This is a genomic window from Nonomuraea sp. NPDC052265 (assembly GCF_044547985.1).
GTDB lineage: Bacteria > Actinomycetota > Actinomycetes > Streptosporangiales > Streptosporangiaceae > Nonomuraea.
The window spans coordinates 56,772-111,322 of the sequence record NZ_JBIUBJ010000020.1 but is presented as its reverse complement, the minus strand read 5'-3'; the positions used below and the strand labels follow the sequence as shown (position 1 = coordinate 111,322).

At 72.3% G+C, this 54,551-nt stretch carries 57 protein-coding genes and 1 pseudogene (2 of these 58 cut by a window edge); 15 read left to right on the top strand and 43 right to left on the bottom strand.

Annotation, left to right across the window (positions count from 1 at the left end; translation table 11 throughout):
- The 3 genes in view from ACIHAD_RS39190 to ACIHAD_RS39180 are tightly spaced (at most 52 nt apart) and all read right to left on the bottom strand, a layout consistent with a single transcriptional unit that may run on beyond the window.
- Positions 1 to 359, bottom strand: partial view of a cysteine hydrolase family protein gene (locus ACIHAD_RS39190; RefSeq protein ID WP_397359829.1) — the 5' portion only. 376 nt of this gene lie to the left of the window's left edge; the window shows 359 of its 735 coding nt (coding positions 1-359); it begins with the start codon at positions 357 to 359; its stop codon lies beyond the left edge, outside the window.
- Complete coding sequence (locus ACIHAD_RS39185; protein WP_397359828.1) at positions 356 to 1,426, bottom strand: isocitrate/isopropylmalate family dehydrogenase; 1,071 nt, start codon at positions 1,424 to 1,426, stop codon at positions 356 to 358. Before ACIHAD_RS39185 ends, ACIHAD_RS39190 begins: the two co-directional genes overlap by 4 nt.
- Positions 1,427 to 1,478: 52 nt before the next feature.
- Positions 1,479 to 2,009, bottom strand: coding sequence for an EF-hand domain-containing protein (locus ACIHAD_RS39180; protein ID WP_397359827.1), 531 nt, complete (start codon positions 2,007 to 2,009; stop codon positions 1,479 to 1,481).
- Between the two features lie 806 nt (positions 2,010 to 2,815).
- Here ACIHAD_RS39180 and rph point away from each other — a divergent pair.
- Positions 2,816 to 5,410 (top strand): rifamycin-inactivating phosphotransferase, encoded by a 2,595-nt coding sequence (gene rph, locus ACIHAD_RS39175; RefSeq protein ID WP_397359862.1) that lies wholly within the window; start codon positions 2,816 to 2,818, stop codon positions 5,408 to 5,410.
- A gap of 32 nt (positions 5,411 to 5,442) precedes the next feature.
- On the opposite strand, the gene ACIHAD_RS39170 is transcribed toward rph, so the two are convergent.
- The 14 genes from ACIHAD_RS39170 to ACIHAD_RS39105 form a co-directional block, all read right to left on the bottom strand.
- Positions 5,443 to 5,661, bottom strand: a complete 219-nt coding sequence (locus ACIHAD_RS39170; protein WP_397359826.1) for a hypothetical protein — start codon at positions 5,659 to 5,661, stop codon at positions 5,443 to 5,445.
- Positions 5,662 to 5,893: 232 nt separating this feature from the next.
- Positions 5,894 to 6,775, bottom strand: a complete 882-nt coding sequence (locus tag ACIHAD_RS39165) for a SagB/ThcOx family dehydrogenase (protein WP_397359825.1) — start codon at positions 6,773 to 6,775, stop codon at positions 5,894 to 5,896.
- A 7-nt stretch (positions 6,776 to 6,782) separates the two neighbouring features.
- Positions 6,783 to 8,099, bottom strand: coding sequence for a YcaO-like family protein (locus ACIHAD_RS39160; RefSeq protein WP_397359824.1), 1,317 nt, complete (start codon positions 8,097 to 8,099; stop codon positions 6,783 to 6,785).
- Positions 8,096 to 9,334, bottom strand: a complete 1,239-nt coding sequence (locus ACIHAD_RS39155; protein WP_397359823.1) for a TOMM precursor leader peptide-binding protein — start codon at positions 9,332 to 9,334, stop codon at positions 8,096 to 8,098. Before ACIHAD_RS39155 ends, ACIHAD_RS39160 begins: the two co-directional genes overlap by 4 nt.
- Positions 9,283 to 9,960 carry a hypothetical protein gene (locus ACIHAD_RS39150; protein WP_397359822.1) on the bottom strand — a complete coding sequence of 226 codons (678 nt, stop codon included), beginning with the start codon at positions 9,958 to 9,960 and terminating at the stop codon, positions 9,283 to 9,285. The genes ACIHAD_RS39155 and ACIHAD_RS39150 overlap by 52 nt, the downstream gene beginning before the upstream one ends.
- Before the next feature lie 120 nt (positions 9,961 to 10,080).
- The gene (locus tag ACIHAD_RS39145; RefSeq protein ID WP_397359821.1) at positions 10,081 to 11,124 is read right to left on the bottom strand and encodes a zinc-binding dehydrogenase; all 1,044 of its coding nucleotides are present in this window, start codon (positions 11,122 to 11,124) and stop codon (positions 10,081 to 10,083) included.
- A gap of 569 nt (positions 11,125 to 11,693) precedes the next feature.
- Entirely contained in the window at positions 11,694 to 12,218 is a 525-nt protein-coding gene (locus ACIHAD_RS39140; RefSeq protein WP_397359820.1) for a serine hydrolase, read from the bottom strand.
- A 302-nt stretch (positions 12,219 to 12,520) separates the two neighbouring features.
- Complete coding sequence (locus ACIHAD_RS39135; RefSeq protein WP_397359819.1) at positions 12,521 to 12,733, bottom strand: hypothetical protein; 213 nt, start codon at positions 12,731 to 12,733, stop codon at positions 12,521 to 12,523.
- Between the two features lie 32 nt (positions 12,734 to 12,765).
- Positions 12,766 to 13,041: a hypothetical protein gene (locus tag ACIHAD_RS39130; protein ID WP_397359818.1), complete on the bottom strand. Its 276-nt coding sequence runs from the start codon at positions 13,039 to 13,041 to the stop codon at positions 12,766 to 12,768.
- 64 nt (positions 13,042 to 13,105) lie between these two features.
- Positions 13,106 to 13,579 (bottom strand): GbsR/MarR family transcriptional regulator, encoded by a 474-nt coding sequence (locus tag ACIHAD_RS39125; RefSeq protein WP_397359817.1) that lies wholly within the window; start codon positions 13,577 to 13,579, stop codon positions 13,106 to 13,108.
- Positions 13,576 to 14,394: an alpha/beta fold hydrolase gene (locus ACIHAD_RS39120; protein WP_397359816.1), complete on the bottom strand. Its 819-nt coding sequence runs from the start codon at positions 14,392 to 14,394 to the stop codon at positions 13,576 to 13,578. The genes ACIHAD_RS39125 and ACIHAD_RS39120 overlap by 4 nt, the downstream gene beginning before the upstream one ends.
- Before the next feature lie 25 nt (positions 14,395 to 14,419).
- Positions 14,420 to 15,196, bottom strand: a complete 777-nt coding sequence (locus ACIHAD_RS39115; protein ID WP_397359815.1) for a class I SAM-dependent methyltransferase — start codon at positions 15,194 to 15,196, stop codon at positions 14,420 to 14,422.
- 177 nt (positions 15,197 to 15,373) lie between these two features.
- Positions 15,374 to 16,555 carry a cytochrome P450 gene (locus ACIHAD_RS39110; protein WP_397359814.1) on the bottom strand — a complete coding sequence of 394 codons (1,182 nt, stop codon included), beginning with the start codon at positions 16,553 to 16,555 and terminating at the stop codon, positions 15,374 to 15,376.
- 269 nt (positions 16,556 to 16,824) lie between these two features.
- The gene (locus tag ACIHAD_RS39105; protein ID WP_397359813.1) at positions 16,825 to 16,959 is read right to left on the bottom strand and encodes a hypothetical protein; all 135 of its coding nucleotides are present in this window, start codon (positions 16,957 to 16,959) and stop codon (positions 16,825 to 16,827) included.
- Between the two features lie 77 nt (positions 16,960 to 17,036).
- On the opposite strand from ACIHAD_RS39105, the gene ACIHAD_RS39100 reads away from it, so the two are divergent.
- Both ACIHAD_RS39100 and ACIHAD_RS39095 read left to right on the top strand, forming a co-directional pair.
- A complete protein-coding gene (locus ACIHAD_RS39100; protein WP_397359812.1) occupies positions 17,037 to 17,336 on the top strand; it encodes a hypothetical protein in 300 nt (99 codons plus the stop codon).
- Between the two features lie 77 nt (positions 17,337 to 17,413).
- Positions 17,414 to 18,628 carry an acyltransferase family protein gene (locus tag ACIHAD_RS39095; RefSeq protein WP_397359811.1) on the top strand — a complete coding sequence of 405 codons (1,215 nt, stop codon included), beginning with the start codon at positions 17,414 to 17,416 and terminating at the stop codon, positions 18,626 to 18,628.
- Positions 18,629 to 18,692: 64 nt separating this feature from the next.
- On the opposite strand, the gene ACIHAD_RS39090 is transcribed toward ACIHAD_RS39095, so the two are convergent.
- The 3 genes from ACIHAD_RS39090 to ACIHAD_RS39080 all read right to left on the bottom strand — a co-directional run bounded on the left by ACIHAD_RS39090 (position 18,693) and on the right by ACIHAD_RS39080 (position 20,659).
- A complete protein-coding gene (locus ACIHAD_RS39090) occupies positions 18,693 to 19,874 on the bottom strand; it encodes a hypothetical protein (RefSeq protein WP_397359810.1) in 1,182 nt (393 codons plus the stop codon).
- Positions 19,871 to 20,380 carry a SigE family RNA polymerase sigma factor gene (locus tag ACIHAD_RS39085; RefSeq protein WP_397359809.1) on the bottom strand — a complete coding sequence of 170 codons (510 nt, stop codon included), beginning with the start codon at positions 20,378 to 20,380 and terminating at the stop codon, positions 19,871 to 19,873. Before ACIHAD_RS39085 ends, ACIHAD_RS39090 begins: the two co-directional genes overlap by 4 nt.
- 114 nt (positions 20,381 to 20,494) lie before the next feature.
- Positions 20,495 to 20,659 carry a hypothetical protein gene (locus ACIHAD_RS39080; RefSeq protein ID WP_397359808.1) on the bottom strand — a complete coding sequence of 55 codons (165 nt, stop codon included), beginning with the start codon at positions 20,657 to 20,659 and terminating at the stop codon, positions 20,495 to 20,497.
- A 47-nt stretch (positions 20,660 to 20,706) separates the two neighbouring features.
- On the opposite strand from ACIHAD_RS39080, the gene ACIHAD_RS39075 reads away from it, so the two are divergent.
- The gene (locus tag ACIHAD_RS39075; protein WP_397359807.1) at positions 20,707 to 20,844 is read left to right on the top strand and encodes a hypothetical protein; all 138 of its coding nucleotides are present in this window, start codon (positions 20,707 to 20,709) and stop codon (positions 20,842 to 20,844) included.
- Between the two features lie 249 nt (positions 20,845 to 21,093).
- On the opposite strand, the gene ACIHAD_RS39070 is transcribed toward ACIHAD_RS39075, so the two are convergent.
- The 3 genes from ACIHAD_RS39070 to ACIHAD_RS39060 form a co-directional block, all read right to left on the bottom strand.
- On the bottom strand, positions 21,094 to 21,927 hold the full coding sequence (locus tag ACIHAD_RS39070) for a patatin-like phospholipase family protein (protein ID WP_397359806.1): 834 nt from the start codon (positions 21,925 to 21,927) through the stop codon (positions 21,094 to 21,096).
- 120 nt (positions 21,928 to 22,047) lie between these two features.
- Positions 22,048 to 22,593 (bottom strand): GNAT family N-acetyltransferase, encoded by a 546-nt coding sequence (locus ACIHAD_RS39065; protein ID WP_397359805.1) that lies wholly within the window; start codon positions 22,591 to 22,593, stop codon positions 22,048 to 22,050.
- A gap of 54 nt (positions 22,594 to 22,647) precedes the next feature.
- Positions 22,648 to 23,637, bottom strand: a complete 990-nt coding sequence (locus tag ACIHAD_RS39060; RefSeq protein WP_397359803.1) for a helix-turn-helix domain-containing protein — start codon at positions 23,635 to 23,637, stop codon at positions 22,648 to 22,650.
- Between the two features lie 119 nt (positions 23,638 to 23,756).
- Between ACIHAD_RS39060 and ACIHAD_RS39055 the strand changes: the two genes are divergently transcribed.
- Positions 23,757 to 24,881, top strand: coding sequence for a WD40/YVTN/BNR-like repeat-containing protein (locus tag ACIHAD_RS39055; protein ID WP_397359802.1), 1,125 nt, complete (start codon positions 23,757 to 23,759; stop codon positions 24,879 to 24,881).
- Between the two features lie 257 nt (positions 24,882 to 25,138).
- On the opposite strand, the gene ACIHAD_RS39050 is transcribed toward ACIHAD_RS39055, so the two are convergent.
- From ACIHAD_RS39050 to ACIHAD_RS39040, 3 genes are all read right to left on the bottom strand, one after another.
- Positions 25,139 to 25,489, bottom strand: coding sequence for a beta/gamma crystallin domain-containing protein (locus ACIHAD_RS39050; protein ID WP_397359801.1), 351 nt, complete (start codon positions 25,487 to 25,489; stop codon positions 25,139 to 25,141).
- Between the two features lie 108 nt (positions 25,490 to 25,597).
- Positions 25,598 to 26,062, bottom strand: coding sequence for a tetratricopeptide repeat protein (locus tag ACIHAD_RS39045; protein ID WP_397359800.1), 465 nt, complete (start codon positions 26,060 to 26,062; stop codon positions 25,598 to 25,600).
- 126 nt (positions 26,063 to 26,188) lie between these two features.
- Complete coding sequence (locus tag ACIHAD_RS39040; RefSeq protein ID WP_397359799.1) at positions 26,189 to 26,596, bottom strand: VOC family protein; 408 nt, start codon at positions 26,594 to 26,596, stop codon at positions 26,189 to 26,191.
- Positions 26,597 to 26,680: 84 nt separating this feature from the next.
- On the opposite strand from ACIHAD_RS39040, the gene ACIHAD_RS39035 reads away from it, so the two are divergent.
- The 6 genes from ACIHAD_RS39035 to ACIHAD_RS39010 all read left to right on the top strand — a co-directional run bounded on the left by ACIHAD_RS39035 (position 26,681) and on the right by ACIHAD_RS39010 (position 34,113).
- Positions 26,681 to 27,256 carry a TetR/AcrR family transcriptional regulator gene (locus ACIHAD_RS39035; protein WP_397359798.1) on the top strand — a complete coding sequence of 192 codons (576 nt, stop codon included), beginning with the start codon at positions 26,681 to 26,683 and terminating at the stop codon, positions 27,254 to 27,256.
- Between the two features lie 515 nt (positions 27,257 to 27,771).
- Positions 27,772 to 28,164 carry a VOC family protein gene (locus ACIHAD_RS39030; protein ID WP_397359797.1) on the top strand — a complete coding sequence of 131 codons (393 nt, stop codon included), beginning with the start codon at positions 27,772 to 27,774 and terminating at the stop codon, positions 28,162 to 28,164.
- Complete coding sequence (locus tag ACIHAD_RS39025) at positions 28,161 to 29,036, top strand: sigma-70 family RNA polymerase sigma factor (RefSeq protein ID WP_397359796.1); 876 nt, start codon at positions 28,161 to 28,163, stop codon at positions 29,034 to 29,036. The genes ACIHAD_RS39030 and ACIHAD_RS39025 overlap by 4 nt, the downstream gene beginning before the upstream one ends.
- Positions 29,037 to 29,146: 110 nt before the next feature.
- Entirely contained in the window at positions 29,147 to 32,434 is a 3,288-nt protein-coding gene (locus ACIHAD_RS39020; protein WP_397359795.1) for a BTAD domain-containing putative transcriptional regulator, read from the top strand.
- Between the two features lie 45 nt (positions 32,435 to 32,479).
- Positions 32,480 to 33,124: a hemerythrin domain-containing protein gene (locus ACIHAD_RS39015; RefSeq protein ID WP_397359794.1), complete on the top strand. Its 645-nt coding sequence runs from the start codon at positions 32,480 to 32,482 to the stop codon at positions 33,122 to 33,124.
- Positions 33,124 to 34,113 (top strand): hypothetical protein, encoded by a 990-nt coding sequence (locus ACIHAD_RS39010; RefSeq protein ID WP_397359793.1) that lies wholly within the window; start codon positions 33,124 to 33,126, stop codon positions 34,111 to 34,113. The genes ACIHAD_RS39015 and ACIHAD_RS39010 overlap by 1 nt, the downstream gene beginning before the upstream one ends.
- Here ACIHAD_RS39010 and ACIHAD_RS39005 read toward each other — a convergent pair.
- From ACIHAD_RS39005 to ACIHAD_RS38975, 7 genes and pseudogenes are all read right to left on the bottom strand, one after another.
- Complete coding sequence (locus ACIHAD_RS39005; protein ID WP_397359792.1) at positions 34,040 to 34,642, bottom strand: S26 family signal peptidase; 603 nt, start codon at positions 34,640 to 34,642, stop codon at positions 34,040 to 34,042. The genes ACIHAD_RS39010 and ACIHAD_RS39005 overlap by 74 nt on opposite strands.
- A gap of 16 nt (positions 34,643 to 34,658) precedes the next feature.
- Positions 34,659 to 36,500: an ABC transporter ATP-binding protein gene (locus ACIHAD_RS39000; RefSeq protein ID WP_397359791.1), complete on the bottom strand. Its 1,842-nt coding sequence runs from the start codon at positions 36,498 to 36,500 to the stop codon at positions 34,659 to 34,661.
- A complete protein-coding gene (locus tag ACIHAD_RS38995; protein WP_397359790.1) occupies positions 36,497 to 37,036 on the bottom strand; it encodes a TlpA disulfide reductase family protein in 540 nt (179 codons plus the stop codon). The genes ACIHAD_RS39000 and ACIHAD_RS38995 overlap by 4 nt, the downstream gene beginning before the upstream one ends.
- Positions 37,037 to 37,259: 223 nt before the next feature.
- Positions 37,260 to 37,568, bottom strand: a pseudogene (locus tag ACIHAD_RS38990) (MauE/DoxX family redox-associated membrane protein); the annotation flags it as partial.
- A 119-nt stretch (positions 37,569 to 37,687) separates the two neighbouring features.
- On the bottom strand, positions 37,688 to 37,891 hold the full coding sequence (locus ACIHAD_RS38985) for a hypothetical protein (protein ID WP_352366027.1): 204 nt from the start codon (positions 37,889 to 37,891) through the stop codon (positions 37,688 to 37,690).
- Positions 37,892 to 38,103: 212 nt separating this feature from the next.
- A complete protein-coding gene (locus ACIHAD_RS38980) occupies positions 38,104 to 41,133 on the bottom strand; it encodes a BTAD domain-containing putative transcriptional regulator (protein ID WP_397359789.1) in 3,030 nt (1,009 codons plus the stop codon).
- Between the two features lie 245 nt (positions 41,134 to 41,378).
- Entirely contained in the window at positions 41,379 to 41,702 is a 324-nt protein-coding gene (locus ACIHAD_RS38975; protein ID WP_397359788.1) for a cupin domain-containing protein, read from the bottom strand.
- A 71-nt stretch (positions 41,703 to 41,773) separates the two neighbouring features.
- On the opposite strand from ACIHAD_RS38975, the gene ACIHAD_RS38970 reads away from it, so the two are divergent.
- A complete protein-coding gene (locus tag ACIHAD_RS38970) occupies positions 41,774 to 42,742 on the top strand; it encodes a GlxA family transcriptional regulator (RefSeq protein WP_397359787.1) in 969 nt (322 codons plus the stop codon).
- Positions 42,743 to 42,761: 19 nt separating this feature from the next.
- Here the strand turns inward: ACIHAD_RS38970 and ACIHAD_RS38965 are convergent, their stop codons facing one another.
- From ACIHAD_RS38965 to ACIHAD_RS38950, 4 genes are all read right to left on the bottom strand, one after another.
- Positions 42,762 to 43,316: a dihydrofolate reductase family protein gene (locus ACIHAD_RS38965; protein WP_397359786.1), complete on the bottom strand. Its 555-nt coding sequence runs from the start codon at positions 43,314 to 43,316 to the stop codon at positions 42,762 to 42,764.
- An 83-nt stretch (positions 43,317 to 43,399) separates the two neighbouring features.
- Positions 43,400 to 44,611 (bottom strand): cation:proton antiporter, encoded by a 1,212-nt coding sequence (locus ACIHAD_RS38960; protein ID WP_397359785.1) that lies wholly within the window; start codon positions 44,609 to 44,611, stop codon positions 43,400 to 43,402.
- A 182-nt stretch (positions 44,612 to 44,793) separates the two neighbouring features.
- On the bottom strand, positions 44,794 to 44,970 hold the full coding sequence (locus tag ACIHAD_RS38955; protein ID WP_397359784.1) for a hypothetical protein: 177 nt from the start codon (positions 44,968 to 44,970) through the stop codon (positions 44,794 to 44,796).
- Between the two features lie 49 nt (positions 44,971 to 45,019).
- Positions 45,020 to 45,934: an alpha/beta fold hydrolase gene (locus tag ACIHAD_RS38950; protein WP_397359783.1), complete on the bottom strand. Its 915-nt coding sequence runs from the start codon at positions 45,932 to 45,934 to the stop codon at positions 45,020 to 45,022.
- Between the two features lie 315 nt (positions 45,935 to 46,249).
- Here ACIHAD_RS38950 and ACIHAD_RS38945 point away from each other — a divergent pair, with 315 nt between their 5' ends.
- From ACIHAD_RS38945 to ACIHAD_RS38935, 3 genes are read left to right on the top strand one after another with little or no spacing between them, the layout of a single operon-like run.
- Positions 46,250 to 47,071 (top strand): lysostaphin resistance A-like protein, encoded by an 822-nt coding sequence (locus ACIHAD_RS38945; RefSeq protein ID WP_397359782.1) that lies wholly within the window; start codon positions 46,250 to 46,252, stop codon positions 47,069 to 47,071.
- Positions 47,068 to 48,222 carry a sensor histidine kinase gene (locus tag ACIHAD_RS38940; RefSeq protein WP_397359780.1) on the top strand — a complete coding sequence of 385 codons (1,155 nt, stop codon included), beginning with the start codon at positions 47,068 to 47,070 and terminating at the stop codon, positions 48,220 to 48,222. The genes ACIHAD_RS38945 and ACIHAD_RS38940 overlap by 4 nt, the downstream gene beginning before the upstream one ends.
- Entirely contained in the window at positions 48,219 to 48,878 is a 660-nt protein-coding gene (locus ACIHAD_RS38935) for a response regulator (protein WP_397359779.1), read from the top strand. The genes ACIHAD_RS38940 and ACIHAD_RS38935 overlap by 4 nt, the downstream gene beginning before the upstream one ends.
- A gap of 93 nt (positions 48,879 to 48,971) precedes the next feature.
- Here ACIHAD_RS38935 and ACIHAD_RS38930 read toward each other — a convergent pair whose 3' ends face one another.
- The 6 genes from ACIHAD_RS38930 to ACIHAD_RS38905 form a co-directional block, all read right to left on the bottom strand.
- On the bottom strand, positions 48,972 to 49,778 hold the full coding sequence (locus ACIHAD_RS38930) for a carbohydrate ABC transporter permease (protein WP_397359778.1): 807 nt from the start codon (positions 49,776 to 49,778) through the stop codon (positions 48,972 to 48,974).
- Positions 49,775 to 50,632 carry a carbohydrate ABC transporter permease gene (locus tag ACIHAD_RS38925; RefSeq protein WP_397359777.1) on the bottom strand — a complete coding sequence of 286 codons (858 nt, stop codon included), beginning with the start codon at positions 50,630 to 50,632 and terminating at the stop codon, positions 49,775 to 49,777. Before ACIHAD_RS38925 ends, ACIHAD_RS38930 begins: the two co-directional genes overlap by 4 nt.
- Positions 50,629 to 51,867 (bottom strand): ABC transporter substrate-binding protein, encoded by a 1,239-nt coding sequence (locus tag ACIHAD_RS38920; RefSeq protein WP_397359776.1) that lies wholly within the window; start codon positions 51,865 to 51,867, stop codon positions 50,629 to 50,631. The genes ACIHAD_RS38925 and ACIHAD_RS38920 overlap by 4 nt, the downstream gene beginning before the upstream one ends.
- Positions 51,861 to 52,886, bottom strand: a complete 1,026-nt coding sequence (locus ACIHAD_RS38915) for a beta-N-acetylglucosaminidase domain-containing protein (protein ID WP_397359775.1) — start codon at positions 52,884 to 52,886, stop codon at positions 51,861 to 51,863. The genes ACIHAD_RS38920 and ACIHAD_RS38915 overlap by 7 nt, the downstream gene beginning before the upstream one ends.
- Before the next feature lie 222 nt (positions 52,887 to 53,108).
- The gene (locus ACIHAD_RS38910) at positions 53,109 to 54,101 is read right to left on the bottom strand and encodes an N-acetylglucosamine kinase (RefSeq protein ID WP_397359774.1); all 993 of its coding nucleotides are present in this window, start codon (positions 54,099 to 54,101) and stop codon (positions 53,109 to 53,111) included.
- Positions 54,098 to 54,551: the final stretch of a 6-phospho-beta-glucosidase gene (locus tag ACIHAD_RS38905; RefSeq protein WP_397359773.1), read on the bottom strand. It continues 770 nt past the right edge of the window; only the last 454 of its 1,224 coding nucleotides appear in the window; the start codon falls outside the window, past its right edge; the stop codon is at positions 54,098 to 54,100. The genes ACIHAD_RS38910 and ACIHAD_RS38905 overlap by 4 nt, the downstream gene beginning before the upstream one ends.

Genomic DNA, 54,551 nt, shown 5'->3' with positions numbered 1-54,551 from the left:
ACCGGCTCCCCGGGCGCGGGCTCGACCTTGTGGAACTGCGCGCCCCAGGTGCCCTCCAGGCATTTGAGCGCCTTGCCCTGTTCGAGGTCGCGCCGCCGCCAGCTCGGCCCCTGGTGCTCGGCGTCACCGACGAACCGGACGAAGACCACGTCCATGCCGCGGGCGCGCGCCGATTCGAGGGCCTTGGCGGTGTTGGACACGGCGGTTTCCAGGGTCGCCAGGTCGCCGGCGTACCGGGCGCGGGCGGTCGGGCCGGTGCAGAAGTCGTTCTGCAGGTCCACGACGACCAGGGCAGCGCGTTCGGACGTGGCGCGGTGCTCGTCGGCCGCCGGGGCGGGCCGGTGTTGCTCGACGGTCATGAGTCCGCCATCTGGACCGGCCGAGCCGCCGGCTCCAGGGCGTCGAGCAGGGCCTCGACCACGCCGGTGGTGGAGTGCCGGCCGCCGGCGTCAGGGGTGGCGATGCGGTGATGGTCGAGCGTCGTCAGGGCGCGTTCGACCGTCCGGACCGCTTCGGCGCACCCCGCGTGCCGCTCGGCGATGGCCGCCGCGGCCCGGATGGTGGCCGTCGGGTTGACCCTGCCGGTGCCCGCCAGGTCGTCGGCGGAGCCGTGCACGGTCTGGTACTCGACCAGACCGCGCGCGTCGGGATGCAGGTAGACGTTCTCGGTGCAGCGGTTCTCCTGCCGCTCGGAGCCGAAGCGGTCGAGCAGCACCACGTGCATGATGTCGGCCCACTCGTTGCCCGCGATGATCACCGTGCGGGGGCGGGGGCCGCGTTCGATGAGGTTGCGGTTCACCGTGTCCGGCTGGAACAGACCGATCTGCACGCCGTGCCGCGCGGCGCTCTCGGCCACCCACTCGTCGAGCGCACCGTCGAGCAGGTGGAACTTGTAGGCCATGACGATCTCGTCGATGTGCCCGTCGGGCCACTCCTGCCGTGCCCGCCGCACGGCCAGCGCGATCACCTTCTCGGTGATCTCCCTGCTGAAGGCCATCGTACGGACGAGCGCGCCGGGAAGGTGCACGTTCTCGCCCGTGTAGAAGCCCTGGGCCTGGTCCCTGACCAGCAGCAGCGACGCCCCGGAGGTGGTGATGGCGTCGATCTTCACCGCCTCCAGGCGCTGGCGGACCAGGTAGAGCGACTGGGCGTTGATCGCCGTACGGAAGACGGCGGGCACGCCGGAGGCCGCCAGCGAGCGGCAGAACTGCGTGTAGTGGTCGGCGTCCTCCCGCGTGCTCTCGCGGATCTTCTCGGCCTCGGCGCCGGCCTTCAAGGACACGTAGGAGTGATAGATCCGCTCCGAGCGCGTGAGGGCGACCTTGGCCCCGCAGACGTCGGCGATGCCGGCCAGCACCCGCTCGAAGACGGCCGCGAGCTCGGGGCCCGTTCCCCGGCCGATGGCAAGTCCGATGACTGGTTCCACTACTGCTCCCTTTTCGTGGTCGAAGGCCGGACGCGTCGGCTCGTGTCGGCCGTCAGCTCGACTCGCCGAGCAGGAGGTCGCCCGCGATGTCCGCCTTCTCGGGGCTGTAGTAGTCCTTGATGCCCTCGGCCCAGACCGGGACCTTGACCTGGTCGTCCTGCGAGGGGCCGAACGCGTCGAAGAGGGTGTCGACATTGCGCCGTTTGAAGCCGATGGCGGTCATGAGCGCCATGAAGTCGGTGCGGTGGATAAGGCCGTCGCCGTCGGGGTCGCCCAGCTCGGCCAGCGCGTCGGCGAAGTCGGTCAGCGCGTCGTCGAAACGCTCGGGGGACAGCACGCACGCGCTGTACTCCTCGAAGCTGATGCGGCCGTCCTTGTCCAGATCAAGCTCTTCGACAAGGGTCGTCCAGTAACGGCGGAAAGCGTCACTGATTGCGCTCTTGGCGGCTTCGGTGGAACGTGGGGAAGCCGCCAATACGCGGTTTGCCATACGATCGAAGTCTTCGGCCTCAAGGTAACCGGTGCCGTCGGCGTCGAACAGGGTGAAGATGAGTTTTACTCGGTCGATGGCCGCGTCTTGCATGCCTGTCACCTTTCTTCGGCTGGGTCCGGGAGCAGACTCTATAACGGAACCTGGCTCGCGAGTGACCAGGTCTTGGGTGACGAGGGAAACGTAAAAACCCGCATCTGGAATAAGTCGCCGGAAAGCCTCGTTGGCCGCCAAAGGTGGAGAACTCAGGCGATTTCTGCGCCCGTTGCCCTCATGGGGTGCCGGGAAGTTGGGGATATTTCCGCTTATGTGGGGATTTGCGACTCCTGGTTCGAGGGCGCTGTTCTTTCGTATCCCAGCGGTTACTTTTTCATGTCCTGGAGCGATGGCGGGGGAGGAGCGTCCCGATTGGGGGTAGCCTTTGCGTCTTTGTGATCGTCGCGAGCCGGGACGTCATGCCCTTCGCGGTGGCCCGCACGTGGTCCACGACGAGGTCCGCGCTGAACATGCCGGTCGGCGCCGCGACGTCACAGGGCGTCGGACTCGGCCGGCTCCGAGCAGCTTGACCACCTCGCGCCCGTGCCGCTGGTTGGCGGCGACGTACGGACGGACCTGCCGCTCGTGGGCGGCGAAGGCGGCGGTGTGGTCGCCGCCGGACCCGGCCGGCCGCCGGGTCGAGTGGGCCCTGGTCTGGCGTACGGCCGCCGAAACCCCGCTGATCCGCGCCCTCGCCCAGGCCATCCGAAACGTTCGAGTCGGAGGAACGCCTTCATCGGAAGCCCCCTCCACTTTCACTTTATAACTGATCCGCGCGCCTCATGAGACATCGAAAAGTCCTTCATACTGCCCGATGCGAACCAACCCCGACGAAGGATGGAGCGACGGAATTGGGCTACGTAATGGGTTTCGGGCAGATCGGCTCGACGCACGTCGCGGACGTCGGCGGCAAGGGGGCGGCCCTGGGCGAGCTCTCGCGGATCGACGGCGTCCGCGTCCCGGACGGCTTCTGCGTCACGACGGACGCCTTCCGGCGGGTCGTGTCCGAGGCGCCCTCGTTCGACGCCCACCTGGACCTGCTGTCACGGGTGGATCCGGACGACCACGCGGCGGTCCGTGCCCTGAGCGCGGACGTGCGCGCCGTCATCGAGGGCGCGGCGGTGCCCGACGAGCTGGTGGCGGCGATCGGGGAGGCGCTCGCCGGGCTCGGGGAGCAGGCCGCCTGCGCGGTGCGGTCCAGTGCGACGGCCGAGGATCTGCCGACCGCGTCCTTCGCCGGTCAGCAGGACTCCTACCTGAACGTCGTGGGCCTGGCGGACGTGGTGGCGCAGGTGCGGCGGTGCTGGGCCTCGCTGTTCACGGAGCGGGCGGTGGTCTATCGGCGTCGCAACGGGTTCGATCACCGCAGGGTGCGGATGGCCGTGGTCGTGCAGCGGATGGTCTTCCCGGACGCCGCGGGGATCCTGTTCACCGCGGACCCGGTGACGTCGAACCGGAAGGTCGCCGCTGTGGAGGCGGGCTGGGGGCTGGGCGAGGCGCTGGTCTCGGGCGTGGTGGCGGGGGACGTCTACACCGTGCGTGACGATCAGGTCGTCACCGTGTCGGTGGGGTCCAAGGCGCGCCGGGTCCGGGCGTCCCCCGGTGGCGGCACCGAGGAGGTGCCGGTCGAGGCCGAGCGGCAGGCGCGGCGGGCTCTGACGGATGCCCAGGTGGTGCGGCTGGTGCGGCTGGGCCGCCGGATCGAGGGGCATTTCGGCCGGCCGCAGGACATCGAATGGTGTCTGGCGGGCGAGGACTTCCACATCGTCCAGAGCCGGCCCATCACCACGCTGTTCCCGGTGCCGGTCGCTGACGACCAGGAGAACCACGTCTATGTCTCCGTCGGCCATCAGCAGATGATGACCGACGCGATGAAGCCGCTGGGGCTGTCCATGTGGCAGCTGACGACGCCGCGGCCGATGGCGGAGGCGGGCGGGCGGTTGTTCGTGGACGTGGCCCCGGTGCTGGCGACGCCGGCCGGCCGGGCGAATCTCATCGGGACGCTGGGCAAGTCCGACCCGCTCATCCGGGACGCGTTGCAGACGCTGGTGGACCGCGGCGACTTCCTGCGCCTGCTTCCGGACGAGGAGACCGGTGTCGCGCCCGCCGCCGCCCCGCCCGTGCCGATCGAGAGCGACCCGGCGGTGGTCGCCGAGCTCGTCCGGGACAGTCAGGCGTCCGTGGCCACCCTGCGGCGCGAGATCGAGGAGCTGTCCGGGCCCGCGCTGTTCGAGTTCATCCTGGCCGACCTCACGGAGCTCAGGCGGCTTCTGTTCGGTCCGCGGAGCTTCCAGGCGATCATGGCCGGCATGGAGGCGGCCTGGTGGCTGAACGATCATCTGGAGAGGTGGCTGGGGGAGAAGAACGCGGCCGACGTGCTGACGCAGTCCGTCCCGCACAATGTCACCTCGGAGATGGGGCTGGCGCTCCTGGACGTGGCGGACGCCGTCCGTCCCCACGCGGAGGTGGTGGCGTTCCTGCGCCGGGTGGCGGAGGAGGGCAGGGAGGGCGACGGCTTCCTGGAGGAGCTGGCCGAGCTGCCCGGCGGGCGGCAGGCGTACGAGGCCGTCCGGGGCTATCTCGACCGGTACGGCATGCGTTGCGCGGGCGAGATCGACATCACCAGGACGCGCTGGAGCGAGCGGCCCGCCATGCTCGTTCCGGCGATTCTCGGCAACGTCAGGAACTTCCAGCCGGGCGCCGGTGAGCGGCGTTTCGAGCAGGGACGTCAGGAGTCGCTGCGGAAGGAGCGGGAGTTGCTGACGCGCCTGCGCGCCCTGCCGGACGGGAAGGAAAAGGCCGAGGAGACCCGGCGGATGATCGAGCGGGTGCGGACGTTCGCGGGATACCGGGAGTATCCCAAGTACGGCATGGTCTGCCGCTATTTCGCGTACAAGCAGGCGTTGCTGCGGGAGGCCGACCGGCTCGTCCGGTCGGGCGCGCTGCGGGAGAGGGAGGACGTCTTCTTCCTGCGGTTCGAGGAGCTGCGGGAGATCGCGCGCACGGGCCAGGCGGACGGCGAGCTCGTTTCACGCAGGCGGGAGGCGTTCCGGTCGCATGAGGCGCTCACGCCGCCGCGGGTGCTGACGTCGGACGGCGAGGTGCTCGCGGGTCAGTACCGGAGCGCCGACGCGCCGCCGGGGGCGCTGGCCGGGCTGGCGGTCTCGGCGGGCACGGTCGAGGGTCGTGCCCGGGTGGTGACGGACATGGCGCGGGCCGACCTGGAGACGGGAGACGTCCTGGTCACGGCCTTCACGGACCCGAGCTGGACCCCCTTGTTCGTGGGCATCGCCGGGCTGGTGACAGAGGTGGGCGGCCTGATGACCCATGGGGCCGTGATCGCGCGCGAGTACGGCCTGCCGGCGGTCGTGGGGGTGGAGGGGGCCACCCGCCTGATCGGGGACGGTCAGCGGATCCGCGTGCACGGCACCGACGGGTACGTGGAGATCCTTGACTGAACGTCCGGCCGTTCGGCCCCGGTGCGCCGGGTTCAGAGCGCCGGTGCCGGTACGATCTCCGGCTGCCGTGCGCCACCGTTCTGGTCCGCGTGAACCTGGAAGCGGGGCAGCGGTTCGGGGGCCGGGCAGCGGCCCTGGCAGTAGCCGTTGACGACGACGAGGCGGCCGCGGGCGGCCGTGTAGTCGCTGCGCTGCCGGCCGGGGAGGACACCCTTGCAGGTGGGGCAGCAGATGGGCTGGTCGGCTGTCATCGGGGCCTTCCGACGTCGTGGATGTCGTGGCGCTGGTGCTCCGGGCCGATGGCGGTGCCGGAGTACCAGGTCGGCGGAGGTGCCGGATGGAACTGTGCACTTCACCGTGCGCCTTCTGCAGTATGGCGAGCATGTGCGGCGAGCGCTGTGCTGGACGGCGGGGCGGGCTGAGGATCGTTCCTCGCGGGGTTGTTTCCTTCCTCCCGCTTGGAAGTTCGCCCGTGGCGGAGGCTCACGTGGTCGGCTGCGGGCCCGCGGGGCCGTTCGACCACAGGTGTTCCATGACGGCGGCGACCGCGTCCTGGCCCTTCTGCCATTCCGGCGTCTCCCAGCGGGATGTGGGCCGTCCCACGGGCAGCAGGTAGAAGGCCGCCTCGTCCACGCCGTCGAGGTCCAGGAGCGTGTGGACCTCGTCGTCGACGAATCCGCCGATCGGGACCGCGCCGCAGCCGAGGGCCACCGCGACGAGGAGCGCGTTCTGGGCCACGTGGCCGATCTCCAGGACCACGAACCGGTAGGCGCGTTCCCCGTACTTGAGTGTGGTGCGGCCGAAGACCGCGGTGAACACCAGTGTGGCGGCGGCGGTGTCGAGGATCTCGGGGTAGGAGGAGGCCCTCGCCAGCCGTTCGGGGGCCGTGGGGTCCTCGTGCAGCAGTTCCAGCAGGTGGTCGTCGGCGCGGTAGTGGTAGACGCCGGGGGCCAGCCCGTCCACGGCGCGTGCGACGAGGTAGGTCTCGGTGGCGTGCAGGCCGCCCGCCGAGGGTGCGGCGCGCAGTGTCGTGCGGTTCGGGCCGCCGGGGCCCGCGGGCATCCCGGCCGACAACAGGAGCATGGACGCGACCTGCGGCAGGGTGAGGGGTTCGGCGGAGAACCGGCGGACCGATCGGCGCTCGGTGATGGCTCGGTCGAGCCGCGTGTCGAGCGGGTCGGGGCGGGGGAGACGGATGACGGGGGATCCGTCGTACCGTTTGCCGGGGTTCCTGGTCAGCCGGCGGAAGGCCGGGCTGTTGGCGACCGCCGCCACCCGCCAGCCGAAGCTCCGGTCGTGCCGGCGCTGTTTGCTGTTCTCGTGATAGAGCTCCGCCAGGCTCGAAGTGCTCGTCAGCGGGTCCATGACCACCTCACGGGTACGGGTGTGGAGTGCGGTTGAGATCCTCGGGTCCCCGCGGGCGGGGGCAGGGCGCGCCGGGGTGCTCGGCGTAGAGGCGCCTCCCGCCGAGCATCGGCCGGTTCTCGTCGGCGTACAGCGGTTGCAGGCCGGGGACGACGACCTTCACCACGTGGTATCCGCAGGCGGCGACGTCGGGGGTGGTGAGGTCCACGGTCAGGGCCTCCAGACCGGCCGCCGCCAGCCGGCCGACCACGGACGTGATGGCGGCATCGTCGTCGGCGGGCGGCGGCCCGGCGTCCCGGAGCGGGATCGCGGGCCGGTCGAGGAACGGTTCGAGCGTCGGCCGCGACCACTGCGAGGCGTAGTGGAGGACGTGGTCCTCGAACGTCTTGAGGCGGTCGGGGACAGGTGTGCCGGTTCTGCGGAGGTATTTCGCCCATTCTCGCGTCTGCGCCGCCTCGATGAGCGACTTCAGCACGGCCCTGGCCGGGTCGTGGTGCGCGGCCCCGCCGGCGCAGAGGAGGGCCGGGTCCCGGCGGTCGTCGAGCAGCAGGCACATGAAGGCCGGCACGCCGAGATCGCTGGTCATGTCCAGCACGTGGTAGTCCAGCCCCGGCCGGCGCAGCCGGGTCGTGTACACCTCGGCGATCGACGGGTGCGACTGGAGGTCCACGCGGCCGAGCGGCAGCTCGCGCAGCCAGCTGATCATGAAGGCGTCCCGTTCGATCGCCTCGTACAGGCCGCTGAGCACCGCCTCCGAGCGCGAGGCGGCGCAGGCCAGGCCGGTCGAGATCGCGGGCGCGACGACGTGTTCCGCCACGTCCGGGTGCTGCGGGCGGTAGGGCAGGTGGACCAGGCAGGCCGGGACGTGCGTCCAGGCGGCTCTGGTCAGCGAGTACGCGCGCAGCCACGCCACCGGAGTGTCGTCGTCGAAGCGGTGGGCGTGTTCGCCCTGGTCTGGATGGAAGAGCGCGAAGTCCGCGGGTGCGGGCGGCGGGTGCTCGCCGGCCGAGAGCGCACGCCAGGTCGCCACGGTGACGTGCTCGGGCTGGGGGAAGGCCGCGCAGTAGCGTTCCAGCCCCTCCCCGACGGCGGCGGCCCGCGCCGCGGCCTGGGTGAGACCCGCTCCGCCGTTCTGGTCGTAGCAGGGGCCGGTGCCCAGGGCGGCGGTGTCGGCCATGCGCACCGAGCTGTTGAAGATCTGCGGCTCCCCGGCTGCGATCGGGAGGTCGAGGACGTGGGCGATGATGCCGGTGCGCGCGTCCACCGGGCTGGGCGGGGCCGTCGTCGGCGTCGTCGTCCGGGCCGTCGCAGGTGGTGGGTTCACCTGACGCCTTCCACGTCCCACACCTGAAGGGCCGGGCGGTCCTGGGCCGGACGCCCGCACGACCGGCATCGGGGCACGCGCAGGACCGGATGCAGGGTCGTGGTGCTCGACAGCACATCGACGGCGAGCAGCCCGTCGACCGTCGTCGCGGGGGCGAACCCGGTGAGGAGCTTGACCACTTCGAGGGTCACCAGCGACAGGCCGGGAACCACGGCGAGGAACGGCGGCGGCCTGTCGGCCTCGCCCCAGATGTGCTCGACCAGCGTGGCTTCCTCGTGGCGGGTGAGGTGGCTGCGGCGCCGGTCGTCGAAGCACGTCCAGCACGCGCTGCGTCCCGGCAGCACGGTCGGGCCGATCAGCACTTCCAGGCCGACCGTGCGGCAGCTCGTCCACGGCGTCCGCGACGACAGCGCCGCCGTGTTGAGGGCTTCGTGGTCGGCCGGCCGGAAGACGTCGGGGGCCAGGACGACGGCGTCACAGCGGTCCAGCAGTTCCTCCCACGATCCCGAGCCGACGGGGACGGCCCGGCAGTGGGGGCTGGTCCGCCCGATCAGTTCGCAGACGACCTCGGCCGCGGGCCGTCCCCGGTGACCCGGGTCGTACCAGGCGTCGGCGCGGGCAGCCTCCTCGGTGACCGTTCCGTCATCGACGCACAGCAGCTCGCCGACGCCGGACGTGGCCAGGTCCCGGGCGACCTGCGAGCCGAGACGGCCGCATCCCAGGACCGCCACGACGGCCTCCCGCAGCCGCGCCTGGTAGTGCCGGCCCGAGGGCAGGACGTCGGGACGGGCCGGAAGGGTGGAGTCGGAGGCCGCGGAGAAGTGGCCGAAGAAGTCGGCCTGCTGACGCCACCACTCCTGTTCCTCGGCGGTCAGGGCGGTGGGCGCGGGAGGTCCGTCCTGGAGCAGGCCGTTGGCGTGCAGGGCGCGCAGGAGGTCGTCCACCGTGGCGGGGTCGGCGTCGTGGGCGGCGAGCCGTGTGCGGATGTCCTCGACCGGGCGGGTGCCGTCCAGCAGCGGCAGCAGGCGCTGGAGCAGCGCGGGCGGCACGTGGTCGAGCGCGAACGATCGCGTCAGCGAGTCCAGCCGGACGGTGCCCGGCGGCATGGTGGACATCCGGTACCAGGCGGGCAGCCAGGGGCGCGCCGGCAGTCTGTCGTTGTCGGGCAAGGGTTCGCTCTCCGTCAGATCGCGCTGGTGCTGGTGCTGGAGCAGCCGTAGCAGGACGTGCTGCAACTGCAGCTTCCTCCGCCGCCGTGCGAGGCGCTGGCCTGCAGCCGGGCGAAGCTCGCGATCTCGCCGGCCAGCCCGCCGTGACCGCGCAACGCCGCCATCTCCTCGGAGTCGTAGATGTTCATGGACGACTCGTCGTGCAGGAACGAGGCATGGGCGAAGTCCGAGATGGAGAGCACCTGGCGTACGGACACCTCGGCGAGAGGGGTCCGCGTGCCGACGTCGGGCGCCTGGCGGGCGAGCGCCTCGGCACCCCGTTCCAGCAGCTCCGCCGTCTCGTACTCGGCGTAGACCACCTCGTCGTCGACGACGAACATCGTGCAGAAGCCGCGGATGGCCGTACGGTCCTCCATGATGACGCGTACGGCCACGGCGAATCCGCCCTGGGAGATGCTGAGGCCGCCGTGCTGCGACAGGTCGTCGGAGACGAACGGGAGGATCCCGACGGCGAAGCCCGCCTGGTCGTCCTCGCTGTAGATGTTCACCGCGCGCGACCGTGCCGGCATCGCCCGCATGCCCAGGCGTTCGAGTTCGTCGCGCAGGAGGGCGGCGGTTCCGGAGGTCTCCAGGGCGCGTTCGATGAAGGGCATGCCGAATTCGACGTCGAGTTCGGTAATCGTGCCGGCCATCGTGCCTCCGATCCCCGGTCGCGTGTCGTGCGTCAGGGGGTTCTTTTCCCGTCCGCGGCCGGGCGTATCTCCGCTCTCGGCAAGGAAACCGTCGGTAAACGATCGTTGACCGGGGAGGCGTCAGAGTTCGATGAGGACCTTCAGGCTCCTGCGGTCGGCCATGTCCCGGTAGCCGGCCGGGACGCCGTCGAGGCCGGTGGTGGCGTCGAAGACCCTGCCCGGTTCGATGGCGCCGTTCAGGATGTCGGGCATCAGTGCCTCGATGTAGGCCCGGACCGGAGCCGGTCCGCCGGCCAGGCGGAGGTTGTGGCGGAACAGGCTGCCCATCCCGATCGGCGCCTCCTCGTACTGCGGGACGCCGACGCGGCTGATGACGCCACCCGGCCGGACGACGCCGAGGGCCTGCCGGTAGGCGGGCATGTTGCCGACGGCCTCCAGGACGACGTGGGTGCCGTGGCCGCCGGTGAGGTCGCGTACCCGCGCGATGCCCTCCTCGCCGCGGGCGGCCACGACGTCGGTGGCGCCGAACTCGCGGCCGAGGTCGGTGCGGGCCAGGTGGCGTCCCATGAGGACGACCTGCTCGGCGCCCAGGCGCCTGGCCGACAGCACCGCCAGCAGGCCGACGGCGCCGTCACCGATCACGGTGACGCGGGTGCGCTCGTCCACGCCGCCGGCGACGGCGGCGTGGTGGCCGGTGCCCAGCACGTCGGCGAGCGTCAGCAGGGACGGCATGAGGGCCGAGTCCGCCTCGACGGGCAGCTTGACCAGGGTGCCGTCGGCGAGCGGGACGCGGATCGCCTCGGCCTGGCCGCCCTCGTCCGGCATGCCGTCCCAGAAGTCGGCCTGCGGGTGGACGCAGGAGGTGTGCAGGCCCTCGCGGCAGAACTGGCAGGTGTTGTCGGAGATGGCGAACGGCGCCACGACCAGGTCGCCCCGCCTGAGGGTGGTGACCTCCGGGCCGGTGTCCTCGACGATGCCGATGAACTCGTGCCCCATCCGGGTGGGGCCGTCCTCCGGCTTCATCGAGCCGTAGGGCCACAGGTCGCTGCCGCAGACGCAGGACGCGGTGATGCGGACCAGCGCGTCGGTGGGCAGCTTGATGACCGGGTCCGGCACCTGCTCGACGCGGACGTCGCCGGCGCCGTACATCAGGGTTGCGCGCATGGGGAGTTCTCCGATCCAGATGATGGTGTGTCTCAGGTGGCGGCCGTCGCGAGCGGGCCCGAACGTTCCGACTTACCGGCCTCTCCCCGTCTGACCTGGTGGTACACCCGGTTGCGGCGGACCGGGGCCCGGTCGCGGGCCGGTAGTTGTCCGCCGGGGGCGACGTCCGATTCCTGCAAGACCGCCGCCACACGCGTGGATACGTTGCCCGGCATGGACGCATCCCCAAGCCAGGCCTTCCGGCCCGGTGAGCACAGGGATGACGACGAGCGGATGGCCGCGCGACGTGTGCCTTGGTGAGATTCTGGCCAGGCCATTGGCCTTCGCCGAGGGAGTTCCCGGTAGCGAAACCGGCAAGGTCCTCATCTGCCTCTGCTCGTGCGAACCTCTATGGGGGACGCGATGGTGAGAAGGCAATTCACGATCTTCCGGAACGCGGTCAGCGCGTCGCTGCTGTTCTTCGCCGGTACGTCCCCGGCTTTCGCCACCACGCATCGCGACGGCCCGGCGACCTATGTCACCTACAGGTTGTCCGGCCTGGCCGCCGACATCTCCATACCCGCGAGCCGCTATATCCCCGAGAATCCCGTGGTCCCGCAGGGCAGCTTCTGTTCGAAGATGCCCAGGCCGTAGCGAGTGCCGGGGATCCAGCCCGCCCCCTCGGTGGGGACGGTCGTGAGCATCTCGCGCAACTGCGCGCCCGGCAGGACGTGCCCGCCGAACAGGGCGGCGAAGAACCGGTTGAGGTCGGTGGTGGTGGAGACGACGCCGCCGGCGGCCCAGGCGAAGGACTGGTTCATCCGGGTGGCGTCGTGAATGGTGGGCTGGGGGTCGCGGGAGAACAGCGTGGAGTAGCGGACCGGGTGCGGGCCGCGGATCTCGGAGTCGGCGCCGGGCAGGGAGGTGCCGTAGCGGTGCTTGAACCACTCGGCGCCGACGCCCGTGGCGAAGAACTTCTCGTCGTCGGAGTAGGCGTAGATGCCGCTGGTCTGGATGGCCAGCGCGCGCCACAACACGATGCTGGCCGAGTTCGCCCGCCATGGAGCGGCGACGCTCGGAGCCACCTCGCCCTCCGGGATGCGGCTACGGGACATCGGCGACTTCTTCGACCATGTCGGCCACGCGATGTTGCAGGCGGCCGAGCAGTGGCGCCAGGCATACGCCGCCAGGCAGGCATCCGACCGTCTCTGACCATTCCGGGCGGTGCTGAGCGGGGAGGGCGCGCGCCGGTCCCTCCGGAGGCAGGCAGGGCGGCCGTCCGCTCGCCTTCTCGCCGCGCAGCGGGGCTCCCGCTGAAGTGGTCAGGCTGCGCCGGTGTCGCGGTGGATGCGGTCGAGCGTGTGGCGGCGTCGGCCGTGGCGGGCGAAGAAGGCGTCGATCGCCGTTGCCGTGCCGGTCAGGACGCCGGATCCTTCCGCTCGCTCCGAGCCTGGTTCGCCCGCGCGTTGGACTGCCGCATCAGCAGGTCGGTCGCCAGCTCCACCTCCACCTCGACCTGCCGCAACGCGCGCAGCGCGGCGCCCAGGTCGGTGAAGTCCGCTCCCAGGGCCGCGGCGGCGTCCCGGACGGGTCGGAGAACGTCGGGGATGCTCTGGTGGTGCTCGTCCATGATGTGACGGTATGACACCGGCGGCCGAGCCGTCACCAGTGCCGCTGGTCCAGCTCGGCGCCTCCGGGGCGAAGCCTGGCTCGGCTCATCGCTTTCAGGGCGCGTTCGATCCTCTCGCCCGGGTACGGCGTCGTCCTGCTGGTGCCGTACAGGTCCCGGTAGAAGTCGTTCACGGCCGCCGCGACGGGCGCGTACCGGCGGATCATCGGGGCCACGGCCTCCAGGGCCTGGCCGAGCCGCCGGTCACTGGGCAACGCCAGCGCGCTCGCGACGTCGCCGTACCTGCCGAGTCGCTCGTTCCGGGACATGTCCAACCGCGTGTCCGGCAGTTCCGCCACCGGGCTCCCTTGATCGGCTTCGTGGGTTCAGACGCTACCCGGCGGAGGAGGGGTTCGCGGCGTCAGGTCCGGGGCGTTGCTCGCGGTATCCGGCCAGCAGCCGGCCTCCGACGTCGACGTAGCCGGCGAACAACCCGATCACCTCCTGGAGCCGCTCCTGCGCGGGTCCCGGGTTCACCAGGGCCTCGCCCTCGCGCAGGGCGGCGATCAGGGTCCTGGCCCGCGCCTGGCTGGCCTCCAGCAGTGACTCGATCCCGCCCTTGGCCTCGACCAGGAGCCGCCGGCTGCCGGGCTGCGGGATCACCTTGGCCAGTCCCCAGGAATCCAGCTGCCGGACCGCGGTGCTCACCGCCCCCTTGCTCAATTCGAGCTCGGCGGCGATGGTGTCGAGCGAGATCGGCTCCTCGGTGAGGAGCAGCAGGCCGTAGACGCGCCCGGTCGCGTGCGGGAGGTTCCAGGAAGCCAGCAGGTCGCCCACCGAGGTGATGAACGCGTACCGCGCGCTCATCGCCGTGCCTGCCTCGGCGCCGGGATCGTCCGCAGGAACGCGTCGATCGCCTCGTTGACCGCCTGCGGATCGTCCTGGTTGGCGATGTGTCCCGCGCCGGGGACGACGATCTCCTCGACGCCTTCGGCCCGCGCCCAGCCGGGCATGGCCGAGGCGATGTTGCCGGTGGTGTCCCGCTCGCCGCGGATCAGGCACAGAGGCACCGGCGTACGGTAGCCGGGGTCGGGGGAGAGGAACCCGACGGTCGCCCGCCACACCTGCACGAACTCCTTCTTCGGCAACCGGCCGAAGGCCCGCCGGGCGTCGTCCCGGGCGAACCGGGTGGTCGCCGAGGCGTCGGCCATCAGCCGCGGAAGCCTCCTGGCCGGGATCATCAGCAGCATCGGCGCGGCCGCCCTCACCAGCAGGCGTTCCCGCCACGACAGCGGCGCCGTGTTCGGCGTGGCGCCGATGACGATCAGGGCGCGGGCCAGATCGGGATGCCGCCGGACGACGGCCTGGCTGAGGTTGCCGCCGAGGGACTGCCCCACGAGCACCGGCCGTTCCAACGCCAGGTGCTCGATCAGCGCGCACAGGTCGGCGATCGCCTGCTCGGCGGTGAAACGCGCGCCGGCCGGACGCGAGAGGCCGTGGCCCCGCATGTCCCAGGTGACGACGCGATACCCCTGGGCCCGCAGGTACCGGGACTGGGCGTCGAACATCACATGGTCGGCCCCTGCGCCGTGCGAGAACACCACCGGCACGCCGCTGCCCCCGCTGTCGGCGTAACGCAGGTCGCAACCGTGCAGGGACAGGACAGAAGGTAGATTTACCATATTCTGAATATAGCGAACGTCGGCGTCATGCCGTACGGGCGACGTACAGGATCCGGTCGTGGGCCTCCTCGTCGGCCGGGTCGCGCACCGAGGTCCCCACCAGCCCGTGGGCGGCCACCACGCGCAACCCGGCCTGCTCGGCGGCACGGCGCACCGTACGGTCGGAGTGGTGGCGCTGCACGTGCCGCATCGACAGCCGCTCCCAGCCCGCGCCCGCCCGTTCGAACAGGTCGAACTGCGTGACCACGACCTCGTCGGCCTCGATCCGCGGCGGGTGGGCGAACCAGGCCACGTACCGGTCGCCGCGGTCGGCGACGACCGGGACGCCGAACGTGCGCCGGTAGTGGCCGATGGTGTTCAGATCGAAGACCAGTACCCCGCCGACGACGAGCTGGGCGCGCGCGGCCGTCAGCGCCTGCCGCAGCTCGTCCGCGCTCGTCAGGTACGTCAGCGGCACGTCCACGCAGGCGACCACGTCGAAGCCGGCCAGCCCGGACGGGGGCCTCAGGAGCGAGCCCACCAGGAACGGGATGCCTTCGGCGGCCCGCCGACGCCGCGCGATGGTCACCATCGCCGGGGACAGGTCGTAGCCGGTCACCTCGTAGCCGCGCGCCTTGAAGGCCGCGCTGCTGCCACCCGTGCCGCAACCGGCGTCCAGCAGCCGCCGCCCCCCGTTCCCGTGCCGCTCCGCCGCCTCGGCGAACCGGCCCACCAGCGCCGCGGAGTCCGTCTGCGCGTTCAGCTCGTCGTAACGGGCGGCGATCCCCTCGTAGGCCGCCAGCGTCTCCTGGACGTGCGACATGCGATGCCTCCTGAGCGGTCGGCAGGCCGGGTGACCGCGCCGGACACGGGGGCCCGGCGCGGCCGGTCGAGCGGGGTTACCAGATGAACCAGGCCTGCCGGTTGACCCGGCGGCCGGTGACGCGGCGCAGCAGCTTCCTCATGGAGATCACCTCCTTCCTCGACGGACCGCTGGTGGTCAGGTCTGGGATGCCGTACGGCGCAGCAGGAAGGGCGGAGGCGTGATGATGCCCTCGACGTGGGGCCGCCCGGGGCCGGGACGCACCTCCAGACGGGCGGCGTCGGTGAGGGCGGCGAGCAGGTCGGTGGCCAGCGTCTGGGCGACGGCCGCTCCCGCGCAGGTGAACGGGCCGCCGCCGAAGGGCAGGTAGGGGCCGCGCGGCTCGGAGCCGTCCCAGCGGCCGGGCCGGAACCTGGCGGCCTGCGGCCAGTGCCGTTCGTCGCGATGCAGCAGGTAGGGGCAGACGGACACGCTCTCGCCCGGCTCCAGCGGCACGCCGGCGACCTGGTGGGCCCTGCGTACCGGGCGGCCGAGCAGCCAGGCCACCGGCCACAGCCGCAGCGACTCGCGTACGGCCGACCCGGCGGGCACTTCTGCCAGGTCGACGCCGTCGGCCGCCGCCGACAGCAGCGCCCAGGCCACCACGTGTCCCACCGGCGCCACCGAGGTGCGGAACAGCAGCAGGTACACCTGCGCGACGTGCTCGGCGGGCGTCTCGGGCGGGGTGGCGGTGATGACGGCGTCCAGCAGGTCGCCGGGTCGCGGCTCGGGTCGGCGGTGGCGTACCTCGGTGGCGATCGTCCGTACCACGCGGGCCCACAGGGCGCGCCGCGACATCCGCGCGAGCCGGCCGCTCGGGCGGATCAGCACCTCGCGCCGTACGACGTGCGCCATCAGCTCCCGCAGGGCGGGCGAGCTGTCCGGCCGCAGCAGGGCGCCGGCCAGGAACCGGTGCACGGCGGCGCGCCCGGCCGACGGCCACCGGCTGACCTCGCCCAGCTCCGCCACGACGGCGGGCAGCCGCTCGCGATGGGCGGCCACATGGGCGCGCAGCGTCGCACGGGCCGCCCGGCCGATCGCCACCTGCGTCGCCCGCGGCCCGAGCAGGCCGCCGCCGACATGGAAGAAGCCGGACACGTCGTCGTGGTCGCCCGCCTCGTCGTGCAGGACCCGCTGGGCCTCGGCAGGGTCGGCCACGCACAACGACCCGTCATCGGGCAGGCGGAACACCGGTCCGCGCGCGCGAGCCGACTCTTCCACGAACCCCAGCGGGTCACGCCGGTAGTGCCGCGCCGCGCCGCGCGGCCACGGCCGCCCGACGTCGGGCACGACCCGATCCGGTTCCCCAACCGTCGTCATCCCCACCTGCCCCATGCCATCCGTGAATCGGGTGTACACGCAGGCGGCGCAGGTGCGCCCCGCCAGGAGAACGGTGTCGCACGGCCTTGCGGCTCGGCGCCACGAAACCAGGAACAGCGGCAGTGTACAGCGCGTGACTCCGCACGCCGGGGCCCAAGTGATCAGTGGGATCAGCGTGATCATTTACCACCAATGTCACCGCGGTGCCGTACCCGCCGCCGGGACGTGGACCGTGCCCGCGCGGCTGATGCGAGGTGGGGCCTCGGGGGTCAGATCCAGCCGAGTTCGGCGGCGCTGGCGTCGTCCTTGGCGCCCGTGGCCAGCAGGCGCAGCACCGCGCGCTGCTGCTCGACCACGGCCGGCTCCCGGTCGAGCATGATCAGTCGTACCGGGACGAACGGCATGGTCCGCACCTCGACCCCGCCCTCCAGCATGCCCTGGACGTGCTCGCGCAGCGCCGGTTGGGCGAGTGGCTCTGGGCGTGCGTGATGCGAACCCGCACCCCGCGCGCCACCGCGGCCGAGTCCTCAAGGACCCCGGCTGCGAGTCCGACCGGGTGCCGCGCCGGCGTTCCTGGATCGGCCCGCCTCTCGACTCCGCCCGGACGCGGCGGACAGGGCCCGGCCCGGTGCTGTTCGGTTGGCGGGACGCCCGGTCAGGGGGCGGCGACGACGGACTGGGGCTGGCGGCCCAGGCCGTCGATGCCGAGCTCCACCCGGTCGCCCGGCCGCAGGTAGACCGGTGGGTCGAAACCTCGCCCGCGGGGCTCATAGGCGCCTGATGCCAGAACACGGGGCCGGCATCGCGGGAACCGCTGTCTGGAAGGCTGTAAACGGTATTTCTCACTAGGATGTCCGGATGCTTCCTGCTTCCGTCGCGGTCGCGGGCCCGGCCTCGCCGCGTACCGGGCGGCTCGCGTGGCTGGACGCGTTACGCGGACTGGCCGCGATGGTGGTGGTCTTCGAGCACGCGCTCGAACCGTTGTGGCCCGAGGCGCGGCCCCTGATCAAGGCCGTCTTCGACCCCGGCTGGTACGGCGTGCTGGTGTTCTTCCTGGTCAGCGGCTACATCGTGCCAGGGTCGCTGGAGCGTAGGGGCAGCGTACGGGCCTTCTGGATCTCGCGGTTCTTCCGGCTGTGGCCGCTGTTCACCGTGTGCGTGGCCGGGATGCTGCTGCTGGCGGCGCTCGGCTGGGACAGCCTGCACATCTGGTGGGACACCCGGCCGGCGGCCATGATCCTGGCGCACGCGAGCATGCTGCAGAACCTGCTGTACGTGCCGAACGTGGCCAACGTGTTGTGGACCCTGTCGTACGAGATGGCCTTCTACCTGCTGCTGACGGCCATGTTCACCCTCGGGGTGCACCGGCGCGGCACCGCGACCGCGCTCGGGTTCGCGGCGGCCGCCGTGCTCGGCGCCGGGCTGCTGCCGGTGACGCTCCTGTCGGCCGGCGGGGCGGCCCGCATGCTCACGGTCGTGGTCGCGGTGACCGCCGTGGTGGCCGCCGGGCTGGCCGCGATGCTGTACGGCGGCAGGCGCGTACGGCAGGCGGGCGCCGTGGCCGTCGCGGGCACCGTCCTGCTGCTGCTGGCGGTCAACCAGGGTTACCCCGGGCCGTGGCAGGGACTGTTCATCCTGGCGACCATGTTCGCCGGCACCACGCTTCACCGGGTCGAGGCCGGTCTGCTCGGTCGCCGTCACCTCGTGTGGGTGGCGCTGATACCGCCGGCGGGGTTGTGGGCGGCGCGCGACGAACCCGGGATGCAGGTGGCGATCGTGGCGGCCTGGCTGACCTTCGCCGCCGGAACGGCCCTGCGCCACCGCGCGATGCCGTCCTGGCTCACCTGGCTGGGCCTGGTGTCCTACTCGATCTACCTGCTGCACCCGCTGCTGCTGGAGAGCGTCGAGTTCTTCCTGCCGCGGCCGTCGGACGTGCCGTTGGCGGTGCGCCTGGCGCTCCTGGTCGCGGTGTGCGCGGCGCTGCTCGGCCTGTGCGCGCTGACCTGGCGATGGGTGGAGAGGCCTGCGCAACGGCTGGGCAGGCGCCTGATCCGCCGGACCGGGCGTTCCTGACCTCGAAGCGCCCGGCCCCCGTACGGGCCTCGGAGCCCCGCGGGCTTCCGAGGCCCGGGGGAGGCTAGTTCCGTCGCGTGAGGACCCACTGCCAGGTCTCGTCGCCGCCGCGGTCGCGGCTGCCCGTGAGCTGGGTCATCCGCTCGCCGTCGGCACTGGCCAGCACGAGGCCGTTGCGGAACTCGCTCTCGCACGCGTCCGCGCAGCCCAGCACCACCACGTTGTCGTCGTCGGCCCAGGCCAGGTACTGCAGCACCAGCTGTGCGCCCGGTTTCGACGGCGGCAGGTCGCGGTCCAGCGTATACCTGCCGTCGGGCGAGACCTTCGACCAGCCCGAGTAGTCGATGTACCGGTCGCCGGCAGGGCCGTCCCGGCGGGTGCCGTCGAGGCCGAGCCACAACCTGTCGGGCATGGTGTCGGTGGGCTCCCAGAGCATGGACCCGTCCAGGCTCCAGCCGAGGTCCTGGCGGCCGTTCATGTTGCCGGGCTTGCCGTCGCGGCTCAGGGGCGGCAGCGGATGGTAGACGGCCTGGCCGGTGGCCACGTCGATGACGTAGAAGCCGATCCGCGGGGTGACGAAGTCGTCGATGGTGAAGGAGTCCTTGCTCACCCGCTTGCGGCTCTGTTCGGGGTACTGGGAGTAGGCGGTGGCCAGCACCCTGGTGCCGTCCGGCGACCAGACGAGCGAGCCGACGTCGTGCTCCAGGTCGATCCAGGCCAGGGCCTGCCGGGTGTTCATGTCGACGATCCCGACCCGCCTGCCGATCCGCTCGCCCTGGAGCACCGCCGCGAGCTGGAGCCCCGGCGCCACGTCCAGCCAGGCCCACGACGTCTTCTCGTAGCCGTCGGAGCGGGGGTCGTACAGGTACCAGGTGCGGCGCAGGCGCTGGACCTCGTCGGGCAGCTTCTCCTGCCAGGTGGTGAAATAGGCGGAGACGGCCACGTTCCCCGCCGCCACGAACTTCCTGGGCGGCGCGTTCTCCACGTCGGCCCGCACGTCCGTGGACGTCACCTCGGGACGAACGGGCACGGTGACCCCGTTCGCGGGCCGTACGGTCGTGTTCCGGCCGTGCAGCCCGACGGCGAGCACGGCCACCACGACCGCCACCCCCGCGGCCAGCGCGACCGCCGCGATCGTCGCGAACGACGGCCGGGCACGCCGCCGTAGCGCCCGGTCGGCCAGGTCGTGCGGCACGCGCACCTCGTCGGCCCACTCCTCCATGGTGTCGCGAAGCAGTCGGTTCATGGGATGGCCTCCAGTTCCGCAGCCAGTTCGGGGGCGATCCGCCGGAGCCGGGCGAGCGATCGGAACGCGGTGCTCCGCACCGTGCCGACCGAGCAGGCCAGCAGGTCGGCGATCCGGTCTTCGGGCAGGTCCTCGAAGTAGCGCAGCACCAGCACGGCGCGCTGCCTCGGGGTGAGCCTGGCCAGGGCGGCGCGCAGCACCATGCGCAGATCGCTCTGATGCGTGCCGTCGGCGCCCGCCCGGTCGGGCGGCTCCGCCTGGACGACCTCGCCGCGCCGCCCGATCGTGCGCCACCAGGTCACCTGCTGCCGGTACATGATCTGCCGGACGTACGCCTCCGGGGCGTCCACCTGCCGCCACCGGGCCGCCAGCTTCGCCAGCGCGGCCTGCACCAGGTCCTCGGCCGCATGCTGGTCACCGCCGGTGAGCATGAACCCGAGCCGCATCAGGGCAGGAGAGCGCGCAGAGACGAACTCGCGGAAGCCTTGCTCATCCGCAGGGTCCACGACCACCTCCAAACGTGTGAATGACACCCCTCAGACGCGGAAAGGGCCGTCCCGCTATGCCTGTGCGGCCGGACGATTTTGCGCGCCGTCCCCGGAGGCGGAGGCGGTGGCGGGTCAGCGGCTCACGGCGGTCTCCTGCCCGATCCGCGATAGTTTCTCCGGATTGCGCACGTGGTAGGCGCCGGTCACGTAGCCGTTCTCCACGTTCACCGCCACCACCCCGTCGATCTCGCCGTCGATCCGGACGAGCAGCCCCGGCCCGCCGTTGATCTGCACCATCTCCACCGACCTCGCCGCCTCGCGCCGGCACGGGGAAGAGCAGTCCCGTGCGCTTCGTGGCGATGTCGTCCACGGCCAAGGACTGCCCGCCGCCGCCTCCCGCAGCCGATCCTCGCGGCAGGCAGGCGGCGGCCGTCGCGAAGCTGACCGCGTTGAGTCCGGCGATCAGCGCGAAACTCGCCTGACCGGCCGGCGACACGGCGGCCGCCGACAGCAGGCCGCCCAGCCCGGAGGCGACGTCGCGGGCCGTGGCCTGCATCGCGTACAGCCGGTCCCTGCCCTCGCCCCCGGCGAGCGGGCCGAAGCCGTCCACGAGCGGGTGGAGCGCGAAGCCCGGCGCGCGGACCACGTACGTGCCCACCAGCACCGTACGGGTGCCGAACCGGTCGATGAGCACCCCGGCGACCTCGCGACGTGCGCGCCTTCCGCCCGGCTCAGGCCGGGTGGGAACGGCCTCCCGGCAGGTACGGCCTGATCCGGTCGGCGAGGGCGGCGGACTGGCGGCGCCCGGACTCGTACACCTGCCCCCACCGGTTGCGGTCACTGACGTCCGGCCCGAACGCCTCAAGAGCCGCCTCGTCAGGCACGATCCGCACCCCCGCCTCGACCCGCGGGCCCGGGAACATGTGCCCGAGCGGTTCGACCAGGACCATCGTGCCCGCGCCGTCGGCGAGGTGGACGTTGGACCCTCCGCCCAGCGCGCCGTCCATGTACCGGTGTGCGCCGATGGTGATCGGGGCGGCGTGGCCGGGCGCGGCGCTGCTGGCGGCGACGGCGATGTGCAGCGGCACGCCGCTGTCCCGGGTCCAGACCACGCGCTCGCCGCTCTCGGCGTCGACGGCGGTGATCAGCAGCGGGCGGTCGGGCCAGGCGGCGGCGCCGACGAGCCGTTCCATGGCGGCCACGTGTCGTTCCTCCGGCAGCGCGTCCGCGCTCAGGGCGAGCGCGCCGGCCTGGCGCAGCGCCTCGTGCGGGTCGGCGCCGGGCGTGTTGAGCATCCGCAGGACGCGCGGCATCACGGTCGGGTCGCTGACCCGGCTTTCCGGCGGCGCGGGTGGCAGGTCGGCGAGCTCATCCAGATTCCGGCCGACGGCCAGGGCGGCTGCGGCGATGGCGCCCGCCGAGGTGCCGATGAGCAGGTCGGCGTCCGACAGCTCCACGCCCGCCTCGCGCAGGCCCGCCGCCAGACCGAGGAGCCAGGCGGTGCCCACGGGACCGCCCGGCCCCAGGACGACGGCGACGTCGCCCGCGTCCGCAGTGAAGATCATGCTCCGATGCTACGCCCGTGCCGACGGCCGGTCCTCGACGGGGGTCGCGGGCCTGGTGAGGCGTGGACATGAGCGTCCCCGTCCGGCCGGGGCACCCGGCAACCGCGCGCGGACGGCTTCCTAGGAGCTCTCCGAGGTGGGCTTCCACTCGTGGACGAGGAGCCCGAGCAGCACCTGGTCCAGGAACCGGCCCATCACCCAGTTGGAGGAGCGCAGCACGCCCTCGCGGACGAAGCCGTTGCGCTCGGCCGAACGCAACATCGCGACGTTGTCCGCCAGCGTCTCGATCTGCAACCGCTGCAGGCCCCGGACGACGAACCCGTAGTGGCACAGCACCGCGACCACATCGGTGCCGTAGCCCTTGCCGCGGCAGGACGGCAGCAGCCCCAGCCCGATGTGCGCCGACCGGTGGTGGCTGTCGATGCCCCACAACGTCGCGGTGCCGACCAGTGTGCCGCCGTCCAGCTCCACCACCGAGAACGGGACGGTCCCCTCGACGGTGTCGTCCACCACGAGCTGCGAGTCCCTGAAGCCGGGCGTGATCGGCCGCCACGGCCGGCCCGCGGACCGCGAGGAGGTGACCGGGTCGTCGTAGAGCTCGGTCCGCAGGATCGGGATGTCGTCCTCGTGCCGGGCCCTGAGCCCGACCTTGCCGCCTTTAAGCACCTCAGCTTCCTATCCATCCATACCGGCCAGTCGCAACCGATTTGTGCCGGGCGCTCAGGCGTCCGCGTCCCACCAGCCGCGGCGCGCCGCGAGCAGGCCGGCCTGGAAGCGGGTGCGGGCCCCCAGCCGGTCCATCAGCTCGCTGACCCGGCGGTGCACGGTACGCAGGCTCACTCCGAGCTGGCGCGCCACGGCCTCGTCCTTGAGCCCGGCCGCGAGCAGCGTGAACAGCTCGGGATCCGGCAGGTCCGCCGGCCGGGAGCGGGCGTCGAAGAGCGGCAGCGGCAGCGCCGACCGCCACAGCACCTCGAACAGGGTGACCAGCGCGTCGAGCAGGGACGAGGAGTGCACGATGACCGCGCTGTCGGAGTGCGCGGACGTGTGGGTGCTCAGCGGCAGGATGGCGGTCCTGCGGTCGGCGATGGCCAGCTTCATGGGCACCTCTGGACTGACCCTGGCCTGCTCGCCGGCCGCCGCCGACTCCTGGGCGAGGCGCAGCTTGCCGGGGATCTCCAGGGCCGAGGCGTCGTAGATGCCGCGTACCAGGAGGCCGTGCGCGAGGCGTTCCATCTCGGGGGCGTTCTGCTGGGACGGGTCCTGCGCGTACGGCGGCCGGTCGAGCACCAGGAGCTCCTCGGTCGCGGTCTGCTGCAACTGCGTGAACCGCTGCACCACGGCCGCCTGGCCCTGCACGACCTCGACCAGCTCCTCGGGGGCCAGGTTCTCCGTGCGCGGTGTCTCGGCCAGCAGCGCGAGCGCGGCCAGCCTGGCCTGGGCCAGGCCCTCCTCGCGGCGGGAGATGAGGGCGGCCACCGCCACGTCGGGCCTGGTCGGCACGTACCGGACGGGGCGCCCCGCCATGCGGCTGACCAGGCCGAGCGATTCCAGCCGTGAGCACGCGCGGCGCAGGGCCACCGTGCTGCGGCCGGAGTGCGCGGCCAGCTCGGGCAGCGTGGCGCGCGGCCGGTGCAGCAGGGCGCGGTAGATCTGCTCGTCCTCGGCGTCCACCCCGACGGCCGCGAGGGCGTTGTCCTCCGTGTTCATGATCAAACAGTGTGTCAGATACCTGCCATGGCCTGAACCTGCCGTCGTCAGACCTAGCCTGAGCATCGCATTCACCGATAGGAACGGACATCTAAGACATTCCTGTCGGGGAGGCAGTGTTGAAGAAGGCATTCACCATCGGGCTCGCGACCGCGCTGACGGTCCTGTCGGCCGCCACGCCGGCCATGGCGAGGAACTCCGGCGACGGCTTCGACGGCTCGGACTGGAGCCGGCCGTCCTGCCAGACGGTCGCCGGTGACGGTTCTGTGACGTACGCGTGGAACGACGGCAAGAAGATCGCGTCCACCAGCAAGGTGCTGGGGCCGATCGTCTACACCGCGGGACTCGTCGCGCTCGACCGTCCGAACCAGTTGCTGGCCATGTCCAACAGGCAGTTGCTGGCCTCGAAGGACGCGGGCTGCACCTGGAACGCGGCAGGGGAGGTGAAGGGCTCGTACATCGAGCTGGTCGCGGCCCGGGGCGGCCGGGCCTATGCCTGGGACCGCGACGGCAACCTCGCGCTCGCCACGCCCGAGGGCGTCACGCCGCTCACCGGGCCGGGCGGCGACCTGATCGGGCTCGGCGTGGACCGGGGCAACGGCGACCGCCTGCGGACGTCCGACCTCGAAGGCCAGCTGCGCGAGTCGCAGGACGGCGGGCGCACGTGGCAGCCCGTCGGGGTGCCGGCCTGGTCGCCGAGCGAGACCCGCATGTCCTACACGGCGGTGTTCGACCCGCAGGACCTGGACCACGTGGTGCTGGGCGCCTCGGACACCGGCGCCCGCGTCACCTTCGACGGCGGCCGCACCTGGACCTCCGCCGCGGGCCTGACCACGACCGGCGACCGGGTCAACGTCTTCAGCGCCGCGATCTCCCCGGCCGCCGGGAACGTCGTGTGGGCGATGGGGCTCGACCTGGCCGAGCTGGAGGCCGGCGTGCCGTCCGGCGGCCGGCACATCTACCGCTCGGACGACGGAGGCAGGAACTTCGCCTCCGCCGTGGACCAGAGCGGGGCGGTGACGATCCCCAACGGGCCGCTGCTGGCCCCGCACCCGAAGGACGCGGACGTCCTCTACTTCGACTTCGGCACCGGCTGGTCCTCGATCGGCACGGACATCTACAAGTACGAGTCCCGCAAGAACCGCGTCACCATCAACCACAACTCCTACGACCGGGTCACCTCCATCGCCTTCAACCCGGCGCACCCGAGCGTGATGTACCTGGGGGTGTCCGAAGAGGTGTAGCGCCCGCCACCGTCCGCCGCGCCCCCATGGTGATCCGTCACCATGGGGGCGCGGGGGCTGGTCACTCCACCTGCCGAACGGCCGGCTGGAGGACGGGCGCCACGTCGCCGCCGGAGATGATCGCGGCTCCCCCCGGTCGGCCGGCGGCCGAGAGGAAGCCCGGCGGGCTGCATGGCCGTGGCCGGCATGACATCGACCACCGGCACCCGTCCCCGCAGACCGGCCGGCGGGTCCGGCTGTCGCCGGAGGTCAACGTGTCACAGGATCTCGATGGCGGCGACCTTCGGAGGACGGTTGGGGAAGCTGATGTCGTGCCAGCGCTCGATCTTGACCGAGTCGCCGTTGGCGTCGTAGTAGATCAGGTCGTTGTTGCCGGTGGAGATCCGGTCGACCCACCATCCGCCGAAGTCGGTCTTCCCGCGGTTGGCGTAGCAGTCGACGCTGTCGCGGCCGTTGAGGTGCGACCAGATCTTCAGGAAGTTCTCGCCGCCGACGCACTGGACGTGGTCGATGGCGAAGGCGGGACCGGCCGGGATGGTGGCGGTGAAGGCGGTGGCCGCGGCGAGTGCCACGGCCACGGAACGGACGTTCTTGCTCTTCGAGATCAAAGACTCTCCTCCTGCGGAGACCGGCGCTCTTGGTGACGGAGCGAGGTTGTCTGATGACTCAAAGTAATATCACTGTGCGGGTGAACATCCCAGCCCTCGGCGCGGAAATCAGGCGGGCTCGCCCAGCAGCCCGGCCAGCCGCTCCAGCCCGCCCCTGACGAGTCGCCCGTACCCGTCGTCGGCGAGCGCGCCGAGCCCCGCGCGGGCCTGGTGGAGGTGTTCGCGGGCGCGATCGAGATCGTCCAGCTTGCGATAGCACTCACCCAGGTTCAGGTGCAGCGACGGGTACAGGCCCGCCACCGGAAGCGCGACCCCGGCCTGTGCCACGTGTTCGTCGGTGACCCGGTCGGCGGCGGCGAGGGCCCGCAGGTCCCACATCAGCTCCTCCTGTACGTCGTCCTGCACGTCGGCCATCGAGTGGGCCAGAACGCAGACGTGCAGCGGGTCGCCCTGCTCGCCGCCGATGTCGTCCCAGATCCGCGCGAACAAATCGCGGGCGGCCTCGGGCCGGGCCTGGTGGTGATGTAACTCCACCCCCTGGCCGATCCGGGCCATCGTCGGGTCGGCGGTCATCGGTGCTCCTTCACTGTCGCGGTCAACGTGCTTGTTCGTGTCGTCCCGGATTCGGCGGACCTCAGCCACACGCACCCTCCCATGATCTCCTGAGCGGGTACGACGGGTCCAGCGCCCGGCGCGGCCTCACGCGGGCGCGTACCGGGACGCGTACTCCCGCGAGGGCGGGATCGGCGTGATCACGTCCACGAGCACGCCGTTGGGATCGGCGACGATGAAGTGCCGCTGGCCGAACTCCTCGTCGCGCAGTGTCAGCTCCGGGGCCAGCCCCTCGCGTACGACCAGCCGCTCCCACTCGGCGTCGACGTCGGCGACCTCGAAGTTGATCAGCAGCCCCGCGACCGGCCGGCGGTAGGCCGGGGGCAGTGTCGGGTGCCGGTGGTCGAGCAGGGCGAGCTCGTACGGGCCGTGGCGCAGGCTCACGTACCAGTCGGCCTCGAAGGTCACCTCGTATCCGAACAGCCGGACGTAGAAGTCCTTCGACGCGGCGAGATCGGCCGTGCACACCACCGGATACACGCTGCTCAGCTCCACGTGCTTCTCCTCCCAAGTTTCACGTACCAACGGTATGTGGGCGTACGCTATGTGGGATACCGTCGGTATGTCAAAGGGGGCGCAGTGACCAGGACGGAGCAGAAGGAACGCACCCGCCGCACGTTGCTCGCCACGGCAAGGCGCCTGTTCGCGACCAAGGGCTATGCCGGGGTGGGGCTGGCGGAGATCGTCGGCGAGTCCGGCGTCACCAAGGGCGCTCTCTACCATCACTTCAGCGGCAAGCCCGAGCTCTTCCGGGCCGTGCTGGAACAGGTGCAGCGTGAGGTGGCCGACCGCGTGGCCGCGGCGGCCGAGGCGGAGGACGACTCGTGGGCGCAGCTCAAGGCGGGATGCGCGGCGTTCGTCGCGGCCGGCGCCGACCCCGAGGTGCAGCGGATCATGCTCATCGACGGCCCCGCGGTGCTCGGCTGGAACGAATGGCGCGCGATCGACGAGGCCACCAGCGTCCGGCACCTGACCGAGGCGCTGGCGGCCCTCGTCGCGGACGGCTCCATCCCCGCCCAGCCGGTGGCGCCGCTGGCCCGCCTGCTGTCGGGGGCGATGAACGAGGCCGCGCTGTGGCTGGCGCAGTCCGCCCCCGACGAGCTGGCCGACACCCAGGTGGCGCTGTCCCGTCTCCTCGACGCGCTACGAGCCTGAGACGGCGCAGGTCTGCCCGTTGAGTGCGACGTTCACCGCCGCCTACGGCGGCGGTGAACCCGACCTGGGTCTGCGACCCAGGGGCATCCCGAGCGTCGCCGCCACCGTGATCAGGGCGGAGGGCGGGCTGAGGTGCCCCGCCAGGTCCCTGGCCACGACGTACATGGTGTACAGGCGGTTCAGCTCGCCGGAGAAGCCGCCGATCGTGCTGGTCGTGCTGCCGGCGAGGACGAATCCGTCCGGCTCCAGGCGGTACAGGTCGTATCGCCAGCGCGGCGAGGAACAACGTCAGAGTGAGGAATCCGAGGGTGAGGCCAATCGCTCCCAAGGATCGTCCGCAGAGCCGCATGGGGCTCTCTTCTGATCGAGCCGGCACCCCCTCGCAGTGATCGTGAACGAGTTCTCGTGTTCCGTAATGCCGGACCGGCCGTGTTACCTTTTCCCGCCGGCGCCCGTCATGGGGGTGACGACCGAAGACGAACGGTCGCCACACCGACGAGCGAATCGAGAGCAGGATGCTGACCACCATCATGTACGTGACGGTCTACGTCACCGACCAGGACCGCGCGCTGGAGTTCTACACCGAGGGGCTCGGCCTGGACAAGCGCATCGACGCCCCCGGGCCCGACGGGCGTTTCCTCACCGTGGGCGTCCCCGGCAGCCCGGTGCAGATCCTCCTGTGGTCGCACGCGCCGGCCGCCGGACAGCCGGGCGGCGCGGACCGGAGCGGCGCGCCGGGCCCGCTGATCCTCGAATCCGACGACCTGCGGAAGGACTTCGAGATCATGCGCGGGCGCGGCGTCACCTTCACGGAGCCCGAACCCGTGGACTACCCGTTCGGCGTCCGCGTCGAGGCGGTGGACCCGGACGGCAACCGGATCTCGCTGCGCCAGCAGCGGAAGCCGTGACCGCCCACCCGCCCGGCCTGGTGACCGAGGCGTTCGAGGCCCAGCGCGACCGGCTGCGCGCCGTCGCGTACCGCGTGCTGGGCTCGCACGCCGACGCCGAGGACGTGGTCCAGGAAGCCTGGATGCGCCTGGTCCGCCAGGACGAGTCGGCCATCGGCAACCTGGCGGGCTGGCTGACCACCGTGGTCGGCCGCATCAGCCTGGACCTCCTGCGATCCCGCCAGGCCCGCCCCGAGACGGCCTGCGGGCAGGAGCTCGCCGACCTCGTGGTGAGGCCCGCCGACGACCCCGCGCCGGACGAGCAGGCGGCGCTGGCCGATTCGGTCGGCCTCGCCCTGCTCGTCGTGCTCGACTCGCTCACCCCGAGCGAGCGGCTGGCGTTCGTGCTGCACGACCTGTTCGCGGTCCCGTTCCAGGAGATCGGCCAGATCCTCGGCAGGTCGGCCGACGCCGCCAAGACGACCGCCAGCCGCGCCCGCCGCAAGGTCCGGGCCACGGACCGGTCGGCCGGCCACGGTCGCGAGCAACGGGAGGTCGTCCAGGCGTTCCGCGCCGCCGCGCTCGGCGGCGACTTCGAGGCGCTGCTGCGCGTCCTGGACCCGGACGTGAAGCTGACCGTCGACACCCCCGGCGGCGTGGTCGTCACGCTCGGCGCCACGGCGGTCGCGGCCGGCGCCCGCAGGTTCTCCGGCGAGGTCGCCCGCCAGCGGCCCGTGCTGGTCAACGGCCGCCCCGGCCACATGTCCTGGCGCGCCGACGGAACGCCGCTGTCCGTCATCGCCTTCACCGTCGCCGGACGGCGGATCACCGACATCCACATCGTCGTCGATCCGGCCAAGCTCGCCACGATCGAGGTGGCCGCCCCGGCCTGAGCCGGTGTCGTCAGGGCCGGTCCGTACGGGGGAAGCCCGTCCGGGCCGGCCGGTCGGCGCGGCAAATGCGGCATCTGGACCGGTTGAACGGCGGCCCCTACCATGGGCGGGTGCGGCTGAACGTCCTCGGGCCCATGGAACTCGTCGTGGCCGGGCAGGCCGTACCGGTCGGACCGCCGAAGCAGCGAGCCCTGCTGGCCCTCCTCGCGATGCACGCCGGCCGCGTGCTCCCCACCGACCTCCTGGCCGACCGGCTGTGGTCCGGCGACCCGCCGCCGAGCGCCCAGGCAAGCCTTCAGGTGTACGTCTCCAACCTGCGCCGCCGCCTGGAGCCCGACCGGCGGCCGGGCACGCCCCCGGCCGTCCTGGTCAGCGCCGCCGACGGGTACGGCCTGATGACCGGCGGCCTCGGCCTCGACACGAGGGACTTCGGCACGCTCGTGTCGGCCGGCTCCGGCCACCTGGCCGGGGGACGGCACGAGCAGGCGGCGTCCGCCCTCGCCGAGGCGCTCGACCTGTGGCGGGGCGACCCCTACGCGGACGTGCGCTCGCAGGACTGGGCACAGCCGGAGATCGGCCGCCTGGAACAGGTACGGCTGGACGCGGTGGAGGGGCTGGCCGCGGCCCTGCTGGAGCTGGGCCGCCACACCGACGTGGTCGCGTGGCTGGACCCGTTCGTCCGCGAGCACCCCCTGCGGGAGCGCGCCTGGGAACTGCTGGTGCTGGCCCACTACCGGGCGGACCGGCAGGCGGCGGCCCTCGAATGCCTGCGCAGGGTGCGGGAGGTGCTCGCCGGGGAGCTCGGCATCGACCCGGGGCCGCGGCTGCGCGAGCTGGAAGGCGCGGTGCTGCGCCAGGACGCCACACTGCTCCCGCCGGACCGGCCCGCCACCCCGCCCGCCCCGCTGCTCCCGCGGCCACGGACGGTCAGGTCCCCCGAGCCCCCGGCGGACCGGCCACCCTTCGTCGGCAGGCAGGACGCGCTGGCGTTCCTGACCGGGGCGGCGAAGGCGTCGTCCGCCGCCGGGCAGGTGGTGCTGGTGGACGGCGAGCCGGGCGTCGGCAAGACGAGCCTGCTGAAGCGGTTCCGCGCCACCGCCGACGTGCCCTTCGGATGGGGGGCGAGCCCCGACCACGAGACCGCGCCCGCCCTGTGGCCCTGGGAACGGGTCCTGCGCGACCTCGCCGCCGCGGTCCCGCGGGCAGCCCTGCCCGCCGAGGTCGGCACGTTCCTGTCGGGCGGGCCGGAGGCGGTCCCGGCGTCCGACGCGCAGGGGGAGCGGCTGCGGTTCTTCGAGGCGGTCGGCACGTTCCTGGCCGGTGTCGGCCCGGCGGTCGTCGTACTGGAGGACGTCCACGCGGCCGACGACGCGACGCTGCGGCTGCTGGTCCACGTGGCGTCCACCGCCCGGCCGGGCCTGCTGCTGGTGGCGACCTTCCGGCGGCACGAGGCGTCGCCGCTCACCGCGACGCTGTCGGCGCTGTCGCGGCTCGGCGCACGCCGGCTCGGCCTGGACGGGCTCGCCACCGACGAGGTCCGCGCGCTGGTCCGGGATCTGTCTGGCCGCGATCCGGGCGGCGACAGGGCCGAGGAGCTGCGCCGGCGCACCGCCGGGAACCCGTTCTTCCTCGCCGAGCTGGCCCGGGCGGGCGAGGAACTGCCGCGGGGCGTGCTGGACGTCGTGCTGCACCGGGTGACGGGCCTGGGGGAGGAGGCGGCCCGCGTGCTGGAGCTGGCCGCCGTGATGGGCGACGAGTTCGAGGCGGTCGTCCTGGCCCGGGTCGCCGGACGCACGGTCGGCGACCTGCTGCCGCCGCTCGACGCGGCGCTCGGCGCGGGGCTGATCCGGGAGTCGTCCTACCGGCTGGGCGGCTACGAGTTCGCGCACGCCCTGGTGACCGACGCGTTGTCGTCGCGCCGGTCGCGGTTGTGGCGGGCGCGGGTGCACGAGCAGATCGCCGGCGTCCTCACCGACCTCCACGGGGACCGGGACGACCGCGCGGCGATGATCGCGCGGCACTGGCTGGCGGCGGCCGAGCTGGGCGCCGAGTCCGCCCGCATGGCGATGGACTACGCCGCCCGCGCCGCGCGGGCGGCCCTGCGGCGGCACGCGCCCGACGACGCGGCCGGGTCCTGGCAGGAGGCGCTGGCGGCGGCCGAACCTGCCGGGGCAGGCGCGGCCGAGCGGTTCGAGCTGGCCGTCGGCCTGGCGGAGAGCCGCTACGCCGCCGGCCGGTTCGACGAGGGCTACGAGGCGGTCGAGCAGGCGCTCGCCATGGCCGGCGGCGACCTGGACAAGGCCGTCAGGGCCGCCGACATCGCGATGGGCCACGGCGTCTGGGTGCCCTTCCGGTACGGGCTCGACGTGGCCGCCCTGCGGGACGCGACGGACCGGGCCGTGCGCGAGCTGCCGCCGTCCACGCCGGCCTGGGCGACGGCGCAGGCCGTCCGGGCCGTCGTGCTCGCCCAGACCGGCCGCGAGGACGAGGTCGGCGCGGTGTCGTCGCGGGCCGTGGTGGCGGCCGAGCGCGCGGGCGACCCGGCGCTGCTGCGGCGCGTGCTCCACCTGCGGCTGCTCGCCCTCCAGGGTCAGGACTTCATCGAGGAGCGCGCCGGGACCGCCCGGCGGCTGCTGGCGGAGCCGGACCTGTCGTCCCAGCTCAGGGTGATCGCCCAGCTCCACCTCGTCGTCCATCTCGTGGGGCGGGGCAGGGTGCCGCAGGCCCGCGAGCTGCTGGCGGAGATCGGCGCGCCGCTGCGCGACCTGCACCATCCCACGCTGGCGTTGCAGGCGGCGGTGGCGAACGTCGGGCTCGACCTGTTCCAGGGCGTGCCCGACCCGGCCCGGCACTTCGAGCCGGTCAGGGCGACGCTGTCGTTCGCCGACCTGGCCTACTTCGAGGTGAGCATGCTCGCCGTCCGGGCCGAGACGCTCATCCAGGAGGACCGCCTCGGCGAGGAGGTGGCGTGGATCGAGGAGATGGCCCGGCGCACCGGCCTGGCCGGGCCCGCCTACGTCCTGGCGTACACGCTGGCGGGCCTGGGCGAGCACGAGCGCGCCCGGCGGCTCCTGCGTGAGACGCCCCCGCCGCCGCGCGACTACCACTGGGCGATGGCCACGATGTGCCGGCTGCACGCGGCGATCCGGCTCGGCGAACCGGACGTCGTGCGGGAGGTCTACGACGCCTTCCGTCCCTTCGCCGGGCTGCTGCACGTCAACGGCACGTGCACCACCGTGGACGGGGCCTACGACGGTCACATGGGGGAGGCGCTGCTGGCGCTCGGGGACCGCGAGGGGGCGCGGGCCCACCTGCGGGAGGCGGTGCGCCTGCTGGAGCGGGCAGGTGCGGCCTACTGGCTGACAAGGGCCCGCCAAGCCCTCGACAAGTGCACGTAGAGGCGGGCCGCGCACTCTGTTCCCGACACGTGAGGGAACAGACTGATGATCACACCAGAACACCTGACCGGCTTCCTGATGATGCACGCCGGTTTCCGCGCCGAGTTCGGCCGCCTGGCCGAGGCGTGCGGCGACCCGCGTGACGACGCGCACGAGGAGCTGCTGGAGGAGCAGCTCGCGCTCGTGCTGGACATGCTGCACGCCCACCACTCGCACGAGGACGCCACCCTGTGGCCCAAGCTCGCCGGCCGCGCCCCGGAGGCGGCGCCCGCGCTGGCCGAGCTGGAGTCCGAGCACTCCCTGCTCGACCCGCTCGTCGAGGCCGCCGCCGACCGCGGGACGCCCCTGGCCGAGCGCGCGCCCACCCTGCGGCGGCTGCACGAGCTCGTCAACGAGCACCTCGACCACGAGGAGCGGACCGCAGTGCCGCTCATGCTCCGCCACCTGACCCCCGACGACGTCGAGGCCGACAGACGCCAGGCGATGGACGACTTCGGCCGCCGCCGGGTCCCCGTCATCCTCGGCTGGCTCGCCTCCAGCGCGGACGCCGGCCTGCTCGCGGCGTCGTACGCCGACCTGCCGGTGGTGGCCCGGCTGATGTTCCGCCTGTTCTGGTGGCCGGCCTACCGGCGGCGCTTCGCCCGCCTGTACGCCGCCGCCGCCCCCGCGATCGCGATCCTGGAGCCGTGATGACCGCATCCGCACCGACAACGTGGCCGCGCGAGGCGGCCGAGGTCTTCGACCGCGCCCTGGTCTGCCAGTACGCCTCGCTCACCCGCGACGGGCGGCCCGTCACCTGGCCCGTCACGCCGTACGTCGGCGCGGGCGGCACGTTCGACGTGAGCACCGGGCTCACCTACCCCGACAAGGCCGAGCGCGCCCGCCGCGACCCGCGCGTCGCGCTGCTCTGCTCCGGGGCCGGGGACAGCGGGCCGGACCGGGCGCCCGTCGTCCTCGTGCAGGGCCGGGCGACCGTGCGCGACGCGGATCTGCAGGCCGGCACCGACCGGTACGTCCGCGAGTCGACGGCCAAGACCGGCGCCGGGTTCGCCGGGATGCCGTGGTTCCTGGTGAAGCGGCTGGGATGGTACTTCGCCCGCGTCTGGGTGGAGGTCACCCCCGAGCGGATCGTCCGGTGGCCCGAGGGCGACCTGTCCGGGACGCCCGAGGTCTGGACCAGCCCGGGGGACGTCGCCGTCCCCGCCTCCGACCCCGCCCCCACGGGCCCCCGGCTGCCGAGCCGGTCCGCGCCGCCGATGGACTGGCGGCCCTTCGCCGACCGCGCCGCCCGCCTGGGCGAGCCCGTCGTCACCATGGTCGCCGACGGCCTGCCGCTGGCCGTGCCCACCCGCTCCGCCGTACGGACCGAGGCCGGCTTCGACCTGCGGCTGCCCGTCGGCGTCCGGGCCGCCGGAGGGCCGGTGTGCCTGACCTTCCACCGGCACGGCCCGGCCATGGAGTGGCAGGAGAACGTGGTGCTGGTCGGCAGCGGTGCCGGAGCGGGCGACCGGCTGAGCGTACGGGTGGAGCGGGCGCTGAACGACTGGAGCCTCCCGGAGAACCGGCGCGAGCGCGGCCGTTCGTTCCTCGGCCAGGGCAGGATGCTCAGGAAGCGGCTGGAGGCCGAGGCCGCCCGGCGGGGCCAGCCGGTGCCGCGCGTCCGCCGTCCGCCCGCGTGACGCCGGGGGCCGGGGTGATGCGCCGTACCACCACGCCGACCAGCCATCGCGCCGGCACGTAGCCGAAGTGCCGCGAGTCGCGCGAGGCCGCGGCGTTGTCGCCGAGCACGACCAGGCACCCCTCGGGCACGACCCGGCCGGGCGCCCGCGGCAAGGCGGCGACCTCACGGGGAACGGGGTCGCCGGGGACGGCGGTCGCGCGCTTGATCACCCGGAACGGCTCGTCGGCCGGCTCCGGTGCCGCGGACCTCCCGGCCGGCGCGCGGGGGTCCGTGGCGAGCGCGGCCTCGGCCGCCATCTCCGGCCACATCTCCGTGAGGCTGCCGGACAGCAGCACCACCTGGCCGCGCCGGACCGCCGCCAGGGGCGTCCGCCGGACCAGCACCCGGTCGCCGTCGCGGTAGGCCGGTTCCATGCTCACGCCCGCCACCGTGATGACGACGTAGCGACGGCGCAGCCGGACGGCGACCGCGGCCGACGCCCCGAGGACACACCCCGCTGCCGTGAGCAGGGCCAAGGCGAGCCTCAACGGCGCTTCCCTCCCCTCATCGCGTCACGGGCTCCTCGGCGTAACCGGCCGCCTGGACGGTGAACAGCCGGGCGTACGTGCCCCGGGCGGCGAGCAGGTCGGCGTGCCGCCCCTGTTCGACGACCAGCCCGCCGGACAGGACGACGATGAGGTCGGCGTCCCGGATCGTGTTGAGACGATGGGAGACGAGCAGGCTGCTGCGGCCGTCGCGCATGCCCCGCAGCCGGTCGTGCACCTCGTGCTCGGCCTCGGGGTCCAGGCCCGCGTTCGGCTCGTCCAGGATCATCAGGTCCCGGTCCTCGCGGAGGAAGGCGCGGGCGAGCGCCACCCGCTGCCACTGGCCGCCGGACAGCATCACCCCGTTGCCGGGATCGTCCCCCTCGGCGTCGGTGAAGAACAGCCGGGTCAGCAGCGTCCCGTAGCCGTGGGGCAGGCCGGACAGGGTGCCGTCGATCCCGGCCCGGACGGCCGCGCCGCGGATCCGTTCCAGGTCGCCGAGCGCCGTCAGATCGCCCATGGCGATGTTGTCGGCCGCGCTGAAGTCGTAGGTCATGAAGTCCTGGAGCACCGCGCCGATGCGGTGGCGCAACTCCGCCACGGGCACGTCGCGCAGGTCCACCCCGTCCCAGAGGATCGCTCCCCTGGTGGGGTCGTAGAACCGGCACAGCAGCTTGACCAGCGTGCTCTTGCCGGCGCCGTTGTGGCCGACCAGCGCCGTCGACGCGCCGTGGGGGAGGAACAGGGTGACACCGCGCAGCGCCCACGGATGGTCGTCGCTGTAGCGGAACCAGACGTCGCGCAGTTCGATGCCGTGGCGAAGGGCGGGCAGGGGCGCCGGATCGTCCGGCGGGGGCAGGTCCGGCCCGGCGTCGACCACCGCGACGTAGTGGCCGAACAGGAGCACCTGGTGGTGCGCCCCGGCCATCGACGTGATCAGCCCGCCGAGCGCCCCCTGAAGGCCGGCGACCACGGCCACGAACATCGAGACGTCGCCCACCGTGACCTGACCCCGCCCGGCCGCGACGACGACCCACACCAGGCCACCGCCGGCGATGACCGCCGACAGCGCCGCCAGGGCCCCCTGGACGACGACCTCCCGCCGGTCCGTCCGCCGCCGGTAGTCGTCGGCGGCGCGCCGCTCGGAGATCAGCCGGCCGCGGAGATAGGCGCCGAGCCCGAACAGCCGGATCTCCTTGGCCGCCGTCGCGCTGGCGAGCAGGTCGCCGTACAACATCTGCCGCCGTTCCATCGGGCCGATCCGCCACATCATGGCGGCGCGCCGCCGGGACAGCTGCAGTTCCAGCAGCACCGTGGGGACGGCGGCGGCGAGCACGACGACGGTGAACCGCGCGCTGATCACGGTCAGCGAGCCGAGGAACCCGCCCATGGTGAGCGCCCCGCGTACCACCTCGAACACCGCGTCGGCGGTCCTGGCCGGTGCTGACGCGCTCTGCTGGGCCAGCCGGAGCCGGTCCTGGAAGTGCGGATCCTCGAACCTGGCCACCCCCGCCACCTGCTCGACCGCCGCGAACAGCTCGTCGTGCGCGCGCAGGGCGGCCCTGCGGTCCATCTCGGCCCGCAGGTACTGGGAGACCTGGGGCACGACCCCGAGCGCGACCCCCACCGCCGCGAGCCCCGCCGCGGGCCCCACCAGCCCGGACGGCGAGCCCGGCGCGGACGTCAACCGGTCCAGGACGGTCTTCGTCAGCCAGGCCACCGCGACCGGGATCACCGCGACCGCCGCGGTGCACACCAGATACGCCAGGCCGTGCAGAGGCGCCGAACGGAACGTCAGCGCCACCGCACGCGCAGCGGTGGCCGCGAACGCGCCGGGAGATGTCCGTGGTTCCCGGCTCACGCAGCCCTCGTGGCCCGCAGCAGGGCGACGTCGGGCGCGGTCGCGAGCAGCGCGCCGGTGCTGTCGACGACGTAGTGCGAGGGGAAGGCGTCGACCGCGAAGGCCCGGCTGAGCTCGCCGTCGAAGTCCTCCAGGGCCACGCGGGCCACCGGGGTGAGCGTCCTGACCATCTCGTCGCTGTCCTCCCGGTCACCGGCGAGGACGGCGAGCACCTGCCGGCGCCCGCCCGGCAGCGCCCGGGCGAACTCGACGAACTCCGGCAGCGTCTCCCGGCACGTCGTGCATCCGGGGCTGAAGAAGGCGACCAGGGTCTCGCCCGTCAGCAGGTCGCGGGAGACCTGCTCACCGTCGACGGTGGTGGCCAGGAAGTCGCCGACGTCCCCGCCGGCCCTGCCCGGCGAACGGTCACCGTGGGACAGGAGGCTCTGCAGTTGAGTGGTGTGCTCCCGCAGCCGTCTGACCACTCCCAGGGTCAGCACCAGGTCGAAGAGGCACAGCGCCCCCACCAGGATCATCCCGGTGACGAGCAACGACATGACGTTCTCCTTTCGGCACCGATCCAGCGCTCGCCGCCGCCGGGGACACGAACAGTTCGACCAGGTCGTCAAGCCGGCTGACGAGTACGGCCAGCACCACTCCCACGCCGCCCGCGACCGCCGTGCCGACCGGCTGCGACCACAGCTCCGGGCGGGCGGACCCGCCTATCAGGGCCACCGCCAGGAGCACGACGTTGCGGACCAGATGGCGTCGTCCCAGAGGGGCGGGCGACGCTCCGAAGCACCGGCAGGACGTCCGCACCCCGCGACGCAGGGCACGTGCCAGCGCCGCGCTGAACACGCCGAGCAGGACGACGGCGGCGGCCAGCCCCACGACGGACGCGAACGGATGCAGAACCTGCGCGGCGATCAGCACCGGGACGGCCGACTCCGCCGCGACGACCGCTGCCGCGGCCCGGCGGGTGGCCCGTGGGCTCGTGCCGTGCCCCAGCAGGGCGGCGAGCAGGGGTCCGGTCGCCCGTACGAACTCGGCGAAGGCCGTGCGGCCGCGGGCCTTGCTCAGTGCCGACACCGCGAAGACGACACCGATCAGACATTGGCCGCCAAAAGCGACAAACTCCACCAGATTTCCTCGATACGGAGATCAAAACGCGCTTGTCCGCCCGGACCGGGCGGACAAGCGTTCAACGGCTAGCAGTAGCTGGAGATGACCGTGCACGCGCCGCAATTCGTGCCGTGGACGAGGTCGTACAGCCGCTTGCCGTAGACGACCTGGCCGCCCATGGTGCAGCACATGTACCTCCACGTGCAGCCGGCCGCGGTGGCCGACGCGTCGGCCTTGGGCGCGACCCGCTCGAGCAGGCGGTCGCTGATTCTCGTGATCGTCGCGATCATGGTTCCGCTCTCCTTCACCAACTGGTCCTCACGAAGGCCCGTGCTTGCCGTTCCTCGATGGATCACTCCATCCTGAACGGCGCATCTCGCGATTTTGTGGCGGCCGGCGGTACGGGGATTCCCGCCCCCGGCAGGCACGGTGACCTGGGCCGACGGCGCCGCGCCGCCAGAGGTGCGGACCGGCGGTACGGGAAGCGGTACGCCCGCCGCGCTCACAGGTTCCTGAGGATGACGTCGGGCGTGCCCGGGGCGTCGCCGGTCTCGATGCGGGACCGTTCGCCGGCGCTGATGAGCCGGAGGTCGTGCAGGATCGTCGCGGCGTTGCGCCGGCATTCCCGGGCGCGATCCTCCGCCCCGAGTGCGCGGTGGACCAGGCCCAGGCCCCACCAGTGGCCGGCCTCCGTGCAGCTGCCGAGGTCGTCGGCCGCGCGGTCGGCGTCGAGCGCCATGAGGAAGTGGCGCGCGGACTCCTCGTGGTGGCCCATGCGCCGGTGGGCCTCGGCGATGTAGCCGAGCGCGATGGCCGAACCCACCAGGTCCTCGATCTCGCGGGTGCCGGACAGGGCGTCGCCGAAGGCCGTGACGGCCGCCTCCGGGGCGCCGCTGCGCAGGTACGTGAGCCCGAGGTTGGTCAGCGTGATCGCCTCGCCGTACCGGTTGCCCTGGCCGCATTCGAGGTCGACCGAGAGGCGGAAGTTGCCGATGGCCTCCGCGAAACGGCCCAGCCTGCTGTAGACGACCCCCATCCGGTCGAGCTGGGCGGCCTCTCCCCGGCGGTTGCCGGTCAGCCGGTGTTGTCCGAGTGACACCTTCAGGTGGACCAGCGCCTCGTCCAGCCGGCCGAGGTCGGCCAGCACGTAACCGAGGTCGCCGTGGGTGACCGCCCGGTGGTGGGGGTCGCGCAGGCGGTCGGCGGCGGCGGCGCCCATCTCGCTGACCTCCCACAACTCCCGCCACCGCCCTCGTTCGTACAGCGGGAAGAACAGCGCCGCCGACAGGGCGGTGACCAGGTCGTCGGCGCCCAGCGCCGCGGCGCCGTCCAGCATGGCCGGAAGTTGGGCGGCCTCCGCGTCGACCCAGGCGTACACCTCCTGACGGTCACGGAAACCCGGCCTCGCGCCGGGCGTCGCCGGACCCAGCGTCGTACGCCAGACGGCGACGGGGATCACCTGCCTGCTCGCGTCCCTGGCCACGGCCAGCCGGCTGTGCAGCGCGCGCAGGACGGCACGCCGCCGCTCCTGCGGCGGGTCGTGCGCCACGGAGAGCTCCCGGGCGAAGAGCCGGGTGAGATCGTGCACGCAATAGCGTCCGGGGGCGACGGTCTGCACCAGATGCGCCTCGGTGAGCTGGTCGAGCAGGTCCTCCGCGGCCAGGACCGGGAGGCCGGCGAGCGCGGCGGCGGTGTCCACGCCGAGCTCCGTGACGTTGAGCAGGCTCATGCACCGGAACATGCGGGCCTGCGCCGGGTCGAGATCCCGGTAGCCGACCATGAGGCTGGCCCTGACCGCACGGTCCTCCAGCTCCAGCTCCGTGAGACGCCGTCCCTCCTCGGCCAGCCTCTCCGCCAGGGTCCGCCAGGTCCACGCGGGCCGCACCGAGAGGCGGGCGGCCGCGATCGAGAGCGCCAGCGGAAGGTACGCGCACTGCCGGGCCACGGCGTTCTGGGCCTCGGTGTCGGCGTCCGGCCCTGCCGCGTGATCGGGGGCGTGGCGGGTCAGCAGGGCGCGGCAGTCCTCCTCGGGCAGCACCTCCAGCTCGTACGGGATCCGGCCCTCCAGCGCGGCGAGCGTCCTGCGGCTGGTCACGATGACACCGCAGGTCGGGCTCGCCGGGAGCAGCGCGCGTACCTGCTTGACGTCCAGCACGTTGTCGAACACGAACAGCATGCGGCGTCCGGCGGTGCGGGACCGGAACTGGGCGGCGGCCTCGTCGACGTCCGTGGGCACGGCGGCCCGGTCCACGCCGAGCGATCGCAGCAGGCGGCCGAGGGACCGCAGGGGGTCCAGCGGTTCGAGGTCCGGCGTCGAGCCGTGCAGGTTGAGGTAGAACTGCCCGTCGGGAAACCGGGCGGCGGCCTGCCAGGCCACCTGGACCGCCAGCGCCGACTTGCCGATGCCGCCACAACCGGAGATCAGGATCGGCTGCGGGCGTCTGCCGACCACGTCGCGCACGAGCGCCTCGATCAGCCCGGACCGCCCGACGAAACCCGGCACCACGGGGGGCAGCTCGCGGGGGGCGGCGGGCGCGCCGCCGCCCTCCGGCGTCCGGATCTCCACGGCGCCGTCCACGCCTTGTCTGAGGACGTGGAGTTGCGCGTCCACCAGTTCCGGGCCGGGCGACACCCCCAGGTCGTCGACCAGCCGCCGGCTGATCCCGCTGAACACCTCCAGCGCGGCGGCCTGCTCGCCGCAGCCGGCGAGCGCGATCATCAGCCGCGCGTGCGCCCGCTCGTGCAGCCGTTCCACCTGCGTGATCGCACGCAGCGGCGACAGGACGAGCTCGTGCCGGCCGAGCGACTCGGCCACCTCCGCGAACTCCAGCGCGGCCGTCACCCGCTCCGCGCTCAACGCGGACACCTTGGGATGGTTGTGCAGCGCCGGAACGTCCAGCAGCGGGCTGTCCCGCCACAGATCCATCGCCTGCCCGAACGACACCGCGGCCGCGTCGAGATCGGCCCTGTCACGATGTTCACGCGCCTGGCGAAGAAGGCGCCGGAATGCCAGGACGTCCACGTCGCCGTCCGCCACGGACAGCTGATAACCGTGCTGACGGCAAATGATGAGTTTCTTGTTCCGGGCCCCGTGATGCAATGTACGGCGAAGCTTGCTGACATGGCCGTGCACCGCTCTGATATGACCGTCGCCGGGCGCGTCCCCCCATAATGCGTCGGCGATGGATTCCATCGGCACCACCTGGTTCGCGGACAGCGCGAGCAGCCCGAGAACGCCTCTCTGCCGCTCGCCGCCCAACGCGACATGCGAGCCGCGCGTCCGCACTTCGAGCGGGCCCAGGATCCGCAGCCAGAGCGCCGACGTCGCCGGACCGCCGAGGGGATCGTCCGACGTGACCAGCGGAAGGACGTCCGACAGGCGGCGCAGGGTCGCGGCGCGCGGACGGCGCGTGCGGCCCTGCTCGACGTCGCGGATGACGGCGACGCTCACCCCGGACCGGGCGGCGAGTTCCTGCTGGGTCAGGCCGGCCTGTTCGCGTCGCAGGCGCAGCACGTCACTCAGGTTCTCCATTACTCATTGCCCTCACTGAAGGATAAGGAGTTCGAGAGCGATCCGGCGGTTCGCCCCGAAGAGCTTTACCCGTCCGGTCATGGCGCGCAAGGATTCTTCGGTCGTTCGCGTACGGGTGGGAAACGTTCGCACGCTCGGCTCACCGATAAGTCGCGGCTCTGGAACTCTCTGTCCGTCCCGGCGGGCGACGCCCGTGAAATCGTCACGGCATCCGTGGGGCCCCGGAGACGTGCCCGGTGAGGCGGTTATGGGATGAGGATGCTGATGCCCAGCATGCGCGCGCCCGTCTCCGTACGCGGCCGGTGCGTGCTGCCCGGCGCGAACACCACATAGCTGCCCGGCCCGAGCCGCCGCCCCCGGTCGATGAACTCGCCGGAGATCACGTAATAGCGTTCCTCGCCCTCGTGCACGTCGACATCGGGCCATTCGGTTCCCGGGGCGAAGTCGTACATCCAGCCGCGGGCCCACTCGGTGGCGGGCAGGCGCCGCCGGACGATCCCGGGGACGACCTCAACGGGATCGACCTCGTCAACGTGCAGGATCTGGACGTCGCTCGACTCTTGCGTCATGCCCCCATCGTCGCGGCGGACGACGTCCCCCGCCCAGTGTCTGGATTGACGTCTGCGGGTATTTTCCTGCCATGAGTGTTCAGCGAGTGGTCGCGCTGGTCCTGCCGCCACAGTCCCCGTTCGAGCTGGCGTGCGCCGCCGAGGTCTTCGGCGTGCGCCGTCCCGGCCTGCCCGCCCGGTACGGGTTCCAGGTGTGCGCCGAGCGTCCGGGCGTCGTGCCGACCCTGGCGGGATTCGACATGGCGGTCGGCGAGGGACTCCCGGCGTTGGAGACGGCCGACATGGTGGTGATCCCCGGATGGCACCGCCGTGACGACCCGGCGCCGCCCGCCGTGATCGACGCGGTCCGGAGGGCTCACCGGCGAGGCGCCCGCATCGTCACGATCTGCTCGGGCACCTTCCTGCTCGCCGAGACAGGGCTGCTGGACCACCGCCGGGCGACCACCCACTGGCGGCTCGCCGCCGAGCTCGCGGCCCGTTTTCCCGACGTACAGGTCGAACCCGACACGTTGTACATCGACCTGGGCGACCTCGCGACCAGCGCCGGCACCGCCGCCGGCATCGACCTGTGCCTGCACCTGGCCCGCGCCGACCACGGCGCAGCCTACGCCGCGCACATCGCCCGCCACATGGTCATGCCACCGCACCGCGAGGGCGGCCAGTTGCAGTACAGCACCGTGCCCCCCGCCGGCCTCCCGCCGGAGTCTCTGGCGCCGGTGCTCGACTGGGCCGCCGAACGGCTGCACGGCCCCCTCACCCTCGACGACCTCGCCGCACAGGCCAAGGTCTCCGCGCGGACCCTGGCCCGCAGGTTCGCCGACCAGCTCGGTGTCAGCCCTGGCCGATGGCTCCTCCAGCAGCGCGTCACGGCGGCGCGCGCGCTGCTGGAGGAGACCGATCTCCCGGTGGAGACGATCGCGGTCAAGGTCGGCCTGTCCTCGGCCGCCAACCTCCGCAGACGTTTCCACTCCCTGGTCCACACCACGCCGGCCGCCTACCGGCGCTCCTTCGGCCGCCACGCGGGCGGCCCCTCGTCGTAGCCGGTCCGCTGCCGGTCGGTCAGGGGCGTGCGTAGCGCCGGAACATGATTCCCGAGGCGAGGGAACGGTGCTCGACCATGCGCAGCCGTACCTTCCCGCTCACGGCCAGGTACGGCTTGCCGCCCCCGACGAGCACCGGGAACTCGTACACCCAGAACTCGTCGATCAGGTCCAGCAGGGAGGCGGCCAGCTCGGGGCCGCCGATCTGGAGGGTGCCGTCGATCTCCTGCTTGAGGCGCGTCACCACGGACACGGCGTCCTCGCGGCGGACGATCGTGACCCCTTCGGGGACGGTCTGGAGGGTGTCGGAGAAGACGTACCGCGGCGTCACCTTGTAGAGCTCGGCGAACTCCCGCTCGACGGGCGGCGCGCCTTCGCCGCCGAGGTCCTGCGTCCAGGGCTTCTCCATCGCCTCGTACAGCCGCCGCCCGAACAGGAACGCCCCGGTCCGGCGAAGATGGTCGTTCGCCGCCTGGTGGAAGTCCTCGGGCGGGTCCATGAAGTCCATGCCACCGCCGGCATCCTCGATGTAGCCGTCGATCGAGGTGTTCATCCAGTAGATGACCTTGCCCATGAATGTCTCCTGAGTCGTGGTGGTCGTCCTGAGTGGAGACCCGGTGGAGCGCCGGAACTCATCGCGGCCAGGGCCTCGAAATCTCATGACGATCGTTCGCGTCCGCGCAGCCGTCCGAACCAGGCGGGGACGTCATGCTCGTCGTCGAATCCCCGCGCGACGACGATGTCGGTGGAGGAGTGCAGCAGGATCGACAGCACGATGGTCACCGCGACGAGTTGGAACACCTGCTGGGCGGCGGCGATCCCCGAGGCCAGGACGAGCAGCCCGTACACGACGGAGGCGAAGCCCTTGGGGCCGAACCAGGCCACCGCCGCCTGCTCGCGCACCGAGAGCCCGGAACGCAGGAACGACACCCAGATCGCCACCGGCCGCGCCAGCACCAGCGCGAGCACCGCGAACAGCCAGCCCTGCCAGCCGACCGAGCCGAGCAGCGCCGGGGTGATGAGCGCGCCGAACACCAGCAGCGCGGCCAGCTTGAAAAGCTCGGCGATGAGCTCGCCGAAGTGCTCGAACGACTCCCGCTGCCGCGGCCCGAACGTGGCCACGGTGATACCGGCCGAGAAGGCGGCCAGGAACAGGTTGCCGTGCGTGGCCTTGCCCACGGCCAGCACGAGCAGGCCGATGGCCAGGGCGTTGAGCGGCTCGTAGGCGGTGGAGGCGGCGAACCAGCGGGTCTGCTCCAGCTTGATCGCCGCCCACGGGATCACCACCCCGATGACGATGCCCAGCCCCAGCTCAAGCCCCAGCTCGCCCAGACGCAGATCGTCGGAGCCCGCCGCAACGGCCAGGAAGAGGATGACGAAGGGCAGCGCCAGGCCGTCGTTGACGCCGGACTCGACGTTGAGGAGCTGCCGCAGCCGGGGCGGCACCTTCTCGTTGCCGACCAGGGCGGCGGCGAAGACGGGGTCCGTCGGGGCCAGGATCGCGCCGATCAGCAGCGACTCGACCCAGCCCAGGCCGAGCAGCCAGTGGGCGCAGGCGGCGGTGATGACCAGGGTGAGCGGCAGCCCCCAGCCGAGCGCCCGGCCGGGCAGCTTCCAGGCGCCGCGCAGCTCGGCCCAGCCCACCCGCATCCCGTCGGTGAACAGCACGGTGAACAGCGCCAGCTCGGCCAGCGTGCCGACCAGGTCGTCACCCGGCCTGAGCGAGACCACGCCGAGCACACCGTCGCCCAGCACGAACCCGGCCACGAGGAACAGCGCGGCCGTGGACAGGATGGTGCGGTGGGCCAGGCTGGACAGCAGCACGGCCAGCAGCAGGACGCACGCGAACGCGGTCAGCGGCGCGCTCATCAGCGGCTCCGCCGGACAATCACCATGGAACGCCTCCGGTCAGGATCAACGGACGACCTTGCCGACCAGACTTCCCGGCGCACCGGCGCCCACCCTAACAGGGACGCCGCCACAGATCACAGCGCCGCGGGGCGGCCGGCGTCCGGCCCGAGCGATCTTCACGGTTCGTCCGGCGCGGACCGTCAGGGCTCGTCCTGCCATGGAACCGGTGTGAGCCGGCCCGTCTCCCAGTCCGGGCGCAGGATGCCGTAGGCGACGGACTCGGGCCGGCCGACGTGAAAGGGCCACTCCTCATCGGTGAGGAAGGCGACCGGGTCATCGACATCCTCAGGTGCGAACCTGACGAACACTGCTGTCATGATCCAGCCTTGTACCAGAACCTGGCGGGGGCCGCGATCGCCGCGCAGGTCATCCGCCCTGCGCCTGGCGGGCGGCCTCGGCGGTGACGCGGTCGATGGCCTGGACGGCGACGCCGGGCTGGTCGACGTAGATGTAGTGCTCGCTGTTCGCGGCCGTGCTGAGCTTGCTGCGGCCGGACAGCGCGAGCCACTTGCGCTGGCCCGCGGCCCACGCCCGCTCCAGACGCGGCCCGTACGCGGGCAGGGCCTCCAGGTACGGCTTGCCGTGCCTGATCACCTCTACGGGGATGTCACCGGCGGAGCGGACCTCGCCGTCGGTGACGACGAGCTTCTCCGGGTTCTGCCCCTGGAAGATCGCCAGGTTCTGCGCGCGCAGTTCGGCCGCCGGGCCCTTGGCGGACGCGGGGATCGCCTTCTCGATGTCGCTCATCATGGTGGGCGGGGTGGCGTCCAGCAGGACCAGCCCCTTGATTCTGTCCTGGTGGTCGGGGGCGTACCTGGCGGCGATCAGGCCGCCCAGCGAGTGACCGGCCAGGACGACCGGATCGTCACCGGCGACGCGGTCGAGCACCCCGGTCAGGATCCTGCCGCTGCCGGCGAAGTCCTGCGGGCCGTCCGGCTGGTCGCTCGCGCCCGCGCCGAGCCGGTCGTAGGAGCAGACCCGGTTCTTCTCGCTCAGCGCCTTCTGCAGGGCGGCCATCTTGTCCAGCCCGTCGCCTCCGCCGTGCAGCAGGACGACGACCGGCCTGTCCTTCGCCGGCTCGCCCGAACAGGACACGTTCACCGACCGGCCCGCCACGGAGATCTTCTCGGTGCCGGAGATCGGGGCGGCCTCGGAGGTCGGTGTGGAGGGGGCGAAGGGGTCCCAGTTCTCCATCCGGTCGCCGTCGCAACCGGCGACCCCCGCGCCGAGCCCGACGCAGCACAGCGCGGCCACAACGGGTGTCTTGATCCTGCCGAGCATGAGGTCCTCCAGTGAGAGAGTCGACGCCGGGGTGAGGCGCACGGCGGGTGCGAGCGGAAGAACGCGAACGGAACGCCGTGGCTGCGCTGCAACGCTACGGACCGGGCGGTGTCTGGATCTTCACCGCACAGTGGACATTCACCGGTAGCTCGCGCGGGGGACAAGCGCGGGCCGCGGGGAAGGGCCGCCGTCCCCCGTGCGAGCTACCCGAGAGTGTCCACCGCACGGTGACGATTCCGGACCGCCACATCTCTAGCGTTTCCGGCATTGCGGTGGCCTCCGCCGTGGAGCCGTCCGCCAGATGAGGGAGTCGTCATGCGATTGTTCAAACAGCTCGTGCCTGTCGCGGTGGTCGCCTTCGCCGGCGGCGCGGTCGTGGGCGCGGTGCAGGGGAGCCCGCTGCTCACCCTGCTCCTCGGCCTCGGGACGGCCGTGCTGGCGCTGTTCGTGTACGCCCGCGTGGTGCGGTGGTCCGAGAAGCGCGCGCCGGCGGAGGTGGCGACGCGCGGCGCGTCCCGCGCCCTCGTACGGGGGGCGCTGCTCGGCGCCGCGCTGTTCACGGCCGTCATCGTGAACCTCGCCCTCGTCGGCGGCTACCGGATCGACGGCCTGGGCTCCCCGGCGGGCGCGGCCGGGATGTTCGGCTTCATGGCCGCCGCCGCGGTCACGGAGGAGCTGCTCTTCCGCGGCATCCTGTTCCGGATCGCCGAGGAACGCATGGGGACCTGGCTCGCGCTCGTGCTGACCGGCCTGCTGTTCGGCCTGTCGCACCTGTTCAACCCGCACGCCGACCTGTGGGGCGCGGTCGCCGTCGCGATCGAGGCGGGTGGCATGCTCGCCGCCGCCTACGCCGCCACCCGTACCCTGTGGGTGCCGATCGGCGTGCACTTCGGGTGGAACTTCGCGGCGGCCGGCATCTTCAGCGCCGAGGTCTCGGGCAACGGCGCGACGCAGGGATTGCTGCACGGTGTGACGTCGGGCCCGGCCCTGCTCACGGGCGGCGCGTTCGGTCCCGAGGCGAGCCCGTACGCGGTCGTGGCCGGTCTGCTGCTGATGGCCGGGTTCATGTGGCTGGCCCGCCGCCGTGGCACCGTGGTCCCGTTCCGGCGCGGCACGAGCGCTACGCTCACCCGATGATCGATCTGCGGCGTGCCACGGACCTGTGGCGGCGGTGCGACGTCGTCGTCCGGGACTTACTGTTCGGCCTGCTGCTGGCCGTCGCGTCCCTCCTGCCGGCGCTCCACGGCAAGGGGACGCAGGTCGGCGACCTGCCGGCCCGCCCCTTGGACGCGGTGGCGTACGCGGTGATCGCCCTGGAGTGCCTGCCGCTCGCCGTCCGCCGGCGGTGGCCGGCCGTGTGCCTGGCCCTGGTGTCGCTCGGTTTCACCCTTGACCAGCTGCGCGCCTACCACGTGCTGGCGAGCAACGTGCTGCCCATCGCGCTGATCAGCGCGGGCGCCCACCTGGAGCGCCACCGGCGCGTCACCGTGGTCCTGCTGTCGGTGGCGTACGTGCCGCTCGCGTTCGCGCTCACCCGGCTCGGCGCGCCCGAGAAGGCGGAGGGGTACGTGGTGTTCTACCTGGCACTCGTCCTCGCCTGGGGCATCGGCGCGTGGCTGCGGTCCACCCGCGCAGCCGAGGCGGAGCGCCGCCGCCACCTCGCCGAGGCCACCCGCGCCGCCGAACGCACCCGGATCGCCCGCGAGCTGCACGACGTCGTGACGCATCACGTGACGGCGATGGTGGTGCAGGCCGAGGCCGCCCGCTACCTGACCGCCGTCCCCGAGCGTCTCGACGCGACGCTGAGCGCCGTCACCGACACCGGCCGGCGGGCCATCGCCGACCTGCGGCACATGCTCGACCTGCTCAAGGCCGACCATGACACCGACGTCGGCCTGCCGTCCGCCGGCGAGCTCCACACCCTCGTGGAGCAGACCCGCCGGGCCGGGCAGCCGGTGGAGTTCGCCGAGGGGGGCAGCTGGGCGGAATCGGCGGGCAGCGCCGAGTTCGTCACCTATAGGGTCGTGCAGGAAGCCCTGACGAACGCCCTCAAACACGCCCATGGCAGCCCGACCGTGGTCGAGGTGCGCTACGGCGAGAAGGAGATCAGCGTGGTGGTCAGCACCGACGGCACCGGCTCCCGGGCCGCCTCCCCGGGTGGGAGCGGGCGGGGCCTGGCCGGGCTGCGCGAGCGGGTGGAGGCCCTGGGCGGCGAGTTCGGCGCCGACCGGCAGGCGGGCGGCGGCTTCGTGGTACGGGCCCGCATCCCCGCGGGCAACCCGTCGTGAACGCGCCCGTCCGGGTGCTGGTCTGCGACGACCAGGCGCTGATCCGCACCGGCTTCGCGACGATCATCGACGCCCAGCCGGACCTGGAGGTGGTGGGGGAGTGCGGCGACGGCCGCGCCGCGGTGGACCTCGCCGGCCGGCTGAGCCCCGACATCGTCGTCATGGACGTGCGCATGCCGGTGCTCGGCGGCATCGAGGCCACCCGCCTGCTGGCCGGCGCGGGGGTCGCGAACCCGGTCAAGGTGCTCGTGGTGACGACGTTCAACCTCGACGAGTACGTCTACGAGGCGCTGCGCGCGGGGGCCAGCGGATTCCTGCTCAAGGACGCCCCGCCGGCGCAGCTCCTGCAGGGCATCCGCACCGTCGCCTCGGGCGCGGCGCTGCTGGCCCCCGAGGTGACGCGGCAGCTCGTCGGCCGGTACGCGGCCCGCATCCGCCCCGCCCCGGCCGCGTCCGAGGACACCGTGCTGACCCCGCGCGAGCTGGAGGTGCTGCGTCTCATCGCCGACGGCCGGTCCAACAGCGAGATCGCCGCCACGCTGGTGATCAGCCAGGAGACCGTCAAGACGTACGTGTCACGCATCCTGACCAAGCTCGACCTGCGTGACCGCGTACAGGCGGTGGTCTACGCCTACCGCAGGGGCCTGGTGACCTGAGGGCCAACGCGCCGGACCCCGAGGCGCGTCCCGACGGCTCGTACGGCCGGCCGGCGCCCGAACCGGCCCGGCCGTACGAGAACTGCGGCGAAGCTACTTCAGGCTCCCCGCGGTGATGCCGCTCACCACCTGACGGTTGAACACCACGTACACGGCGATCATCGGCAGCGTGATGATCGACAGGGCCGAGAACAGCAGCCCGTAGTCGGTGACGTACCGGCTGGAGAAGGCCAGTAGACCGGTCGGGATCGTCTTGAGCGAGTCGTCCTGGATGTAGAGCAGGGCCAGCAGGAACTCGTTCCAGCACGACAGTGCCGAGAACACCGCCACCGTGGCCAGCCCCGGCCGCAGCAACGGCAGTGCGATCAGCAGGTAGACCCGCAGGTCGGAGGCGCCGTCGATGTGCGCGGCCTCGAACAGCTCGCGTGGCAGCGCGTCCAGGTACACCTTGATCAGGTACGTGGCCAGCGGCAGCCCCATGGCCGTGTACGGGATGATCAACGCCCATCGGGTGTCGCTCAGCGCCAGCTCGGTGAACATCGTGCTCTGGGCGATGAAGTACGACTGCAGCGGCAGCAGCAGCCCGAGTGCCAGCAGGCCCATCAGCAGCCCGCGCCCGCGGAACTCGAAGCGGCTGAACGCGAACGCCGCCGCCGACGACAGCGCCAGGATCAGCAGCACCGACACCGAGGTCACGATCACGCTGTTGAGCGCGTACCCGCCGATGCCGCCGACCTCCCACGCCTCGGCCCAGCGGCCGAAGTCCAGCGCCTCGGGCAGGGCGAACGGGTCGGCGAAGATCTGCGCGTTGGACTTGAAGCTGGAGGCGACCATCCACAACAGCGGCAGGAAGAACGCCGCCGAGACCACGGCCAGCAGCACGGTCGAGAGCCTTCTCATCGGGCGGTCCTCCTGCGCAGGCGCATGAAGGCCAGCCCGATGAGCACGACGGCCGCGGTCATCAGCACCGCCATGGCGGAGCCGTACCCGACCTCGCCGTCGCGGAAGACGACGCGGGTCAGGTAGGTGGTGGGGATCTCCGTCGCGTTGTACGGCCCGCCGCCCGTCATGACGTAGAACAGGTCGAACGTCTGGAATCCGCCCGTGATGCAGAGCAGCAGGCAGACCTCGACCGCGTCCCTGATCATCGGCACCTTGATCCGGCGGAAGATGGCCGGCTCACCGGCGCCGTCGAGGCGGGCGGCCTCGATGACGTCCGACGGGATCTGGGCGAAGGCCGCGTAGAAGATCGCCATGTAGAACCCGGCGTACACCCAGCCGGAGACCGCGCAGACGGCCAGCAGCGCTGTGCTCTCGTCGCCCAGCCAGACCTTGCCCGGCAGGCCGACGAGCTCCAGCAGGGCGTTGACCAGGCCGAAGTCGGCGTTGTAGACGAACGCCCACAGCACGGCCACGACCACCATCGGCAGCATGACCGGCGTGAACAGCGCCACGCGGAACCAGGGCGCCCCGCCGCGCCGGGTGACCAGGAGCCCCGCCAGGACGAGCCCGACGGCGACCTCCACGACGATGGTCACCAGGATGTAGACACCGACATGAACAAACGAGTCCAGAAATATCGTGTCCTGGGCTGCTCTGAGGAAATTGTCGAAGCCGACGAACGTCATCGGCCCGAAGCCGGTCCATTCGGTCAGGCTGAACGCCCCGGTCGCCAGCGCGGGCGCGAGCACCGCGAAGCCGAACACCAGCAGCGCCGGGGCGGCGAACAGGTACGGCGTGAGCTTGCGTCTCATCCCGCGACGGCCAGCGCTTCCTTGGGAGACTTCGCCCCGCCGAGCACCGCGGCCAGAGCACGATAGAGCGCGTCGGCGCGCTTGAGGTCATAGCCGGTGTCCGGCGGGGAGACCACCGTCCTGGCGTCGGCCAGCAGGTCGTTGAGCCGGGTGGTGCGCGCGTCGACCTGCTCGGCGCCCTCCGCCCTGGCCTGGGGCACGGTGCCCGCCTTGACGAACGCGGCGGCGTTGGCCGGCGAGTTCAGCAGCGCCAGGAACTCGGCCGACTCCTTGACCTTCCTGCTCCTGGCGTTGATCACGTAGCCGGTGACGACGCCGATCACGCTGTCCTGGTCGCCCGCGCCACCGGTCATCGCCGGCAGGTTGACGTAGTCGAACTCCAGCTTGGGCGCCTCGTCCAGGGCCCAGCTGACCAGCCACGAACCGATCGGGTGCATGGCGGCCTTGCCCTGGAAGAACAGCTGCGCGCCCTCGTTGTCGTTGGCGGCGTTGGCGCTCTTGTTGACGCATTTGTGGTCGCGGAGCTGGGCCACGTAGCCGAGCGCGCGTTCCCAGTCGGGGTCGGCCATGGGTGCCTTGCCCGACAGCACGTCCTGGTAGGACTGCTCGCCGACGACCCGGGAGACCAGGTGGGACAGCCAGTTGCCGGCCGCCCACAGGTCCTTGTTGCCCGAGGCGATCGGAGTGACGCCCTTGGCGTTGAGCGTGTCGCAGGCCGTGAGGAGTTCCTCGAACGTCTTGGGCGGCTGCACACCGGCGTCGGCCAGGATCCTGGTGTTGTACCAGAGGACGTTGGTCACATCGGCCGCGAAGGGCACCATGACCGTCTTGCCGTCGATCGTGGTGCGCTTGTATGCCTCGTCCGGGATGAGGCCCTTGAGGGGGCCTCCGGTGACCTGGGCGGAGATGTCGGCCGCGAAGCCGTCCTTGACCCGGGTGCGCAGCCGGTCGCCCGCCCACTCGAAGTAGATGTCGGGCGCCTGACGGCCGTTGAGCAGGTTCTGCAGGCCGATGCTCTGGTAGAGGTCGTCCTCCTGGAAGTTGAGCTCGACCTTGGCGCCCGGGTGCGCCTTCTCGTACTGGGCCGCGACGTCCTTCCAGACCTTGATCTGCTCCTCGCCGGGGGAGCTCATCGCGATCCGTAACACCTTGTCGGTGGCCGGGCTCTGCCCGCCGCCACCGCAGGCCGACACCAGCAACACCAGGGCGAGCGCCCCGGCCGTCCTGTTCACCATGGGAACTCCTCGAGACAGTCGCCGAACACCCGCTTGCGGGCGCGGCGACGGGGGTGCGGTCGTAAGTCCTGACGAGCGGCGGCCAGCAGCGCCAGCGCGCCCCGCTCGAACTCCTCCAGCCAGGGCCGGGCCTCCTCCACCAGCGCGCGCCGCCGCACCGGCCCGCGCAGCAGGTGCTCGGCCGCGTCCAGCAGCTCTTTCGCGTGTACGGCGAGCAGCCGGTCGGCCGCCGCGGCGTCACCGGACTCGCGCGCGAACGCCCGCTGCTCCAGCACCCCCGTGAGCCTGGGCGCGTCGTGCGGTTCCAGGCAGGAGCCGCGCACGTTGTCGGCGAAGACCCGGTAGGCGGCCAGATCCGGGCCGTCGCCGACGACGTCGGCCAGCGCCCGCTCCCAGCTCTCGTGCGGGTCGTAGCCCGTGCGGGTGACGGCTGCGGCGTCGGCCAGGTCGATGGTGGGGGAGCAGATGCTCCGGCCGGTCCAGAACAGGTCGATCCGGGCGTCGATCAGGCCCAGGGCCCGTAGGTACGGGTCGTCGCCGGTGCCGCAGTAGACGGTGGGGCAGACCGTCAGCCGTCCGGTGCGCGCGAAGACGGCGTCGATGAGCGCGACCTGGGCCTCGGCGAGGTCGTCGAAGGCGCTGACGTCCTCGGGGTGCCGCAGCCGCATGGGGATGTCGTCGAGCAGCAGCCCCACTCCGGCGGCCCCGGCCTCCATGGCCCACCCGAACGCGGCGCACAGGGTCTGGACGTCCTTGGTGTCGGAGTAGCGCAGCGACAGGCCGGGGGAGAGGCAGTAGATGACGTCGACGCCCGCCTGCCTGCCCCGTACGGCGAGCTCGGCGAGCCCCCGGGTGCCGGCTTCCCGCCACGAGGGCCGGTCGGCCTTCGGTGCGTACACGTAGGTGTTCATGCCTCGCTCGCCGAGGAAGCCGAGCAGGTCGAGCCGCTGCTCGTGACTCCATGGACGCCCGTAGAACCCTTCGATGACTCCACGGACGGCAAAGCCTGCTGACTTCATGAAGACAGTAAAGAGTCTTTATTCCATCTAGGCAAGAGTCTTTACCAGAACTCCCGGAAATTGGGATGACCAGATCGTCCTGTACGCAGTCTGCCGCCACACCACCCCCGACGGCCAGGGCACACCGCAGCAAAAGGGGCGAACGGGGGGTTCGGCCGCGAAAGGTCCCAACCACCCCGTACTACATGAACCTCGCCGTCACCGAACTCAAGCGGGAGGTGGTCACAGGAACGACGGCCGCCGGGTGGCGAATCCGGCTCTGAGCCGCCGTTCCACCGCCTCGGACGTCCCCCCGAGGCGGTCCAGCCCATGCAGCGCCGACCCCACGATCGGCGGCGCGTCCAGCACCCGGACATCCACCCCGGGCAACCCCTTGCCGATCCGGGCCATCAACCGGGCGTCCCGGCCGGTCAGCACCCCGCCCCCGAGCACGACGGGCACGCTGACCCCGTCCCAGTCCAGCCGCCCGATCGCCGCGCCGGCCCAGGCGGCGACCTCGTCGCCCAGCCGCTCCACCAGCGAGACGGCGACGGCGTCCCCCCGTCCCGCGACCTCGAAGAGCACCGGCACCAGTTCGTGCAGCCGTTCCTCAGGCAGGTGCCCGAGGTGGAACCCCACGCACACCGAGGCGACGTCCGCCATGCCGTACCGCCTGGCGACGGCCTCGCGCAGCAGGGTGCGCGGTCCGCGTCCGTCCTCGTCGCGGACGGCCCACCACAGCACCTCCTCGCCCAGCCACTCGCCGCCGCCCCAGTCGCCCGAGCGCCGTCCCAGCGCCGGCCATCGCGCGACCCGCCCGTCGGGGCCACGCGCGACGCAGTTCATCCCCCCGCCGCACACGACCGCCACGCCGTACGGCACGTCCACGCCCGCGCGCAGGATCGCGAAGGTGTCGTTGTCCACGGTGACCGCGGGGGCCCACTTCTGCGCTTCGACGGCCCTCTGCAGAATCTCCTGCTCGATCGGCAGGTCACAGTGCGCCAGGAACGCCGACACCCGCTGAGCTTCCGGCTTTCTCGCCGGGTTCAGGCCCGCCTGGCGTACGGCTGCCGCCACAAGGTCGGCGAGCAGCCCGATCGCGGCGGGAAGTTTCGCCCCGTGCGGCTGGAAGCCGCCGCCGCGCACCCAGGCGAGCAGCTCGCCCGAGCCGGCGACCAGCGCCACGTCGGTCTTACTGTTTCCCGCGTCGATCGCCAGAACCGCGGGTCCGGTCATGAGGCCCAGGCCTGGTGGGCCGCGAGCAGGCGGTCGGCGAGCCCCTGCGCGAGGTCGTACTGCCCGACCAGCGGATGCGCCAGCAACGCCGCCTCCACGTGCGCCCGATCAGGGCGTAACGCGGCCCGCACCGCCAGCTCCTCGTACGCGCTGACGTGCGCGATCAGCCCGGCCTGCAAAGGGTCCACCTCGGGCACGGCAAGCGGCACGGCCCCGGCGGCGGTGATCCGCGACGGCGCCTCGATCACCGCGGACGCCGGCAAGAACGGCAGGGTCCCGTCATTGCGGACGTTGACCACCTGGACGTCCCCCCGATCGGCGAGCAGCGAGGAGAGCAGATCGACCGCGGCCGTCGAGTAGTGCGCGCCGCCGCGCTGCTCCAGGAGCTCCGGCTTGTCGTTCAGCGACGGGTACATCGCCAGCAGCCGCCGCTCCAGCTCCAGCACTTCC

Coding starts and splice junctions, on each gene's coding strand:
- ACIHAD_RS39145 (WP_397359821.1), bottom strand. CDS start 11,124: ATGCGCGCAACCCTGATGTACGGCGCCGGCGACGTCCGCGTCGAGCAG.
- ACIHAD_RS38965 (WP_397359786.1), bottom strand. CDS start 43,316: ATGGGCAAGGTCATCTACTGGATGAACACCTCGATCGACGGCTACATC.
- ACIHAD_RS39125 (WP_397359817.1), bottom strand. CDS start 13,579: ATGAGCGCGCGGTACGCGTTCATCACCTCGGTGGGCGACCTGCTGGCT.
- ACIHAD_RS38920 (WP_397359776.1), bottom strand. CDS start 51,867: ATGGTGAACAGGACGGCCGGGGCGCTCGCCCTGGTGTTGCTGGTGTCG.
- ACIHAD_RS39045 (WP_397359800.1), bottom strand. CDS start 26,062: ATGACCGCCGACCCGACGATGGCCCGGATCGGCCAGGGGGTGGAGTTA.
- rph (WP_397359862.1), top strand. CDS start 2,816: ATGGGTTTCGGGCAGATCGGCTCGACGCACGTCGCGGACGTCGGCGGC.
- ACIHAD_RS39060 (WP_397359803.1), bottom strand. CDS start 23,637: ATGAACACGGAGGACAACGCCCTCGCGGCCGTCGGGGTGGACGCCGAG.
- ACIHAD_RS39170 (WP_397359826.1), bottom strand. CDS start 5,661: ATGACAGCCGACCAGCCCATCTGCTGCCCCACCTGCAAGGGTGTCCTC.
- ACIHAD_RS39130 (WP_397359818.1), bottom strand. CDS start 13,041: ATGTCCCGGAACGAGCGACTCGGCAGGTACGGCGACGTCGCGAGCGCG.
- ACIHAD_RS39105 (WP_397359813.1), bottom strand. CDS start 16,959: ATGCCGTTCGTCCCGGTACGACTGATCATGCTCGACCGGGAGCCGGCC.
- ACIHAD_RS39135 (WP_397359819.1), bottom strand. CDS start 12,733: ATGGACGAGCACCACCAGAGCATCCCCGACGTTCTCCGACCCGTCCGG.
- ACIHAD_RS39165 (WP_397359825.1), bottom strand. CDS start 6,775: ATGGACCCGCTGACGAGCACTTCGAGCCTGGCGGAGCTCTATCACGAG.
- ACIHAD_RS39150 (WP_397359822.1), bottom strand. CDS start 9,960: ATGGCCGGCACGATTACCGAACTCGACGTCGAATTCGGCATGCCCTTC.
- ACIHAD_RS38955 (WP_397359784.1), bottom strand. CDS start 44,970: ATGACAGCAGTGTTCGTCAGGTTCGCACCTGAGGATGTCGATGACCCG.
- ACIHAD_RS38995 (WP_397359790.1), bottom strand. CDS start 37,036: ATGTCGTTGCTCGTCACCGGGATGATCCTGGTGGGGGCGCTGTGCCTC.
- ACIHAD_RS39120 (WP_397359816.1), bottom strand. CDS start 14,394: ATGGTAAATCTACCTTCTGTCCTGTCCCTGCACGGTTGCGACCTGCGT.
- ACIHAD_RS38950 (WP_397359783.1), bottom strand. CDS start 45,934: ATGCTCGGCAGGATCAAGACACCCGTTGTGGCCGCGCTGTGCTGCGTC.
- ACIHAD_RS39080 (WP_397359808.1), bottom strand. CDS start 20,659: ATGGTGCAGATCAACGGCGGGCCGGGGCTGCTCGTCCGGATCGACGGC.
- ACIHAD_RS38985 (WP_352366027.1), bottom strand. CDS start 37,891: ATGATCGCGACGATCACGAGAATCAGCGACCGCCTGCTCGAGCGGGTC.
- ACIHAD_RS38980 (WP_397359789.1), bottom strand. CDS start 41,133: ATGGAGAACCTGAGTGACGTGCTGCGCCTGCGACGCGAACAGGCCGGC.
- ACIHAD_RS39095 (WP_397359811.1), top strand. CDS start 17,414: ATGCTTCCTGCTTCCGTCGCGGTCGCGGGCCCGGCCTCGCCGCGTACC.
- ACIHAD_RS38975 (WP_397359788.1), bottom strand. CDS start 41,702: ATGACGCAAGAGTCGAGCGACGTCCAGATCCTGCACGTTGACGAGGTC.
- ACIHAD_RS39090 (WP_397359810.1), bottom strand. CDS start 19,874: ATGAACCGACTGCTTCGCGACACCATGGAGGAGTGGGCCGACGAGGTG.
- ACIHAD_RS38915 (WP_397359775.1), bottom strand. CDS start 52,886: ATGAAGTCAGCAGGCTTTGCCGTCCGTGGAGTCATCGAAGGGTTCTAC.
- ACIHAD_RS38945 (WP_397359782.1), top strand. CDS start 46,250: ATGCGATTGTTCAAACAGCTCGTGCCTGTCGCGGTGGTCGCCTTCGCC.
- ACIHAD_RS39110 (WP_397359814.1), bottom strand. CDS start 16,555: ATGACGACGGTTGGGGAACCGGATCGGGTCGTGCCCGACGTCGGGCGG.
- ACIHAD_RS39010 (WP_397359793.1), top strand. CDS start 33,124: ATGACCGCATCCGCACCGACAACGTGGCCGCGCGAGGCGGCCGAGGTC.
- ACIHAD_RS39180 (WP_397359827.1), bottom strand. CDS start 2,009: ATGCAAGACGCGGCCATCGACCGAGTAAAACTCATCTTCACCCTGTTC.
- ACIHAD_RS38960 (WP_397359785.1), bottom strand. CDS start 44,611: ATGAGCGCGCCGCTGACCGCGTTCGCGTGCGTCCTGCTGCTGGCCGTG.
- ACIHAD_RS39115 (WP_397359815.1), bottom strand. CDS start 15,196: ATGTCGCACGTCCAGGAGACGCTGGCGGCCTACGAGGGGATCGCCGCC.
- ACIHAD_RS39140 (WP_397359820.1), bottom strand. CDS start 12,218: ATGTCCCGTAGCCGCATCCCGGAGGGCGAGGTGGCTCCGAGCGTCGCC.
- ACIHAD_RS38930 (WP_397359778.1), bottom strand. CDS start 49,778: ATGAGAAGGCTCTCGACCGTGCTGCTGGCCGTGGTCTCGGCGGCGTTC.
- ACIHAD_RS38910 (WP_397359774.1), bottom strand. CDS start 54,101: ATGACCGGACCCGCGGTTCTGGCGATCGACGCGGGAAACAGTAAGACC.
- ACIHAD_RS38970 (WP_397359787.1), top strand. CDS start 41,774: ATGAGTGTTCAGCGAGTGGTCGCGCTGGTCCTGCCGCCACAGTCCCCG.
- ACIHAD_RS39030 (WP_397359797.1), top strand. CDS start 27,772: ATGCTGACCACCATCATGTACGTGACGGTCTACGTCACCGACCAGGAC.
- ACIHAD_RS38940 (WP_397359780.1), top strand. CDS start 47,068: ATGATCGATCTGCGGCGTGCCACGGACCTGTGGCGGCGGTGCGACGTC.
- ACIHAD_RS39070 (WP_397359806.1), bottom strand. CDS start 21,927: ATGATCTTCACTGCGGACGCGGGCGACGTCGCCGTCGTCCTGGGGCCG.
- ACIHAD_RS38925 (WP_397359777.1), bottom strand. CDS start 50,632: ATGAGACGCAAGCTCACGCCGTACCTGTTCGCCGCCCCGGCGCTGCTG.
- ACIHAD_RS39015 (WP_397359794.1), top strand. CDS start 32,480: ATGATCACACCAGAACACCTGACCGGCTTCCTGATGATGCACGCCGGT.